We start from the raw sequence: 57,072 nt of genomic DNA, 5'->3' as shown, positions 1-57,072 counted from the left end.
AAACCCGTGCCGCCCAGGACGACCGCCACAAGCCCGGCCACCGGGCGGGCGTCAGGCCGCATCGCTCACCGCCTTCCACCAGCCGGGGTTGTCCCGGTACCAGGCGACCGTCTCCGCCAGGCCCTCCTCGAAGCCGATCTGCGGCGCGTACCCGAGCTGGTCGCGGATCTTGGACTCGTCGATCGAGTAGCGCACGTCGTGGGCCTTGCGGTCCGGGACCCGGCAGATCATCTCCGGTCCGTTGCCGGTCAGTTCGAGCAACTTGCCGACCAGGGCCAGGTTCGGGTACTCGTTGCCGCCGCCAATGTTGTAGATCTCGCCAGCCCGGCCGTGGGCGAGCACCAGCTCGATGCCGCGGCAGTGGTCGTCCACGTGCAGCCACTCGCGGACGTGGTGCCCGTCGCCGTACAACGGGACCTGGCGCCCCTGCAGCAGGTTCGTGACGAACCGCGGTATGGCCTTCTCCGGGTGCTGATAAGGCCCGTAGTTGTTGGAGCACCGCGTGATGGACACGTCGATGCCGTGAGTGCGCCAGTACGTTCGGGCGACCAGATCGGAGCCAGCCTTCGACGCGGCGTAGGGGGTGTTGGGGGCCAGCGGCCAGTCCTCTGTCCAGGACCCTTCCTCGATGGAGCCGTACACCTCGTCTGTGGAGACGTGGACGACTCGTGCGACGCCGCTGTCCAGCACCACGTCCAGCAGGGTCTGGGTGCCCAGGACGTTCGTGCGGAAGAACTCGCCGGCGCCCTGGAGTGACCGGTCGACGTGGGACTCCGCCGCGAAGTGGACCACGGCGTCGTGACCCGGGAGGATCTCGCGCAGCAACGCGCGGTCGCAGACGTCTCCATGGACGAACGTGAGCTGTTCGTGCGCGGCAGGCAGGTTGTCGCGGTTGCCCGCGTAGGTCAGCTTGTCCAGAGCGGTGACCCGGGCACCGGCCCAGCGAGGATAGGCGCCGGACAGCAGGCTGCGGACGAAGTTGGAGCCGATGAATCCGGCGGCCCCGGTGACCAGGATGTTCATGCCGCAACCTCCACTCGGGTGTGGTCTCCTACGACAAGGCAGTGGCCGGCCCCGCTGCCGGTGGTGCCGACGGAGGCGCCACGCCCGATCAGCGAGTCGCGCAGGCTGTGCACGCCGGTGACTGTGGCCTGGTTCAGGACGATGGAGCGCTCAAGTCGGCTGCCCGACACCAGGCAGTCCCGCCCTATCGACGTGTACGGGCCCACCTGGCTGTCCTCCACGACGGTGCCGGCTCCGATGATCGTCGGGCCCTCGATCCGGGACCGCAGGACGCGCGCGCCAGCCTCGACGACGACCTGGCCGAGCAGGATGCTGCCGGGGTCGACATCGCCGTCGACCCGCCCGCGCAGGCCGCCGAGGAAATGGCTGTTGCACTCCAGGACGTCCTCGGCTCGTCCGGTGTCCTTCCAGTAGCCGTCGTAGCGGCTGGCCCGTACGTCCGCGCCCGAGGTGAGCAGCCACTGGACGGCGTCGGTGATCTCGAGCTCGCCGCGGGCGCTGGGCTTGATGGCTGCCACCGCCCGGTGAATGGCGGGCGTGAAGAAGTACACGCCGAGCAGCGCCAAGTCGCTGCGCGGCTCCGCGGGCTTTTCGACCAGGCGCAGCACCTCGCCGTCGGGCCCAAGTTCGGCGACACCGAAGGAGCGTGGGTCGGCCACCTGGTGCACGACGACCTGGGCGTCCGGGCGGTGCATGGTGAACTCACCGGCGATGTCCGCGACGCCGTCGGGCAGCATGTTGTCGCCCAGGTACATCACGAAGTCGTCGTCGCCGAGGAAGTCGCGGGCGATGGACACGGTGTGGGCCAGCCCAAGGGGCGCGTCCTGCGGGATGTAGGTGATCCGTAGGTCGAAGCGGGAGCCGTCGCCGAGCACGGCTTCGATCTCAGGTCCGCGGTTGCCGACGACGACGCCGGCCTCGCTCACCCCCAGCTCCCTGATGCTCCGCAGCACATGCACGAGCACCGGCGTGTTGGCGATGGGGATGAGCTGCTTGGGCATCGAGTAGCTGAACGGTCGCAGGCGGGTCCCGGATCCGCCTGCGAGCACCAGAGCCCTCATCGGAAAGTCCTTTCGGTACATGACGAAACCCCCGCCCGTCGCGGGCGGGGGTCAGCTCGGACGTCACCGGCGACGGTGGGATCTCACGCCGTGGCGGGAAGGATGTTGTGATTTGACCGGAATATGTTCTCCGGGTCGTACTTCGCCTTGACCCGGGCGAGCCGCTCCCCCGTCGCCCCCGGGTACACCGCGTTCCTCAGCCGGCCCTGCCCCGCCTCCGCGTCCATGATGAAGTTCGCGTAGGCGCCCGGGTCCGACTGCCGGACGGCGGCCGCGAACGCGTCGGCCCAGCATTCGTGCACCTCCGCCTCGGCCGGGTCGGCGTAGATGGCGGACAACAGCACCATGATCCGGCTCTGCCGGTGGGCGAAGGCCGTGGCGTCGGACGGGACTCGCGCCAGCGCCCCGCCGAGCACCCGCAACTGCGCCCCGGCGACCATGGCGCCCGAGGCAGAGACGTGCTCCAGCACCGTCTCGGCGGTCGCCCGGTCGACCCGGTCGATGAACATGTTGCGGGACACGGAGATGGGGTGTTCCAGGGGGTCCGCCGGCGGGAACATCCCGGGGTACGGCATGGCTTGCACCATGTCGGCCAGCGGCGGCGCGATGGCCCGGAACCGGTCGACGACCTCCTGCCCCTTGTCGGCGTCGCCGGCGTAGCACAGCATCGCCAGGATGATCGGCTTGCCGTGGTACTCCTCGGGCACGAACGGGAAGGGCGGCGCCGTCCACACGTTCACGATCGTGGACAGTTCCTCGGGAGCGGCCTCGGCCTCCGCGATGAAGGACTCCAGGATCTCCGGGGTCACCGGGAGCACCAGCATCCCGCCGTACACGGCGTCGAGTTCGTGCAGCCGGAACTTGAAGCGGGTCGCCACCCCGAAGTTGCCGCCGCCGCCGCGGATGGCCCAGAACAGGTCGGGGTGCTGGTGCTCGTCCACCAGCAGCAGTTCGCCGTCGGCCGTGACGATCTCCGCGGCGAGGAGGTCGTCGATGGTCATTCCGTGCTTGCGGCACAGATAGCCGATGCCGCCGCCCAGTGTGATGCCTCCGATGCCGACCTGGGTGCCGTCGCCGAAGCCGGTCGCGAGGCCGTGCTCCGCGGCGGCGGTCGCGTACTCGCCCGCGGTGAGACCGGTCTCAGCCCAGGCCGTGCGCGCCTCGGCGTCGATCTCCAGGGCGCGCAGGTGCGCCAGGTCCAGGACGATGCCGCCCTCACAGACGCCGTGTCCCGCCGGGCTGTGCCCACCGCTGCGGACGGCGAGCTGGACACCGGTCCGCCGCGCCAGCGTCACCACTCGCGCCACCTGCCGGGCATCCCGGGGACGCAGTATGACGGCGGGCTTACGGTCGACGTCGCCCGCGTACACCTTGCGTGCCGTCTCGTACTCGCCGTCGCCCGGCTTGATGACCTGCCCGTACTCCTCGTCTGTCAGCTCCCGGATCGACAGGGAATCGGGGCGGAACCGTGCTGTCACAGAGTGACTCCTTACTATGTCGGTACGTCGATCAGGCTGCGTCGTTCCCGCGGCCTCAGGCGGCCTTGGCCTCGATGAGGCTGAACCCGGGTCCCGGCAGCGGCACCACCGAGACGACCTCGAGGCCGGCCAGGCGGCACATCGCGTCGAACTCGGCGCGGGTGCGCTCCCGGCCGCCCCAGTTCACCAGCATGTTGAGATCGCCGAGATACTGGCCCACGGCCCGCGGGTCGGCCACCTCGGACAGGACGGGCTCTACGATCAGGACCCGGCCGCCCGCGGGCAGCACCGCACGGATGTGGCTGAGGATCGTCACGCACTTCTCGTCCGGCCAGTCGTGCAGGATGCTCTTGATGAGGTAGGCGTCTGCGCCCTGGGGCACCGACACGAAGAAGTCCCCCGGGATCGCGGAGCAGCGGTCCGCGAGGCCGTCGCGCTGCAGCGTCTGCGGGGCCTGGGCCAGGCCTTCCGCAGTGTCGTACAGGATGCCGGTGAGGGCCGGGTGCTCCCGCAGGACGGCGGCCAGCAGGGTGCCGTCGCCGCCTCCGATGTCGGCGACGGCATGGAAGCGGCCGAAGTCGTAGGCGCCTGGCAGCGCTGCGGCGGTGCTGCGGGTCGCCTGGCTCATCGCCTCGTTGAAGCCCGCGGAGCGGTCCGGGTGGTCCTTGAGATAGCTGAAGAAGTCCCTCCCGAAGACCTTCGCGAACGAGGTGTCGCCGCTGCGCACACTGTCCGTCAGATGCTCCCAGCCGGGCTTCATCATCTCTTCCATGGTGCCCGACGAGGTGATCAACGGGGCCATGGACCCGGGCCTTCCCGGGTCGAGCAGGGTGCCTGCGGCCGTCACGGCGAAGGTGCCGGGCTTGGTCTCCTCGAGCAGGCGCAGAGAGGCCAGGGCGCGCAGCAGCCGCAGCATGGGCTGCGGGGCGGTGCCAGCTTCCTGGGCCAGTTCGGTTGCGGACCTCCGCCAGTCGCCGATCAGTTCGACGACCCGCAACTCGATGGCCGTGTGCAGCGCGCGTGCTGCCAGTGTCCCGAACACGAGTTGAATGACGTAGGCGCGGTCCTCTGGCGCGGCCGCCTGGCCCTCGTCGTGCACCACAGTGGTTCTCCTTCCGGAAGCGCGAGTAGGCATGGTCTGCCGTGGGGTGCCGGGGGTGTCAGGCGGACGCGGTGGTGAGTGTGAGGACCCGGGCGCCGTAGGCGAGGGCGTCGGAGACCGACTCGATCCGCATGCCGGCGGCGGTCGCGAGGGCCTGCCACTCGTCGTACGTGCGCTCGCAGCCGCCGAAGTAGGCCAGCATCCGCAGGTCACCGCTCGTGAAGAACGGATCCGGCTTGGCGGGTGTCACCTCGGCGCTCTCGATGAGCAGTACGGTGCCGCCGGGCTCCAGCACGTCCGCGCAATTGCGCAGGATGCGGATCGCGTCGTCGTCCGACCAGTTGTGCAGGACGAACGACAGCGTGATCAGGTCGGCCTTCACGGACAGAGGGTCGAAGAAGCTGCCGTCGACCACGTCGATCCTGCCGGACAGCCCGGCTTCCGCCAGCTTCTGGCGCGCCCTGGCCGCCGGGCCCGGCAGCTCCAGCAGGGTGCCGCTGATCCCCGGCTCGTTCGCCAGCACGGTGGCGAGCAGGTCGCCGTCGGCGCCGCCCACGTCGAGGATGTGCCGCACCCCCGTCCAGTCGTGGCGTCGCACCGCCTCGCTGAAGATGGCTCGCTGGCCGTGCGCCATCAGGTCGTAGAAGGTCGCCCCGAGGTTTGCGTCGTCGGAGACATCGTCCCAGAACTCCTTGCCGTAGTGCTGCCGGTAGCAGTGGCGGCCATCGTGGACGGCGTCGAAGAGCGCGATGAGCGACAGGTCCGCGCGCCCGATCATGTGCGCCGGGTCCAGCCACCCCACCTGGGTCGCCGGGTGGTCGTGGGCCAGCAACTCGCCGAGGGCGGTGGGCACGTAGTGGTCCGGCTCCGGCTCCTCGAGTACGTCGATGGCGACCAGGTGCCGGATCAGCCGCCGCAGGGTGTCCTGGTGGGCGTCCGTCGCCTCGGCGAGCGAGGCGAGGTCGTGCACACCGTCCCGCAGGTGGTCGACCAGCCGCAGGTGAGCGGCCACCCGGACCGCGATGGGGGTGGCCAGGTCGCCGAGCCGCATCAGCGTCTTGAACTCGGGGGGAAGCGTGGTGGCAGAGGGAGGAGTTGTCTGGGCGTCGGTGGACATGCGGTGCTCCGATCGTGGTGGGGCGGGTAGGCGGTGTCTTGTCACGAGTTGTTGGCTTGGCCGAACCATCGGGTGAGCGCGGCTTCGAGGGCGGCGGTGTCGTCGTCCGTGCCGGATCCGTCCGCGGAACCGGCCCAGGCGACATGGCCGTCGGGGCGCAGCAGTACGGCCGCGGGAGCGAGGACCTCGCCGATCACCGGGAGCGCCCAGTGGTCGTCCTGGCACTGGGCCTCCACCAGGTCCACCCGGTCCTGCCAGCCGGCGAGGGCGGTGTGCAGCCCGGACACGCCGCCGAAGTCGAGCAGTACCGGCCGGGCCGCGGCTAGCAGTTCGAACACCCGCAGCGGCCCGTAGGGGGTCTTGATGTCCAGGTCGGGCATCCGGCGGCCGAGGATCGCATGCCCGTCGCCCAGCGGATAGCGGACGTCGAGCTGGGTGCAGGCACCGCCCAGGTAGCGATTGACGTCCTCGATCCCGACCAGCGCGCCGAACACGTCGCGCAGCGCGTCGGTCAGGGCGTCCGGGCGCCAGAGGGCGGTCTGGGCACGGATGTTGTCGAGCGTCCGCTCAGTGGCTGCGTGCCGCTCCGCGTGGTAGCTCTCCAGCAGCTCATCGGGGGCCTGCCCGTTCACCACCGCGGCCAGCTTCCAGCCGAGGTTGACAGCGTCCTGGAGGCCGAGGTTCATGCCCTGCCCGCTGGACGGGAAGTGAATGTGCGCGGCGTCCCCGGCCAGCAGGATCCGGCCGTCGCGATAGCGCTCGGCCTGCCGGGCGGCGTCGCTGAAGCTGCTGAGCCAGTGCGGGCTGTGCATGCCGAAGTCGGTACCGGCGATCTTGACCAGTGCCTCACGCAGCGTCTCCAGGGTCACCGGGGTGTCCCGGTGCGTGACCTTGTCGAACTCCATGGTGATCACCCGGCGCAGACCGGGCTGGTCGGAGTCGAAGATCATGAAGGATCCGTGTTCCCGCCGGCTCTCGTCTCCGAAGACGATCCCGGGCGGGGGGTCGGTGAGCTTCACGTCGCCCACCAGCGCGGTCAGCGTGGCGGGTGTGCCGGGGAAGCCGATGCCGGCCAGCTTGCGCACGGTGCTGCGACCGCCGTCGCAGCCCACCAGGTAGTCGGCGCGCAGTCGCTCTGCGCCCTCGGCCGAGGCGATCTCCACCTCGACCCCGGATCCGTTCTGCCGTACCCCGACGACCTCGGCGCCGCGGCGCAGCGGCACGTCCAGCTCCCGCGCCCGCTCCTCCAGAAGCTGCTCGACGCGTGACTGGTGAATGGCGAGCGCGAACGGATAGCGCGTCGGCAGGCTCCCGATGTCCAGCGGGATGAAGGAGAAGTGCCCGAAGGGCCCCTTCCGGCCGGCCGCGAGGAACCGGTCCGCGATGCCCCGCTGGTCGAAGAGCTCCACGCTGCGCGCGTGCAGCCCACCGGCCCGCGACTCGCCGTTCAACGCGGCTCGACGTTCCAGGATCAGTACATCCACTCCGGCGAGCCGCAGCTCACAGGCGAGCATCAGCCCGGTGGGACCGGCGCCCGCGATGATCACATCCGCCATGGGAAAACCTCTTTCATTCCATTCGGAAGGCAGCCACGTGCTCGGCCGCCCACACGTCGAAGGTGCCTGCGGGACGGCCGGTGACCTGCTGGACCGTCGGGGTGACCTCTGCGGGCACGCCGACGAGACCTGCCTGGAACGTGAGAGTCGTATCCGCGAGGCCGGGCGGGACCTGGTCGCGGATCAGCCGCTCGCATGCGAGCTGCGAGGGCAGCTCCGCGTACCGCAGCCGGGCGCCCGATGGCCGTGCCGATCCGCCGCGCCTGCTCGGCCTGAGTCAGCGGCTCCGGCCCGGTCAGCACGTACGTCGCGCCCTGGTTCCTGTCCGACAGCAGCGCGCGGACCGGCGACATCCGCGATGTCATGCTCGTCGATGGGCGCCATCTGGGTCTCGGCGAACGGCCCGCGCACTATGTCACCGCGCGGATCTGCGCTGCCCACTGCAAGGTGTTGGCGGCGAACGCACCGGGCCAAACGAAGGTCCACCCCGGGCCGGACGCCTCGACCTCGTACTCGATCTCCTTCTAGTAGGCGGCGATCTCGTTGTCGGCGCCTGCGCCGTCGTACCGGACGGCCCGGTGAGGTCACCCCGCGTCACCGCGGCCCCCGTCGGCAGCCGGGCCGCCCCCGGCTCGCGGGTCGGCGCGCGCACGGCCGCGCCCGCGGCCGGCAGTTGGCCCACGACATGACGGCCGACCTTCCCGGTCGCACCGGTCACCAGAAAGCACAGCACTCTCCCCATCAGCGAACGCGGGCGTCCACGGGCGGCCTTTGCTCCGACAGGCCGGCGTACCGGCCGGCATGAAAGATCAGCGGGCGGCCCCCGTACCGGGTGGACCAGGCCGCCGCCTCGGCGATCACCAGCTCGTGATCCCCCTCCACCTGGACCGTCCTGATCCGGCAGTCGAGCCACCCGAGTCCGCCCTCGATCACGGGGCGCCCGGCCGGGGTCCGGACCCAGTCACAGCTGGCGAACCGGTCGGCGCCCCGTGCGGCGAAGGTCCGGCACAGTTCTTCCTGCTCATCGCTGAGGATCGTGACGGCGAAGCCGTCCGTCGCCCGGATGGCCGGCCAGGTGGTCGAGGTCAGCGCGGCGCAGAACGCGATCAGCGGCGGATCGAGCGATACGGAGGTGAAGGAGTTCACCGCCATGCCGACCGGACCGTCCGCCGACTCCGCGGCCACCAGCACCACGCCGGTGCTGAAACATCCCATTACATCGCGGAAACTGCGCTGGGTGAGCACTGTCGCGCCCCTTTCCCGGGTTGAGCAGGTGTCAGCGGAACGAGTCGGCGTTGTCGCGCGCCCACTCCTCGAAGGTCCGCGCCGGCTTCCCCGTCACCTTCTCGACCACGGGCAGGGCCTGGGTCTCCGCATCCGTGGGGTCGCCGAGGAACTCCAGCGAGGCGGCGACGATCTCGGGCGGCATGTGCGCACTCATCTGCTCCGCGGCCTGCTCCGCCGTGATCTCCTCGTGCCGCAGCTCCCGTCCGATCGCGCGGCCCACCGCCGCCACCTGCTCGACGGGGGTGATTGCCTCGGGGCCGGTGAGCGAGTGCGCCGCACCGGCGTGACCGTCCTGGGTGAGCGCGGTCCGGGCCACCGCCGCGATGTCACCGGGATGGATGGCGGGCAGCCCGACCCGGGCGAACGGCGTGCGCACCACGTCCCCCCCGGCGAGCTGCTCGCGCCAGGACAGGGTGTTGGAGGCGAACTGGCCCGGGCGCAGGAACGTCCACTCGAGTCCCGAAGCCGCGATGGCCTGTTCGGCCTCCCGATGTACCCGGCCGATGAAGGAGTCCGGGCGGGTGTCCACCGCCATGCTGGACAGGAACACCACCCGCCGTATGCCGGCCCGTGCCGCCTCGGCGAGGACCGCGGTCTCGTTCCCGGACATCATGAGGAACAGGGCGTCCGCTCCGGAGAAGGCCTTGGTCAGCGACCGCGGGTCGCTGAAGTCGCCCTCGGCCACGCCCGTGCCGGCCGGGAGCCCGGCCCGCGCCGCGTTCCTGGTCAGCGCGCGGACGGCGGTTCCCTCGGTCCGCAGCTGCCGCAGCAGTTCGCCGCCGACGTTGCCCGAGGCACCTGATACCAGAATCATGTCGTCACCTTTCGGAATGAGTTGATGTGCTCGGCCACCCACTGGGCGAAGGTCAGGCCCGGCCGGCCCAGGTAGGAGTCGACCGGAGAGATCTCGTGCGGGCGGCCGACGAGCTTCGCGAACATCCGCAGCCGGGCCTCCACGGCATGCGCGGGTATGCCGGCCCGCAGCCACTCCTGCCGCGCCTCGTCGTGGCTGAGCTCGGCGAAGCGGACCGGCTCGCCGGTCACTTCGCCGATGATGCGGGCCCGGTCGCTGTAGCTGAGCGACTCGGGACCACTGAACAGCGGTGCCTCGCCCACCAGGTCATCGGTCAGCAGGGCGCGGGCGGCCATCGCCGCGATGTCACGCTCGTGCAGCGGAGCGGTCTGCGCGTCCTTGAAGGGGAAGGGGGCGATGCCGTCGGTCCTGATCCGTTCGGCCCACTCCAGGGCGGTCGCCGCGAACCCGCCGGCGGGCCGCAGGAACGTCCGCTCCGCACCGGTCTCGTCGATCCGGCGCTCCAGCTCCCGGTGCTTGACGCCGATCATGTTCTTGGGGTCGTCGTCGAGGACCGAGTAGGACGACAGGGCGACGATGCGGCGGACCCCCGCCGCCTGCATCTTCCCGATCGGCTCCTCGTGGCCCTGCGGGAATGCGGCCGTGACGAAGAAGACCGATGTGACGCCGTCCAGCGGGAGATCGGCGGTGGCCGCCACCTCCACGCCGTCGGGCAGCCCGGCCCGGGCCGGGTCGCGGCTGAGCGCGCGCACCTTCCGGCCGGCCGCGAGCAGTTCGTCCACCAGCGGCCTGGCGACGTGCCCGGTGGCCCCGGTTACCAAGATCATCAATGTCCCTTTCGGTCCTGGCCCACGAGGCCCTGGGTGTAGTCGACCGCCGCGGGCTCGAACTGCATGACGGCATGGCTGGCGACCGAGCGGATGTCCCGCCAGTACCGCTGCAGCGGGTGACCGTCCTCCTGAGCCCTGGTGCCGCCGATGCGCAGCAGCCGGTCCGCAGCTGCGACGAGCATCTGCAGCGCCAGCGCGCAGTCCCTGCGGTTGCGGCGCACGAGCTCCGCCGGCAGCTCGGCGCCGTCCGCGACCGTGGCGGCCCGCTCGAGCAGTAGCTGGGCCGCGTCGATGTCACCGGCGGCCCGGGCGAAGTCCACCTGGTAGGCCTGGCCTGCGACGGCCCGGGGGCCGGTGGGAGCCGCCGCCACCAGCTGCGCCGCCACGGCGAGCGCACCGCGTGCGGCGCCCAGCACGGGACCGGTGAACATCAGCCCGCTCACGGCCGGGTTCGACAGCTTGGGGTAGCCGGGGTGGCCGACGGTCTCGCCCCGCATGGCGTCCTCGCGCAGGCAGGTGCGGTGCTCGGGTACGAACACGTCGTCCAAGACGGCCGTATGGCTGCCGGTGCCCCGCATGCCGAGGGAGGACCAGGTGTCCTCGAAGGTGTAGTCCCGTCGCGGCACCGCGAAGAGCCGCATGGGCTGTCCACCGGACTGCGGGCCGGGGGCGGGGCCGGTCAGCAGCGCCCAGTCGAAGTGGTCGACACCGCTGACGTAGGTCCAGGACCCGGAGAGGCGGTATCCGCCCTCCACCGGGACCACCGTGCCCAGCGGCTTGAAGACGATCGCCGCCAATGTGTCGGGGCCCTCCGCCCAGAGGTCAGCCTGCCCCTGCTCCGGCAGACAGGCCACATAGCGGGCGGAATAGGCGGCGACGCTGGCGAGCCACGCCGTCGAGGGACAGTCCTCGGCCAGCTTCGCCACCGCTGCGGTCAGGTCCTGGTGGCTGCGCCAGTCCCCGCCCCAGCGGGTCGGCACCCGCCATCGGGCGAATCCGGCGTCCACCAGGGCCCGCACCACTTCCGGGCGCACCCTGCGCTCGGCGTCGGCCTGTGCGGCCTGGGCCCCGGCCAGCTTGCCGGCCTCGGTAAGGGCCTCCTGCGTCTGTACTGAGAGCGACATGTCGTTACCCCTTTCACGCCCTGTCAGAGACGGGCGGGATGGTGTGGTTGATGCGGAACACGTTCAGCGGGTCGTAGGTGGCCTTCAGCTCCGTCAGCCGCCGGTGGTCCTCCTCCGCGTAAGCACTCCGGATCCGCTCCGGGTCGCCGTCGTGCTCGTAGAGGAAGCCCGGAAGCGCCTGGCCGGTGTCCCACGGCCGCAGCCGGGTGAGCATCTCGTCCGCGGCCCGGCGCACCGTATTCGCCTGCCCGGCGGGGACGGGCAGGCGCAGCCACAGGTGAAACGCCGCGTCCCTGCTGCCCACCGCGTGCGCCCGGCGTGGCGGACGGGCCAACGCGCCGCCCAGATGGCGCAGTTCGACACCGGGGAACGGACCGTCGGGCGAAGCCTGATCGATGAATGAGACCAGCGTCTCGACCGCCGCGTCGTCCAGGTCGTACAGCAGCGCGCTGCGGAAGTGCACCCTGACCGGGTGCTTCGGGTCATGGTGCAGTTCGGTGACGCCCCGGTACGGCATGGTGACGCAGGTGTCCCGCTCGGGGCGGAGCTCGCGCAGCGGCTGCACCAGCCGGGCGCCGTCCGCCTCGCCCCCCGCGTGGACGACGTGCACCTGCAGCAACGAGCGGCCGCGCAACTCCCGTGCCACCTGCGGCACGTCAGGGAGCCGCACCAGGGTGACCGAAGACGACATGTCCTCCGGCTGCTCCTTGGCCCATTCCAGGTAGGACCGCAGCACATGCGCCGCCCGCGCGGGGTCCTCGCCCGGATACACCAGCTCGCCGCCGTAGACCTCGGGCAGCTCCACCAGGTCGATCTCTGCGGCCGTCACCACGCCGAAGTTGCTTCCGCCGCCCCTTACCGCCCAGAACAGGTCGGGTTCCAGGTCCGGGGAGACGGTGCGGACGCGGCCGTCGGCCGTGACCAGCTCCAGGGAGCGGACGTGGTCCGCGGCGAAGCCGTGCGTACGACAGGTCATCGGCAGTCCGCCGCCGGTCAGATAGCCCATCACCCCAACCTGGTCGGAGGAGCCGCACAGCGGGGCGAGACCGTGCTCGGCGGCGGCGTCGAGCACCTCGCCCCAGCGCAGCCCGGCCCCGACCCAGGCGGTGCGGGACCACGGGTCGACCGACAGATCCCGCAGTTGACGGGTCGCGATGTACACCGCGCCGTCGGCGGGCACCGACTTGCCGTGTCCGGTCGACTCCACCGCGACCGGCCGGCCGTGCTCGGCCGCGAACCGGATGGCGGCGGCCACGTCGTCGGCGTCCGCGGCGACGACGACCGCGGCGGGCCGGTGTGTGACGGTGAGCAGCCAGCCGGAGCTCGCCTCCTCGAAGCCGTCGTCCCCGGGGTGGAGGGTGCGGCCCCGGATCGGCGCGCCCAGCTCCACCAGGTCGTGCCAGTCGGCGGGCAGGTCGCCGACGCGTTCGCCGCTGGACTCGGCCGTGGTGGTGTGCACCACCACGCCGTCCGGGGTGTGGATGCGGGCGGTGCCGACGCCGCTGTGCGCCGATCCCTCCATCCGGGCTTCAACGTGCGCCTGCAGCCAGCCCGCGTGACCGCTCGCCGGGGTGAACGTCTCGGTGAGCTGGTACGTGAACCGGCCCTCCTCCCCGGCGGTCCAGGTACCGGTGCCCACGGTGACGGGGGTGCGCAGCGCGATGGTCCCGTCCGGCGCGAACGAGATGGTGTAGGGGTCGGTCCGCCCGTCGTGCCGTACGTGGCCGGTCCAGACGCCCACCGGGCTCTGCATGTCAGTCATCCACTTTCTTCAGAGACGTCGCCGTGTCGTCCGCCGCCGCGGGCGGTGGACCCGGCATGCGGGCGTTACGCAACAGGGTCCCGGCCGCGGTGGCCAGCAGCAGGGCGACGGCGGCACCGACGAGCGCACTCGTCTGCAGGCCGTGCACGAAGGCCTCCCGTGCTGCGGACAGCAGCTGTGAGCCGGTGGGGGACGGGAGCCGCCCGGCCACGTCGACCGCCTCGGCGAGGGTGTTCCTCGCTTCCTCGGCGGCGGAGCCAGACAGCCCCGCGGGGAGGCTGTCGGACAGGTCGGCCCGGTACACCGCGAAGCCCACGCTGCCGAGCACGGCGACGCCCAGCGCGCTGCCGAACTCGGTGGCGGTCGAGGCCATCGCGGAGGCGGCTCCGGCCCGCTCGAGCGGCGCCGCTCCGACGATCAGCCCGGTGCCGAGCGCGACCATCGGCCCGAGACCGAGCCCGATGACGCCCGTCCCCGTTACCGCGAGGACCAGGTCGGCGGGACCGGCGACCCGTGTCAGCAGCACCATGCCGAGCGCGGCGACCGCAAGGCTCCCGGCGAGCAGCGCGCTCAGCCTGATCCGCCCGGCGAGCGCCGGCCCGGCCATGGACCCGATGATGACCCCGACGGTGAACGGCAATGACCACAGCCCGGCCTGAAGCGGGGCAAGGCCGCGCACCAGCTGCAGGTACTGCATGACCAGGAACTGCGATCCGGCCTGCAGCAAGGTGGCGAGCACCAGCATGCCCAGGGCCGTGCCGAACAGACCGTTGCGAAACAACGTCAGGTCGACCAGTGGCTGTTCCAGCCGGCCCTGGCGGCGCAGGAACAGCACCGCGAGCACGAGGCCGGTCACAAGGGCGACGGTCGGCTCGGCGATCGGCCCCTCGGCGGTGAACCGCTTCAGGCTGAAGATCAGGGCGAGCATCCCGACGACGGACATGACGGCACTGGTCAGGTCAGGACGGGCGACCGACATGTCGCGATACTCGGGCAGCACCAGCGGGCCGAGCACGATGAGGAGCAGCATGATCGGCACGCCGAGCAGGAAGACCGAGCCCCACCAGAACAGCTCCAGAAAGGCGCCGCCCATCAGCGGCCCGATCACCGTGCCGAGACCGAAGAAGGCGGCCCAGGCCCCGATGGCCGCCCCCTGCTGCTTGGGATCGCGGAACATGACGCGGATCAGGGAGAGGGTGGAGGGCATCAGGGTCGAGCCCGCGATGCCAAGGACTGCCCGGGACACGATGAGCATCAGCGGGCTGACCGAGAACGCCGAGAGCACCGAGGCCGCGCCGAACGCCGCCGCGCCCATCAGCAGCAGCCGACGGCGGCCGACGCGGTCGCCGATGGCACCCATGGGGATCAGGAACCCGGCGATGAGGAACCCGTAGATGTCCACGATCCACAGCAACTCGGTGTTGCCGGGCCGCAGGTCCGCGGTGAGCGTGGGGAGGGCCAGGTGCAGCACCGTCAGATCCATGGCGATGAGCATGGTGGGAAGGGCGAGGACGGCCAGTCCCAGCCATTCCCTGCGGGTCGCCCGCGGCGGTGCCGCCGCGCCGGCATCGATACTCAAAGAAGGAACTCCTTGTGTAGTAAGTGCGAACGCACGACGTCAGCGCACGTCGTGCCAGTGCGCGAGCAGTCCCGCGGCGAGCGCCGCACGCACCCCCGGGGCCTTCGCGTCCTTCTCCGACATCAGCGGTGGCTCGCGCAGTCCCCACGGCAGCGCCAGACAGGGATCGAGCGGGTCGATGTCGACCTGCGTGCCGGGCACGTAGCGGGTGGAGACGACGTAGCTGACGCAGGTGTCATCGGCGAGCGCGAGGAATCCGTGTCCCACCCCCTCCGGGACGTAGACACAGCGCCCGGAACCGGCGTCGAGAGAGCTCACCTGGTGCGTACCGAAAGCGGGTGAACCGACCCGCAGATCGACCACGATGTCGCGCACCGCACCGCGCAGGCAGGCGACGTACTTGGCCTGGCCGGGCGGCACGGTCACCGAGTGGATGCCGCGGAGGGTGTTCCGCGCCGAGATCGAGTAGTTGATCTGCTCCGGTCGAAAGGGGCGCCCGGTGACCTCCTCCACCAGGTCGTGGCGGAACGCCTCGAAGAACGAACCACGCTCGTCGCGGATCTGGCGCGGGGTGAACACGAACGCGCCCGGAACCCGGGTTTCCACCACGTCCATGTCGGATCAGTCCCGGACCCGGTGCTGCGCGGCCATCCGCTCCAGGACCGGTACCAGCTCCGTGGGGCTGGGCGCCGCGGTCATGTCCGCGTACACGGCGTCGTTCCCCGTGCGGAACGACGGCTCGTTCAGCATGCGGTGGAGCTGCTCGCGCATCCGCGCCGCCGTGATGCCGTCGCCGCGCAGGACCACACCGGCGCTCCTGGCCTCGAGATACCGGGTGCTGTTCAGCGCACTGCCCAGCTCCTCCATGACGATCATCTGCGGCACACCGTGCGTGGCCGCCGCGAAGAACGTACCGAAGCCGCCGTGGTGGATGATCGCCGAGCAGGTCGGCATCACCTGGGTGAGCGGTAGGTAGTCGACGATGCGTACGTTGTCGGGTATATGAGGATGCGGCCCCAGCTGGTCGGCGTTGACCGTGGCGACCACCTCGACGTCCATCCCGGCGACCGCCTCCAGGGCGGCCGCGACCCGCTCGTCACGGCCGTCGTGCACGGTACGCCCGGTTACGCCGAGCGACAGGACCACGCGCGGCCGCGACGGCGGCCGCGACAGCCACGGCGGTACCGGCGCGGTGCCGGTGTACGGCACCCAGCGCATCGGGAGCACCCGCAGGGTGTCGGGCCTGGACAGCTGCGCGGGCAGCGGGTCCACGGTGAAGTCACCGAAGAGCAGGTCCTCGGAGAGGTCACGGCCGAACCGCCTGAACACCGGTGCCAGCAGCGCGGCTTGCGGATCCTTGTCGGCGCTCGCGGCGGCCGTCGGATCGTAGCCGCGCTCGGTCAGCCGTCGGCGGACCCAGCCGAAGTAGTCGGGGCCCCAGAGCATGCGGGCGGACGCGGCCCCACTCTCCCTGGCCGCAAGGGAGCCTATCGGGCAGGCGGGGTCCCAGATCACCAGGTCGGGGCGCCAGTCGCGGGCGGCCTCGACCAGGTTGTCGGCGAGCTCCTGCCGTCCCTCGTCGTCGGGATAGTAGCGCTTGTAGTTGAGCGCCTTGTAGTAGCGGGTCGCCCGCCACAGCTGGTCGGCGTCGGAGCCGGCCGGGAATCCGAGCGCGTCGGTGAAGTGCTCCAGTTCCTCGTCACCGACCGGCGGGGGCGGCGAGGCAGGCTCGCCCAGCTCGACCGCGGTGAGCCCGGTCGCGGTGATCTGGCCGGCCAGGCCGGAGTTGCTGGCAACCCGGACCTCGTGTCCGGCGCTCTGCAGTGCCCACGCCAGCGGGACGCTGGGGTACAGGTGAGCGGTCAACGGCGCGACCGCGATGAGAATGCGCATGTGAACTGCCCTAGTCGTTGTGGATACCGACGCGCCCCGGCGGCGTGCCCCGGGTCCAGACCACCTCGAGCGCCAGACGCGTGAAACGCCAGCCAGCGTCGGTGCGTACCGCCTCGCCTTCGAAGCGGTCGCCGACCTGAAAGTGCTCTGCCGGAATCTCATCGGGGTGCAGATGGGTGGCGATCAGATTTCCGCGGACCCGCGCCCGGTCGCCGTCGACCTCGACGCGGTGACCGGCGGCCACGTGGTGGGTACGGCGCCATTTGCCCATCATCGCGGCGGTGAACGAGGCCATGCCGGGCACGCCGTCGTGGCCGCCCATCGGGAACTCGAATCGGCCGCCCTCGGTGAAGACCGACCTGGCCCAGGCGTCGTCGAAGGCCGCCTCGTCCAGGCTGGCCAGATAGCGGTCGACCAGGTCCTGTACCTCGAGCCGGTCCGCGATCCTGCTCAACGCGTTCGCGTCGTACGGCATGTGCTTCCTTTCTGCCGTCTCAGACCGCCCGGGCCGCGGGCGGGCCGAACCAGCGGTCCAGCGCTTCGGTCAGCTCCTCCGCCTCGCCCGGTGCGGCCCAGGCCACGTGTCCGTCGGGCCGTACCAGCAGGGCGTCCGGCGGTGGGTCGCAGGCGGGGATGCCGGTGGCCGGCTTGGCGGTCACCACGTCCACCCGGTCGGCCCAGGGCCGCGCGGACCGCAGCACCGCGTCGTCGTGGGCGAGGACGAGTCCGCGTCCACGCGCGGCCCGGAGCAGGGTGAAGGCCGTGGTCGTACCCGCGTCGCCGACGAGTTCGACGTCCGGCATGCGCAGTCCGAGCAGCGGATGCCGGCCCGGGCCCGTCGGGTAGCGGATCTCCAGGCCGCTGACCAGGCCGGCGAGGTGCCGGTGCACCACCTCGTACTCAGTGAGCTCGCCGAGTACCCCGCGCAGTGGCTGCATCGCATCGCCGCCCAGGAACAGCAGCCCCTGGGCACGGGTGTTGTCGAGCAGCCGGCGGCCCACTGCGTGCCGCTCGGCGTGGTAGGTGTCGAGCAGCGACCGCGGCGCCCGGCCGCGGACCACGGCGGCCAGCTTCCAACCCAGGTTGAAGGCGTCCTGGATACCGGTGTTCATGCCGAGTCCGCCGGCCGGGAGGTGGACGTGCGCGGCGTCCCCCGCGAGCAGCACCCGTCCTCTGCGGTACTCGGTCGCCAGGCGGGTGGCGTCGCCGAACGCACTCACCCACAGCGCGTCGCCATGGCTGATGTCCTCTCCGGTGAGCCGTCGCCAGCCGTCGGCGACCTCGCTGAAATCCGGTTCCCCGGTCCGCCGTCGCACCGGTGTGTCCCGTTCGCACACCACCACCCGGTGCACCCCGTCGCCGAGGGGGGCTGCCATCGCGACGCCGCCAGGCAGCCACTCGCCGATGAACCGTGGCCTGATGTCGCAGCCGCGGACGTCGGCGAGGAGCAGCTCCAGAGTGGCGGGGGTGCCGGGGAAGTCGAAACCCGCGAGACCGCGGACCGTGCTGCGCCCCCCGTCGCAACCGACCAGGTACCGGGTGCGCAAGTGCCTCGGCCCGTCCGGTGTTTCCACGCTGACGTCCACGTACTCCCCGGTGTCGGCCAGTCCGACGACCGTGTGACCGCGGCGGAGGTCGCAGCCGAGCTCCGCGGCCCAGGTGCGCAGCATCGTCTCGGTGTACGCCTGGGGCAGGTTCTGCACCGCGGGATGGGCACCGGGGAAGACCTCGAAGTCGAGGGGCAGTCCGCCGAAGTGGCCGCGGCTCGTGGTCTGCAGCGGGATGCCCAGATCGGCGAAGCGTTCGACCAGACCGCGCTGCGCGAACACCTCCATGGTCTTCGGGGTGAAGCCGAGGCCGCGCGACTCGGTGGTGGGTTCGGCCAGCCGGTCGAGCACCACGACCTCGACCCCGGCAAGCCGCAGCTCCCCCGCGAGCATCAGTCCGGTCGGTCCCGCGCCGACGACGATGACCTCGGCGTCGTACGCCGTGTCCTGCACGTCCATCAAGGGGTCTCCTGTTCAGGGGCGCCGAACCAGTGGTGCAGCGCGTCGCGGAGGGGCGTCCTGCCGTCGTCGGCCCAGGCGACGTAGCCGTCAGGGCGGATCAGGACGGCCCGTCCCGGCGGCGTGGCGGCCCGCACTGTGCGGACCCGGCCGGCCCATCCGGCCGGCGCTCCCGCGGCCGGGTCGGCCGCGGCGTCGAGCAGTACCCCGCGGCCGTCGCGGAGCAGCTCCGGCACGCTGTACCGGCCGTCGCCCGTGGTCAGCTCCCAGTGCGGCAGGCGGCGGCCGACCAACGGGGCGTCGCTCGCGCTCGGGTAGCGGATGTCGAGGCCGCTGATCTTGCGGACCAAGTGCTCGACGACCTCTTCGTGACCGAGCAACTCGGTCACCACGGTGCGCAGCGGCTCGACCTCGGGGCCGCCGAGCAGCAGCGTGGCCTGTGCCTCGATGTCGGCGAGAACCCGGCGGCCGACGTCGTGCCGCTCCTCGTGATAGCTGTCGAGCAGACCGTCCGGCGCCCAGCCGCGTATCTGGGCCGCCAGCTTCCAGCCCAGGTTCGCGGCGTCCTGCAGCCCCAGGTTGAGGGCCTGCCCGCCGACCGGCAGCTGCGCGTGGGCGGCGTCCCCGGCCAGCAGGACCCTGCCGCTGCGGTACCGCGCGGCCAGCCTGCGGGCGTTGCGGAAGGCATGGACCCAAACCGGTTCGCCTGCGCTGATGGCCTCCCCGGTGACCCTTTCCCACACCTCGGCGACCTCCGCGAACTCCGGCCCCTTGCCGCGGGCAGCGGGGGCCCTGCCGAACTCGTGCACCATGACCCGGGTGATGCCGTCGGGCCGCCGGTTGGCCACGGCCAGGCCGCGCTCGTGGCGTTCGAACCTGCGGTCGGGCACGTCGATTCCGCCCACGTCGGCGGCGAGCAGCTCCCGCGTCGCGTCAGCCCCCGGGAAGCCGATGCCCGCCAGGCGCCGCACGGTGCTGCGTTCACCGTCGCAGCCCACCAGGTAGGCCGCCCGGATCAGAACCCGACCGCCGGGGCCCAGCGCCTCGGCCTCGACCCCCCGCTCGGTCTGCCGCATGGCCACGAGTTCGTGCCCGCGGCTGATGACCGCGCCGAGACCGGCCGCCCAGTCGCCGAGCAGACGCTCGGTGCGGGTCTGCGGCACCTTCCACGGGCCCCGGAACCTGCTGTCGTGACCTTCGAAGTCCAGCCTGATTCCCCCGAAGTGCCCGACCCTGTCGCAGGGCACCGTCCCCAGCGCTTCGAGCAGACCCCGCTGGTCGAGGATCTCCAAGGTACGGGCATGCAGGGCCGAGGCCCGCGACGCGGTGCTCGGGGCCGGCAGCTGCTCAAGCACGGTCGCCCGGGCACCGCCCAGACACAGTTCCCCGGCAAGCAGCAGCCCGATCGGACCCGCCCCCACGACGATGACGTCGGTGTCGACGGACGAGTCGGCCATCGTCAGCGCTTGCCCTGCACGTAGTTCTTCGCGTGGCCGAGCGTGGCGCGGCTGTTGGTGCCCAGCGCGTCACGCACGTACGCGCGGGCATCCGCGACCGTCGCCTCGGGGCCGAGCACCCTGGCGATGTTCTCAGTGTTGAGGACCACGGTGTGCTGCGAGGTGGCGGTGACGCCCTCGGCGTCCTCCGTGAAGGTCCACCAGCCCGTGTGCAGCGTCATCAGGGCAGGCAGGGTGACCTGCTTGTACGCGATCTTGTGGTGGGGGAACGTCACCCGGTACGACTTGGTGGTGTGCGTCGAACCGTCCTTCGCGTACGTGTCCATCTCCAGCGTCTGCAGTCCCGGAGTCGTCTCGTCCAGACGGGCGTTGGCCACGTGCGGGAGCCGCTGTGACCACTGCCCTGCTTCGTTGATGAAGTCGTAGACGTCCTTGGCCTGGCCCGGTATCCGGACGGTGTCCTCGAAGGAGAAGGTGAGTTCCTCGGAGGCGTGGGCCAATTCCACGTTCTGCTTCAGGGCGGCCAGTTCGGTGCGGGAGTTGCGGTCGACGGCCTGGTCGATCCACTCGAGGCTGCGTGGGTCGTCGTCGATCGCCCGGTAGTCGTGCAGTAGCACGACCCGGCAGGTTGAGTCGGCCAGCGGCTCGATGATCCAGGTCCCGCTCATCACGGCGACCGGAGGGCTGGAGACCTCCTGTCGGAAGGTGATCCGCAGCCGGTCCGGATCCAGTGTGCGGTGCGACGTCCAGCTTTTGGGCTCGCCGTTGGCGGTGGCCCAGATGCGGATGCGCTCCTCGTCGGCGCCTCGCTCGACGTGGTCGACGTAGATGGTGGGCGGGAAGATCCGCGGCCAGTTCCGCACCTCGGCGAGCAGCCGGTAGACGGCGTCGGCCGGGGCGTCGATGGTGATGTCGTGCTCGACCTGGCGGGTCGTCATGGCTCTCCTTCGCTGGGTGCTCGCAGCGGACGCGCTGCGGCGGTCAGAAATTGCCCAGGCCTCCACAGACGTTGAGTGCCTGGGCGGTGATGGGGGCGGCGGTGTCGGAGGCCAGATAGCCGACCAGGCCGGCCACTTCTTCGGGCAGGGAGTACCTGCCCAGCGGGATCTTCGCCTGGAACTTCCGCAGGATGGCCTCCTCGCTGGTGTCGTACGCCGTGGCGTAGCCCTGGCGGATACGCTCGGCCATCGGTGTCTCGACGTAGCCGGGGCAGACGGCGTTCACCGTGATCCCGGTGGGGGCGAGTTCGTTGCCGAGCGCCTTGGTGAAGCCGACGACGCCGTGCTTGGAAGCCGAGTACGGGGCACCGAGCACCACGCCCTGCTTGCCCGCGGTGGAGGCGATGTTGATGATCCGGCCGCGGCGCTTGTGCCGCATTCCACCGGTGTTGAGCACCTCGCGGGTCATCATGAACACGCTGTTGAGGTTCGTGTTGATGACGTCGAACCACAGCTCGTCCGCGATGTCCGCGGTGACCCCGCCGCCGGACCGTCCCGCGTTGTTGACCAGCACGTCGATGGGACCGAAGCGGTCCACGGCCTGCTGTACGAAGCGGTGGATGTCGTCCCCGGAGCGGACGTCGCAGGGGGCCCCGTCGACCTCGAGGCCTTCGTCGGCCAGTTCCTTGACGGTGGCGCTCACGCTGCTCTCGGTACGGGCGCACAGGAACACCCGGTGGTCCTGGCATGCCAGCAGCCGGGCCGTCTCCAGGCCAATGCCGCTGGTGCCGCCGGTGACGATGGCGACCTTCTTCTCATGTTCCGTCATGCTTCCTCCATGGTGCTCAGGGGATGCCAGGTGCCAGGTCGGCGGTCAGGCGACACCGGACGGCGCCAGCGTGTCGTTGACGACTTCGATCAGCGCGCGCGGCGTCCTCGCCTCGGTCAGCGCGTCGTCGTCCAGCGTCACTTCGAACTCGCGCTCGATACGTCCGCCGGTCTCCAGCATCGCCAGCGATTCGTAGCCGAGCGCCTCGAAGTCGGTGTCGAGGATGTCGCCGTCGAGGTTCACGGCGTCGTCCGAGCCAGCGCCCTCGCGCAGGATCCGCTTGAGGTCCTCGATGGTGAACTCACGGGCAGGCATGGCGGGATGTCCTTTCGTCTGGGGCAGGTCACTGCTGCCGCTTGGGCCGGTCATTGCTGTTGCCGGCTATACGGCGCGGACCACGAGCGCCGAGTTGAAGCCTCCGTGGCCGCGGGCGATCACCAGGGCGGAGCGGATGTTGGCGGCACGTTCCTCCCCGACGACCAGGTCCAGGCCGTACGCGGGGTCGGGGGTGACGCCGATGGCGGGCGGGATGACGCCGTCCCGCATGGCGAGGAACGCGGCGGCCACGTCCAGCGGCGCCGCACCCGAGTAGAGGCGTCCCGTCTGGGTCTTGGGCGCGGCGACGGGCACGGCCCGCGGGCCGAACACCTGAGAGATCGCCGCGGCCTCGGCACGGTCGAGACCGGGGAGCGCCGCCGCGTCGGCGAACACCACGTCGATGTCCTGCGGAGCGGTGCCCGCGTCTGCGAGCGCCAGCTCGATCGCTCTGGTCAGCCCCGGGGGACGGCCGCTGTCCGGCCGGGGGTCCATGGTCGAGGCGTATCCGGCGATCTCGCCGTAGACCGTGTCGACCCCGCGGGCACGGGCGCTCCTGAGGTCCTCGAGGACCAGCAGCGCCCCGCCCTCGCCGGGCACATGGCCGCGCGCGGCGGGGTCGAAGGGCAGATAGGCCCGCTCCGGGTCCTCGCTCGTGCTCAACCGGCCGCTCGTCATCTGGGCGACCCAGCCCCACGGGCAGATGGACGCGTCCACGGCGCCCGCCATCAGCAGCCGCGTGCCCTTGCGGATCTGCCGCCGGGCCTGAGCGATCGCGTCGAGCCCGCCCGCCTGGTCGCTGACGACCACGCCGCTGGGGCCGCGCATGCCGTTGCGGATGGAGATCTGACCGCTGTTCACCGCGTAGAACCAGGCGAAGGACTGATAGGCGCTCACATAGCGGCTGCCCTTGCTCCACAGCGCCTTCAGCTCCCGCTGGCCGAACTCGAAGCCACCCGACGAGCTGGCCGTGATGACACCCATGCCGTACTCGGGCAGCTCCCGCGGATCGACGCCCGCGTCGGCGAGCGCCCAGTCGGCGCCGGCCAGGGCGATCCGGGTCATCCGGTCGGTCTGCGGGAGCAGCCTCCCCGGCAGGTGCTCCTCGGCGACGAAGTCGTCGATCTCCCCGGCAAGCCGGGCCGGATACCGCGCGGGGTCGAAGCGGGTGACGTGGCCGATGCCGCTGACGCCCTTACGGGTCGCCGCCCAGTAGGCGTCCTTGCCGCAGCCGTTGGGGGCGGCCACCCCCAGCCCCGTGACCACGGTCTTGACGTCTGATCCGGTCATGCCGCGCTCCTCTCCGGGCGGGCCAGCACCATGGCGCTCTGGAATCCCCCGAAGCCGCTGCCCACCGAGAGCACGGCGTCGGTCTTCCAGTCGCGTGCGGTCAGCGGCACGTAGTCCAGGTCGCACTCGGGGTCCGGCGTGCGCAGGTTGGCGGTCGGCGGGACGACGCCGTGCTTCATCGCGAGCGCGCAAGCGGCGATCTCGATCGAGCCGATGGCGCCCAGCGAGTGCCCGACCATCGACTTAATCGAGCTGATCGGCACCCGGTGGGCGTGCTCGCCCAGGCTGCGTTTGACAGCAGCCGTCTCATGCCGGTCGTTCTGTTTGGTACCCGAACCGTGTGCGTTGACGTAGTCCACGTCGTCCGGGTTGAGCCGTGCCTCGTCCAGCGCGACCCTGATCGACTCGGCCATCTCCCGGCCGTCGGGCCGCAGGCCGGTCATGTGGAAGGCGTTGCTGTGCGTGGCGTAGCCGGCGATCTCCGCGTAGACATGGGCACCCCGGCGCCTGGCGCTCTCCAGCTCCTCCAGTACGAAGACCGCGGCGCCCTCGCCCAGGACGAACCCGTTGCGGGTCCGGTCGAAGGGACGGGAGGCGTGCTCCGGGTCGTCGTTGCGCGGCGTGGTCGCCTTGATGGCGTCGAAACACGCCACCGTGATCGGCGAGATAGGCGCGTCCGCCGCGCCGGTCACCATGACGTCGGCGGAACCTTCACGGATCAGCTCGGTGGCGTACCCCACCGAATCCAGGCCCGAGGTACAGCCGGTGGAGACCACTGTGGCGGGGCCCTCGGCGCCCACGGACCACGCCACCTCGGCGGCGAAGGAGCTGGGCACCATGTAGTTGTAAAGATGCGGTACCGCGTAGGTGTGATCGACCAGTTCGAGGCGGCCGCTGTCGCTGACGGTGCGGTACTCCTGGTCGAGGCCCATGGTGGCGCCGACCGCGCTGCCAATAGTCACTCCGGTGCGATACGGATCGAGGCCGCCGAGGTCCAGGCCGCTGTCGGCCATCGCCTCGCCCGCCGTCACCACGGCGAACTGCGCGGCCCGGTCCATCCGCCGGATCTGCTGTGCGCTCAGCCCGAGCAGCTCGGCGTCGAAGTCGACCTCCGCGGCGATCTGGGAGCGGTACGGGGACGGGTCGAAGAAACTGATGCGGCGGGTCGCGGTGCGCCCGTCGGTCAGCAGCTGCCAGAAGTTCTTTACACCCACACCACCGGGGGCGGTCACGCCTATGCCGGTGATGACCACCCGCCGGCCGTACGACGTGCTCACTGTGCGGTCCAGTGGTAGAAGCGCTGCGCCATGGCGTCCGCGGGAGAACGCCACGTGGCCGGGTCGTAGGCGGTGATGAACGGCTTCAGGTCGTCGCTGATGCCAATGAACCGGGGGGCGGTCTTCGCCTCCTCAATGCGCTCGCCCCCGTCTACGCCGTCGAAGTCCTGGAGATGGAAGTACAGGCCGCGGTACGAGAAGAGCTGGCGGCGCCTGGTTCCCATCCGGTGGGGCATCTCGGTGTCGTCGAAGGCGCGGAAGAGGTCGGCGACCTCCGTGGCCGACCGGGGTTCCATCCGGGCCACGATCAACGTGCTGTGCATCCCATTCTCCTTCGTGCCATCGGGGCGCCGAGCAAGAATTTCAATGATTTCCCTGCCGGTCACTGGGCACACTGCTGAGGAAGTTAGTGATCACCTTCTTCGGAACTCCGTCGTGAAGTCAACTCAACACACCCACAGAAGGCACATGAGAGAGTCAGAGAATTGTTAATTCCGGACAGACGGTAACCGTTGTTTACGCAGGTCAGAGCCCCACAAGTGATCACCTTGACAAACCCCTGAACATTCTCCGGAAAACGATCCACCGGCGCGCGAAGCAGACCGGAAATTCGGTTCGTTCATCTACTGTGTGAGGCGCATCCGCGGCAGGATCGAGGAAAGAATTCCGTCCCCGTACGCGATCGGGCGCGGGTGATTCCCTGTAGCGGTAGCGGACCACCACTCGAGGAGGACGAACATGGTTCAGGGACAGGGCACGGCCCCCACTCACCACGTGCTGGCAGGCCCGGCGGCCTGCGAGGGCGCCGCATGCCGCGCCAGAAGCGTGGCGTCGGGCCGCCCCCGGGGCCTCACCGCGGCTGGCTCTCGGCTCTGCCCGGCCTGCGTCCGCTGCCTGACCCGCGGCCTGAAGCGACTGTCGAGCCTGTACGCCGAGTGCGGCGAGCTCCTCGGAGGCTCCCAGCGGCCACGCGGCCGGGCATCGGGCGGCGGCCCGTCGCCGACACCCGGCCTCCCCTTCAACACCACGGCGGCCGAGGCCCGCTCCCTGATCCTCGGCGTGCTGCGCTCCTGGTCCGGTCTCGTCGTCGAGGAACGGAAGATCGCCGCACCCCCGGATACGGTGGCCGCCCTCGTCGAGTTCCTGCTGCGGCATGCCGCGTGGCTCGCCGCGCACGAGGCCGCGGCCGACTTCTCCGAGGAGGCGGCACGAGCCGTACGCCGGGCGAAGTACGTGATCGACCCTTCCACGAGCCGCGGCATGCGGGTGGGAGAGTGCGTCGAGCCCGGCTGTGCCGGCGTACTGACCGCCGTGGCTCGCGCCGACGGGGCCGGGCCGCCGGTCGAGATCAGCTGCGCCGCGGACCCCGCGCACCGCTGGTCCGCACAGGAGTGGATGGCGCGGGGCTCCGGCGCTCCCGCGGAGGGAGCGACCCGGTCGCCGGTGCCGCGGGTGCGATGGCTGAGTGCCTCGGACATCTCCAGGTTGTGGGGCACCGCCTCCGGAAGCGTGTATCGCCATGCCAGCGAGCAGCGCTGGCGGCGGCGCACCGGCAAGGGCCGCACCTACTACCACGAGGAGGATGTGCTGCGGTCCCTCGGCACCCGCTCCACCCGTCTGCCGTAGAGGATGAGCGTCACCGCATGCACCGCACCACGCTTGGGATCCCCCACCCCCTCCACTACGCGTCGTAGGCCTGTTGCCGCATAACCACCGACGGCATGTGCGGCCGCCTCTGTCCGCGGCCTGGATGCCCCTCCCCTACTGGTGGAGACCGTGACCGTATGGACAGTTAGGGGTCATGGCATCCAGGAAGCGCATCTACGACGCCGAGTTGCGGGAGGGGGCGGTGCGGATCGCGGCGGAGACCGGGCAGCCGATTCCGGAGGTGGCCGAGGATCTGGGCGTCCATCCCGGGACGCTGCACAGCTGGATATCGCGGGCTCAGCGCAACGAGTCGCAGTCGTCGGACCGGCCGGTGGCCGAGCCGTCTGGTGGCCAGCTGCGGGAGGTTGATCGGGCGGAGCTGGAGCAGCTGCGGGCCGAGGCCGGGGGGAAGGACAAGCGCGCTCAGGGCCCGAGCTCACTTCCGCCGGTTCCCGTCGACTTCCTGCACGCTGCCCTGGCGGAACCTGGAGGCCCCGACCACCGCGCTCGAAGAGCGCCAGCGGAAGCCGATCACAGTTGACCTGATCCTCACCTCGTCGCACGGCAACCGCATCTACTACCGCAGCTGGAAGCGTGCGCTCGCCGCCGCCGGGCTGATCAAGTCCGCGGGCGAGAAGGTGCGGCACGACGGCAACCGAATCCGCCGGGTCCCGCGCTATGCCGCCCCGCGTGAGGACATGTTCCACGTCCTCCGCCACACTTACGCGAGCGTGCAGCTGGAGGCTGGCGAGTCGGTCGTCAGCCTGCCCAAATGACTCGGGCACTCGACACCGAAGGTCACTCTCAATCACTACGCTCACTTCATGCCCAGTGCGGGGCAGCGAGGGCTCGCCGCGATGGACGCCTGGCTGCGGGACCCCTCCCGGCCGAAAGTCCCTGAGAAGTCCCTACGGGCGTGGATCGCCCCTCGGATTCCCTCGAACATGCAGGTCAAGGGCATGGCGCGCCAGGGAGCGGACATGTCCGTCAAGTACAAGGAGACCGCCCGGGGCGGGCTCGCGGTGAACATCATCGAGTGCTAGGAAAAGGGGCCCTGACCAGCGCGTTCGTTTCATTCTGCGCTGTCAGGGGCTTCCCTGCCTATGCGGCGAGGGTCCCTGGAATGTCCCTGGGACAGGCTTGAAAGTCCCAGGGATGTTCCACGGGTCGGGCGTCTGACCTGTGGTTTCGTCGCACCCTCGCTCCCGTTTCAGGTCCACCCTGACCACGGGTCGCCATCGGCAGCGTCAAATGGACGGACTGTCCCGCGGGGTGTATCGGCGAGCAGACACCCCGGAGACGGCGCACGCCGATCTGCCGGCTGTGTGCGCACGGGCCCCTCGTGCGGTCGTGTGCAGCGAGTCCGCCCTGGCCCTGAATGAGCCGATCAACGACATGTCTGTAGCAGTACGCGTCGCCGTGCCTCGCGGGAAACACCGCCCCAGGAAGCGGCCCCGGGAGAGACCATTCCCGTGTACGACGCAGCCCGCGGTTGTCATCGACGCGATGCGCCTCCGCAGATGGATCGGACGCAGCGGAGTCGGCGCTCACGGCCAAACCAGCCGGGCCCGCCGGAACGATATCGCCTTGAGTGGCATGTTGATATCATTTGGACCATCCAATCCTCCGAGGAGGCCAGCATGGCCAGGACAGTGATCGACCTCGACGAGACCATGGTCGCCGAGGCCATGCGTATCTTCGGCACCAAGACAAAAGCCCAGGCCGTACGCCTCGCCATGGAGGACGCCGTCAAACGGCACCTGCGACAGGAGGGCTTCGACGCCATGGACGCCGGCGACTTCGACTTCAGCGAGATCATCGAGAGCACCGGCCCCCGCAATGCCGACGGAACCCTCAAACACGAAGGCGGCCGAGCCGCCTGATGCAGGACCGCTACCTGATCGACAAGTCCGCTCTGGCGCGCTGGACGAATCCCGGTGTCAGAGAGGTGCTCAAACCCCTCCACGAACGCTATCTACTCGCAGTCTGCGAACCCACCGAGTACGAGATGATCCACTCGGCCCGGGACACCGCCGAGGCAACGCGAATCAGCACCTGGCTCCACGCCTTCGACTACCTGCGCAGCGACGACCACACTTTCACCCGCGCGCTTGAGGTCCAGCGCCACGCTCTCAACGCAGGCTTCCACCGGGCACTGTCACTCCCCGACCTTCTCATCGCCGCCACAGCGGAGCTGAACCAGCTGACCGTACTCCACTACGACGGCGACTTCGACATGATCGCCTCCCTCACCGGGCAAACCGCCGAGTGGGTCGTGCCGCCAGGCACCGCCGACCGCTGAAGTACTGATACCGCAATGGAGACCACTGACTCCTGCAGGGAGCACGCCGGTCTCGACATCGGCGATCGTGTGAGTGCCGAAGACCCGGGCTCCACGTCACCGCCCGCCACAGCCCGGCCCATTCTGACCCGACACGGGGACCGCCATGCTCTGCGTGCTGGAGAGCAGCGAGACATCCGGCTGGCCCGGAAAGGGGGACTGGGATGAGTGCACGTAGCGGGTCGTCGGTGCGGCAGTCCGCAAAAACAGCAGGTCGACGCCATGATCTAAAGCGGGTGATATGAGGGTCAAGCAGAAGGAGGCCGCCCGGGGCGGGCTCGCGATGGACTTCATCGAGTGCTAAGGGCTGTCCCGTAATCCGCGGCGGATCAGCGTGCGGCGTCAGATGCGGTGCATCGCAAGGCGGAGGGTCGTCCGCATACTGGATGTATGCGGGCGATCCGACAACGCGGCGAGGTGCCGTAGCTGTCGTCGCGCGCCCGCCGGGGATTGCGGGACAGCCCTTAGGGCCTGTCTGGCAATTCCTGTCGTCCGCCCGAAGGGCGGGCCGCGCGGCGTCTGGTGCGTGCGATCGCAAGGCGCCGGAGCGCCCTCGTGGCGGAGCCACGTGGGCGTTTCGGCAACGCCGCGAGCGCGCGTGCCAGACGCCGCGCGGCAGGCAGGAATTGTCGGACAGGCCCTCGGGCACGTCGCCATTCGTCGTGGGACCCGGACCGCTCGACCTGAAAGTGTCAGGGCCTGCTCGCGCGTGCCGGCAAACACCCGTCCCGCACGCCCACTGGACAGGCGGCGACAGGCAACGCCACCGTCCCAGTTCTCGTAAGGACCGGTGCGAGAGGCCACTTCGACGGGGATTTCGCAACGTCGACAGCGCTCGCGGAGGCGGCTACCTTCACCTGGTCCTCGGTGATCACCCACGGTCGCACGAGAGTTCCTTCGGGCTGAGCCACCGGCGGGTCCACCCCGGGCAGCCCCGACCAGGGAGAGACGCATGCCTCATCTCGCGCTGTACACGTTCGGCGTCCTGAAGTCCCCCCTCGCCGATCCCGCACCGCTCACCCGCGAGTTCTACGACATCGGTGACGCCGTCTACCGGACGATCAGCCGGCACCCCGGACACCTCGGGCACGCCGAGCCGGCACACAACGACCAAGGCGTGCTCTTCGAGGCGGACTGGGGCGCATGGGGCGAGTTCGCCGTACCGACCTGGTACGACAAGGGCCGTACGGCGCTGACCACCGCCCTGGCCGCGACCCTCTCGCTCTGGACCGACCCGCGCTCCGCCTTCGACGCCGTCTACACCGGCCTGCACCGCGAGGCGCTGAACAGGCGCCACGACTGGTTCGAACGGACAGGGCACCCCAGCCACGTGTGCTGGTGGGTCGCCGACGGCGTGACGCCCACCTGGCAGGACGGGGTGTCCCGGCTGGAGCACCTCCACGACCACGGCCTCGCGCCCCACGCCTTCACCTTCCACCACTCGTTCACCCCGGACGGCGTTCGGATTTCGTCAAGGGCTGACGTTTCATCATCATGAGGCGAATACAGTGAGGTCGGCCTGCCCGGGACCGGGCAGTGATGATCCGTCACTTTCACGGGGGTGTACCAGTGACTCGAAGCTCGCATGTGCGCAACAGTCTTCGCCGGACCGGTGTCGTCGGCTGTCTGGCCGCGATGCTCTGCGGTGCCGCAGCGGCTCCAGGGACGGCGGCGTCCGATCACCGTGTCGCCACGACCGCGGTGCGGGAGGCCCCGCGGCCGGGCGATCTGCTGGCGCGACTCGGCGCCGAGGGAGTCTCCTCGGGCGGTGGGTCATACGGCGCCGGGGGCGTGGCCGCCGCGCTGCGGAAGGACGCCGGCCAAGCCCGGCCGACCGCGGCCGCGGCGGCGCTGCCGAAGTGCCGCGGGACGTTCAAGCACGCCACGGCCGACGTGACCCTTCAGGAGTCGATGCGGTACGGCATTCCCTGGGGGGTGAAGCTGCGCCCGGCCAACAGCAGATTCGGCGTGGTGAACCTCAGTGCCCAGGTCTTCGCGAACAGCCGTCAGGCCAATGTCTACCAGCCGCACGTGGAGCCGTGGCGCTACCACTTCCACGGCCCGCTTCCCCGGACGTTCCACATCGTACGGAGCAACAGGACGTACACCATGCCGCGCGGAGCGACCGTGTCGTTCCTGTGGGTGTGGCACTCGGTCGCCAGGCCGTCCGAGGGCGCCTACCGGTACGTGAACTGCACTTTCAAGCCCTGAGGGCTGTCCCGGGTGCGTGGGCGAGGAGAAGGAGGACGGACCGTGGCGACACCGACACCTGAAGAGCTCTTCGCGCCCGTCGCGCACGACCTGTCGGCCTGTGGCCGGACGAGCCGCCTGGTCGAGCGGTCTCCGGACGGCGGTGGGCCGCGGCTCTGGCGGCAACTCGTGGTGGACAGCGTTCCCGTCGGGTACCTGGAGTTCGACGTCGACCTCGACACCGATGTCCAGGTGGAGATCATCGCCGGGCACGCGCAGGACGCCGTCCTGGAGAACCTGCCCTCCCTCACCGACAGTCGGGCGTGGCCGGCCTGCCGCCCCGGCCACGCCCACCCGATGCGGCTGGTCCCGGCCGCAGCCCTTGACTCCGACAGCGGGCCGCGCTGGGTGTGCCCGGCCGATCCGTCGTTCCGGGTGCCGGTCGGCGGGCACCCCGGCCCTCTCCCTCAAGCCTGACGTTGTTCCTCCCGGGGCTACCGCGCGGTAGTGCGCCCCCTCTAGGCTGCCGCCAATTCGGCGCCAACCAAGGGGAGTTGACTCGTGCGCGCGATGAGAAGAGCGATGAGACGGCTGGCGGTGGCCGCGGGGGCCGGCCTGATGCTGCTGACGGTGGGAGGCAACGCCCAGGCCGCCGCTCCGTCCACGTACTCCGGCGTGACCGCGATCGGTACGCACAACGCGTACGACAAGTCCAAGTACACGTACTTCGCCCAGGCCCTGGACTCGGGCGCCTCGCTGCTCGAACTCGACGTCTACGTCGACACCATCACCAAACGCTGGCGGGTCAGCCACGCCAACCCCTGGGGCGACGACAACAACTGCGAGAACGCCAGGACTCCGGGCGACCTCTACAGCAAGGCGCGCGACCAGGACCTCGGCAGCTGCCTCGACAACATCGCCGCCTGGCACCAACTGCACCCCGACCACCGGCCGATCGTCTTCAAGGTGGAGATGAAGGTCGGCTTCTACGGCAAGGGCGGCCTCGGCCCGGACCAGTTCGACGCCCTGGTGGCCGCCAAGCTCGGGAACATCGTCTACAAGCCGTCCGACCTGCTGGGCTCCACCTACCCGACGCTCGACGCCGCCGCCAAGGCGAACGCCTGGCCCTCCCGGGACGCCCTCAGGGGCAAGGTGATGTTCGAACTCATCCCCGGCACAGTCGAGCAGAAGAACCCCTTCGACCACTACTGGACCGACCAGGAGTACGGCGAGCACCTGCGCGACCTCTACGCCGCCGGGAACATCTCCAAGGCCCAGGCGTTCCCCTCGGTCCTGGGCGCCTCGTCCGGCGACCCGCGCGTCAGCCGCTACGACGCCTCGATCCGGCCCTGGTTCGTGTTCTTCGACGGGGACGCCGCGACGTACGTCAACAACGCCTACGACACGTCCTGGTACGACACCAATCATTACATTCTCATCATGACGGGCGCGGACGGAGTGTCCCCCGCGATCTCCTCCACGAACCCCACGGACGCCGAAGTCGCCTCCAGGCTCTCGCTGTTGGCCTCGCGCCACGCCAGCCTGATCACGTCCGACTGGTCGGCGAAGTCACCGTCCGTCCTGGGATCGGTGACCGATCGGGGCTGAGACGCACTCGTATGGGGCATATCACCTTTGAAAAGGTGATACGGGCATTCGTCCCTGTCCCCCACGAGCACCTCTCAGGGAGCCCCCATGCTCAACGGAATCGATGTCAGCGCGTACCAGTCCTCCTCGTACTCCACGAGCGGCCTCTCCTTCGTCTTCGTCAAGGCGACGGAGGGGCGTTCGTACGTGAACCCCAAGCTCGCCGCCCAGGTGAAGACCGCACGGGACGCCGACTGCGTGGTCGGCTTCTACCACTTCCTGTGGCCGGGCAACCTGACCGAACAAGCCCAGTACTTCGTGTCCAAGACCCCGTCGAGAGCGGGTGACCTGCTGGCCGTGGACTGGGAGACGACCGGCGACGGCACCCACGCGACCAACGCCGAGAAGGACAGCTTCATCCGCACGGTGAAGCAACTCAGGCCCGACAACCGGGTCCTCCTCTACACCAACCGCAACTACTGGCTCACGATCGACACCACGTCCTACGCCGGGGACGGCCTGTGGATCGCGGACTACGTCACGGCGGGCAAGCCCCGCATCCAGGCCGCCTGGCGCTTCCACCAGTACTCCTCCGACCCCGTGGACCAGGACGTCGCCAACTTCACGACCAAGGGAGCACTGCGGGAGTGGGCCGGCGGGTGAGACGAGGCCGAGGACCACGAGCGGAACGGGGCAAGAATGTCACCTGGACGCTCGCGGGTGCTGAGGACCGCTCCAGGGGAGCGGTCCTCCGGTGCGCCTCACTTGTTCAGGTGGGCCCAGAACTCGTCGAAGGACAGGACCTTGTCGCCGTTGATGTCGCGGCTCTTGATGATGGCCTCGGCGACCGTGTCGGTCACGTTCCAGTCGCCACCCTGCGCGAGGGCCGACTTGAACTCGGCGGCGGTGATGAACCCGTCACCGTCCGCATCGATCCGCTCGAACTGCTTGCGTGCTTCCTCGATGTCCGCCACCGATCCGCCCCTTATATGTCGCTTGCTCTGATGTGCTGTCGTACTGACGCAGGTCAGATTAACCGGCCGGGGTGGGGACGGTGGACGGTGGTCAGCGGAAGACGCCGGTGTGCCCGAGCGAGTAGCGTCCCGGCTGCGGGTAGACGGCGAGGCCGTGCGGGCCGCTGCCCACCTTGATCCGGGCCAGCTCCCGGCCGGTGCGTGTGTCGATGGCGTAGACCTCGGAGTTGTAGCGGCCCGACAGCCACAGCACGGTGCCGTCGGTGGAGACGCCGCCCATGTCGGGGCTGCCGCCGCCGGGCAGCCGCCACTTCCCGGTCAGGCGCTTCTCCTTGAAGTCGTAGAGGGAGATGGTGCCCTCGCCGCGGTTGGAGATGTACATCACCCGGGAGTCGCGGCTGACGTAGAGGCCGTGCGCGCCCTTGCCGGTGTGCAGGAAGGTGGGCTCGGCGAAGGTGTCGCCGTCCAGGATCCACACGCCGTCGGCCACCATGTCGGCGATGTAGAACCGCCGCCCGTCCGGGGACGTCTTCACGTCCTGCGGCATGGCGCCGTGCAGGGGCAGTTTCCGCTGCGCGATCACCTCCATCTTCTCGGTGTCGACCTTCAGCAGCTCGCCGCTGAACTCGCAGGAGACGATGAAGTAGCGGCCGTCGACCGAGAAGTCCGCGTGGTTGACCCCCTGGCAGCTCACCGGGACGCTCTTGGCGACCTTCATGGTGTGCGCGTCGCGGAAGACGAGCCGGCGGTCCTTCGAGGCCATGACGATCGCGTACCTGCCGTTCGGCGTGAAGTACAGGTTGTACGGGTCGTGCACGTCCACCGGCGGCCCCGCCTTGCCGGTCCTCGGGTCGATGGGGGTCAGGGAGTTGCCCAGGTCGTTGTTGACCCACAGCGTCCGCAGGTCCCAGGACGGCACGACGTGCTGCGGCTGGCGGCCCACCGGGATGGTGTCGATGACCTTGTACGTCGCCGGGTCGATGACGGAGACGGTGTTGGAGATGGTGTTGGGGACGTAGACGCGGGAGGGGAAGTCCTTCACCACCTCGGAGAGCTGACCGGGGCGGTCGGCCGTGTAGATGTCGGCCGGGTCGAGCACCGGCGGCATGCCCGGCAGGGTCTCCACGGCCCGCTGCTGCTGGGTCGGGGTGACGGGCGCCGTGGCCCGGTCCTTGGGCGAGGGACCGCCGGTGCATCCGGCGAGGGCCGTGAGGGCGGCGCCGGCGATCAGGAGGCGGGTGATGGTCGAGGGATGCATCAGCTCAGCAGCTCCGTGGTGGTCACCGCGGCCAGGCCGCGGCGGGCGAGTTCGTGCAGAAGGGCGGGAAAGGCGGTGACCGTGTCCGCGTATCCGAAGTGCAGGCTCACCACGGAGCCGCCCCTGGCCTCGGCGATGACCTTGCGGGTGACGGCGGGGGCGCCCGGGGAGGTGTAGTCGAGCGAGTCGACGTCGTACGACAGCACGTGCGGGTAGCCGGCCTCCCGGGCCAGGCGCTCGACGAGCGGGGTGGCGCGCGGGGCGCGCGAGGGGCGGAACCAGGTGCCGGCGGACCCGGTCAGCCGTCGCAGTCGGTCGGCGCACGTCTGGATCTCGGCGCGCGCGTCCTTCTCGGCCATGGCGTTGATCGCGACGTGGTGCTGGGTGTGGTTGCCGAGGTCGTGGCCGCCGTCCAGGACACGGCGGGCGACGTCCGGGTACTGGTCGAGCCAGGTCCCGACGGCGAGCACGGTGATCTTCGCGCCCGCCCTCTCGGCCGTGCCGAGGATCGACCGGGCGTAGGCCGGGTCGCCCTGGCCGTGGAAGGTGAGGGCGACGCGGGGGCGGTCGCGCGGGCCGTGGTCGATCTGGCCGGGCGCGCCCGGGAAGGCACGGGCCGTGGGCGCCGCGGGGGCCGGGCGCTCGGTGTGCGGCGAGCGCGTCGCGTGCCCGGCCGGGGCAGCTGGAGCGCCCGGGGCACAGGCCGTGGCGAGCGCGCCGGCGGCGGCCAGCCGCGCCCCCGTGCGCAGCGCCGAGCGGCGGTCGGGCACCGGGGGCGCGGGAGCCCGTCGCGGATCCGGGGAGGGGGGAGGCAGCGGCGTGGTCACCCGACCCATTTAAGGGCGGTGTGCTACGAAAACCGGCGATTGAGACCGTGAGGGAAGGTAAGGGTCGTACAGGTCATCTCCGGGCAAAGCCGTGCGGGCTCGCGACGGCGGGGGCGCCGGACGGCCGTCAGCGGTCGGTCACCCGCATCTCGAACCAGGTGGTCTTGCCGCGCGGCAGCAGGTCCACGCCCCAGCGGTCGGCGAGCTTGTCCACGAGATGGAGCCCCCGGCCGCTCACGTCCAGTCCCTGGACGGGGATCAGGCAGGGCAGACCGCGGGACGGGTCGCGGACCTCCACGCGGATCCAGCCGCGGCGGCGGCGCATCCGCAGCCCGAAGACCCGCGCGCCCGCGTGCTGCACGGCGTTGCCGACGAGTTCGGAGACGAGCAGGACCGCGTCCTCGGTCAGCCGCGGGCCGAGTCCCCAGTGGCGCAGGACGACGAGCTGGGCGAGCCTGCGCGCCGTGGCCGCGGACTCGGGCAGGGACGGCAGGGACGCCTCCGCCTCGGCGGGGTTTCCGTACAACTCCAGTGCGTCGAGCGCCCGTTCGTCCTCGATCGCCGGTGACCAGCGCGCCGCGGTCGCACTCCGGTGCCGCCGCGGTTGTTCGATACCCTCCAGCCCCGCCATGCCCACCATCATGGCCGTCCACCATGGCGCCGGGGGGAGTTACGAAGGAATACACCCCCCGGAGGCATGCGTCCGACACCCTGCGCACGGCATGTGCCAAAGGCAGGTCGAGAAGATCGACACCCCGACCGACCTGCGAGGACGGGCCGGTCGGGGGAGGGGCGCCAGCAGCCTTCGCCACGGCGCGCTTAAGGCCGCCTTAAGGCTGCGATAACCGCCCCATCGGGGGACGGCCAGGAGGTCCCGGACGGCTCAGACGAACTTCGCCTTTCCCGGCCCCTCCTCGACGAAGCTGCGCATGCCGCGCTCGCGGTCCTCGGTGGCGAACAGGCCCGCGAACCAGTTCCGTTCCACCGCGAGACCCGTCTCGATGTCCGTCTCCAGGCCGGTGTCGACGGCCTCCTTCGCGGCGCGCAGCGCGATGGCCGGCCCCTGGGCGAGCCTGGCCGCCCAGGTGTGCGCCTCGGTGTACACGTCCTCGGCGGGCACCACCCGGTCGACCAGGCCCAGCGTCAGCGCCTCGTCCGCCTTCACCATCCGGCCCGTGAAGATGAGGTCCTTGGCCCTGGACGGCCCCACCAGGCGCGCCAGACGCTGGGTGCCGCCCGCCCCCGGGATCAGACCGAGCAGGATCTCGGGCTGGCCGAGCTTGGCGTTCTCGGCGGCGATGCGGTAGTCCGCGCACAGCGCCAACTCGCAGCCCCCGCCCAGGGCGTAGCCGGTGACGGCGGCGACCACCGGCTTGGGGATGCGGGCGACGGCGGTGAAGGAGTCCTGGAGGGCGCGCGAGCGCAGGACCATCGCCGCGTGGTCCATGCGCTGCATCTCCTTGATGTCCGCGCCCGCCGCGAACACCTTCTCCCCGCCGTAGAGCACCACGGCGCGCACGTCCTCGCGCCGTGCGGCCTCCTCGGCGAGCTCCCTGATCCGGTCCTGGGTGGCGACGTCCAGCGCGTTCATGGGCGGACGGTCCAGACGGATCGTGCCCACACCGTCGGCGACTTCGAGATGCACAGTCACAGTCATGCACGAAGGTTAACGGGCACTAACGGGGGCGGGCCCGGCGGAGCTACGTGGAGCTACTTGGTCCACTCGCTCCAGGCCATGTTCCAGCCGTTGAGCCCGTTGCCGGGGTCGACCGTCCGGTCATGGGCGTTCTTCACGACGACGACGTCGCCGATCATCGAGTTGTCGTAGAACCAGGCGGCGGGCGCCGACTTGTCGTATCCGCCGCGCACATCGCGCAGACCGACGCAGCCGTGGCTCGCGTTGTAGTTGCCGAAGGCGTCGCCGCCCCAGTAGTTGCCGTGGATGAAGGTCCCGGAGTCGGTCAGGCGCTGGGCGTGCGGCACGTCCTTGATGTCGTACTCGCCGCCGTAGCCGACCGTCTCGCCGTTCATCCGGGTCACGGCGAGCCGCTCGCTGATGACCATCTGGCCGTTCCAGGTGTCGTAGCCCGACTTGCCGGTGGTGGCCGGGAGGGTCTTGAGCACCTTGCCGTCGCGCTTGACGACCATCTGGTGGGTCTTGGCGTCGACGGTGGAGACCTGGCTGCGTCCGATGGTGAACCGGACCGTGCGGACCTGCTCGCCGTAGACACCGGGGCGGCCCTCGACACCGTCGAGGTCGATGTTCACGGTGACCTTGGTGCCGGCCTTCCAGTACTGCTCGGGCCGGAAGTCGAGGCGGTCGTTGCCGAACCAGTGGCCGCGGACGTCCACGGCCGGCTCGGTCCTGATGCTGATGGCCTTCTGGACGTCCGCCGGGTGGGTGATGCCCCGGCTGAAGCGGAGCGAGAAGGGCATGCCCACGCCGACGGTGGTGCCGTCGTCGGGCGCGTAGGTGCCGGTGAAGGTGTTCTTCGGGGTGAGCGTGGTGAACGAGGAGTCCTCGGCGGAGGTCAGGCCGGCGGAGTCCTTGGCGACCGCGTGCACCTTGTACGTGGTGGACGCGGCGAGGTGCGTCGAGGGCGTCCAGCCGGCGCCCTGCGCGGACATCCTGCCCGGCACCTCGTGGCCCTTGGCGTCCTGGACCCTGACCTCGGTCAGCCGGCCCTTGGCCGCGGTCACCTTCAGCGCGCCGCTGGTGTCCACGGCCTTGGCCCCGTCCTTCGGGGCGATGGTGACGACGGCCTGCGACTGCTTGTCGCCGCCCTGGCCGGATCCCTTGCCGTCCGCGCTCCCCGCACCGGAGCCGCCTCCCCCGCCGCACGCGGTGGCGGTCAGGAGCAGCGCACCGAGCACCAGCGCCGACAGCCCCTTGCGTCCCCGACCCGTCCCGCTGCCCGCCCCGCGGAGCGCACCAACCGACGCCCCCGATATCGGTCGCCCGTTCACGTTGTTTCCCTCTTCCCTCGCACGGCCCGAGCGGGCCGGCACCCCAGCGCGACCAGCGCGCCCTTGCGCAAGATTAGTCATATGCCCAGGCCCGATGACTCCCCGTGAATGTCACCGTTCAGTCCCAAATCAGGCCCGCGCGCGGGCGCACGGAGAAGATCGGGATGCGCTCCCCTCGCACCCCTCCCGCTCCGTGCCCACGCCCTCTCCCGCGCCCTTCCCGTGGGCGTGCCCCACCGGGCTGCCGGGCTACCGCACCGCGCTGCCCGCCGTCCACGCGCCCCAGTCCATGTTCCAGCCGCCGAGGCCGTTGTCGGGCGCGACCTCCTTGTCCTGGCTGTGGACGACCTCCACCACGTCGCCGACGAGACTGCGGTCGTAGAACCAGCCGGCCGGGGTGCGGGAGTCGCCGCCCTTGACGTCCCGCAGGCCCACGCACCCGTGGCTGACGTTGATGTGCCCGGGGGCGTAGGGAGCCCAGTAGTTGCCGTGCACGAAGGTCCCGGAGTCGGTCAGGCGCATCGCGTGCGGGACGTCGGCGATGTCGTACTCCCCGCCGAACCCGACCGTGTGGCTGTCCATGCGGGTGACCGCGAGCCGCTCCATCACCACCATCTTGCCGTTGTACGTGGTGGTCCTCGGGCCGCCCGCCGTGATCGGCACGGTGGCGATCAGCCTGCCGTCCCGGCGCACCCGCATCATGTGCGCGGCGGCGTCGACCAGCGAGACCTGGCTGCGGCCGACGGTGAACGACATGTCCTTGTACTGGAGCCCGTACACCCCGGGCGCGCCCTCCACGTCCCGCAGCCGCAGCGCGACGGTGACCCTGGTGCCCGGTTTCCAGTAGTGCTCGGGCCGGAAGTCCAGGCGGTCCCTGCCGAACCAGTGGGGGCGGATGTCGACGGGCGGCACGGAGGTCACCCGGATCGCGCGCTCGACGGCGCTGCGGTCCTCGATCCCCCGGTTGAACTGCAGGGAGACGATCATTCCGGTGCCCACCGTCGTGTTGCTCTCCGGGGTGAGGTACCCGATGAACCGTTCGGCGGGCACGAAGGTGGTGAAGGTGGCGTGGCGGGCCGTCCGGCGGCCCTCACCGTCGCGGGCCACGGCGTCGACGGTGTACTTGGCGCCCAGGGCGAGACGGCGCCCGTAGGCCTGCCAGACCTTGCCGTTGGGGGACAGCCGTCCGGGCACCGCCCAGTCCTGCCCGTCCTGCGACCTGACGACCGTCACCGACTCCAGCCGGCCGGTCGGCACCAGGACGCGCAGCCGCCGTTTGGCGAACACGCCGGTGCTGCCGTCGTCGGGGAAGACCCGGATGACGTCGCCCGGGGCGGGCCGGGCGCCGGGTTTGTCGTCGGAGGGTGCGGGGGCGGTGCAGCCGGTCAGAAGGGCCGCCCAGGTCAGTGCCGCGGCCAGTGCGGCCACCACGGTCGGCGCGGCCCCTGCGCGCCGCGTGCGCGTGTGTACGTGCTTCACGACGATCACAACGACCCAGCCCCTCCAGGGGAAACGTGAGTGCGAGCCGCGCGGTGGGCAGAACAGTGGAAAGGACGACACGACGGGGGAGCCGCGCCCGTGAGCCGCAGGGGCGCCCCGAGGGCGGACACGCCGGTCCGGACGGGGCGCCGTGCGCTCGTTTCCCGTGTCGTCCCGATGAGCCGCGGGAGGCCGAGCGTGTCGAGCGCAGCCGAGCAGAAGGCAGTGCAGGAGGCCGTGCAAGGGACCGTCCAGGGGGCTGGGCGGGATGCCGGGCCGCGGGAGCGTGCGTCGACACCGCTGCGCGGCGGCCGGCCCCCGCTTCCCTCCCCACCCGTGTGGCCGGGGGCGCCCACCCCGCTCGGGGCGCGCTTCCGGGTGGGGCCGGACGGCGCGACGGGCACCAACTTCGCGCTGTGGGCGGGCGGCGCGGAGGCGGTGGAGCTGTGCCTGTTCGACGGGCGCGGCCCGGACAGCCGGGAGACGCGCGTCGAGCTCACCGAGCTGACGCACGAGATCTGGCACGGCTTCGTACCCGGCGTGATGCCGGGGCAGCGCTACGGGTTCCGGGTGCACGGCCGCTGGGACCCGTGGACGGGGGCGCGCTGGAACCCGGCGAAGCTGCTCCTGGACCCGTACGCGCGCGCGGTGGACGGCGACTTCCGGCTGCCCCCGGAGGTGTACGGGCATGTGCGGGACTGGCCGCAGCAGCATGTCGCGGACACCGTGCGCGACGAGCGGGACTCGGCCCCCCACGTCCCCAAGGGGGTGGTGGTGCACGACGACGACGACTGGGCCGACGACCGCCGCCCGAAGACCCCCTGGGCCGACTCGGTGATCTACGAGCTGCACGTGCGGGGTTTCACCCGGCTGCATCCCGGCATCCCCGAGGAGCTGCGCGGCACCTACGCGGGCCTGGCGCACCCGGCGGCGATCGAGCACCTGGTGCGGCTCGGGGTGACGGCGGTGGAGCTGCTGCCGGTGCACCAGTTCGCGCACGAGGACCATCTGCTCGGCCGGGGCCTGCGCAACTACTGGGGCTACAACTCGATCGGCTACTTCGCCCCGCACGCGGCCTACGCCTCCTCGGGGACGACGGGCCAGCAGGTCGGCGAGTTCAAGCGGATGGTACGGGCCCTGCACGCGGCCGGGATCGAGGTGATCCTCGACGTCGTCTACAACCACACGGCGGAGGCAGGGGAGCTCGGCCCGACGCTGTCCCTCAAGGGCGTCGACAACCGCGCCTACTACCGGCTCCAGGCGGACGCCCGCCGCTACGCGGACTACACGGGCTGCGGCAACACGCTGCACGTGGTCCGGCCGCACGTGCTGCGGCTGATCACCGACTCGCTGCGCTACTGGGTGACCGAGATGGGCGTGGACGGTTTCCGCTTCGATCTGGCGGCGGCGCTGGCACGGTCGATGCACGACGTCGACATGCTGTCCCCGTTCCTGGCGGTGATCGCCCAGGACCCGGTGCTGCGCCGGGTCAAGCTGATCGCGGAGCCCTGGGACGTCGGCGCGGGCGGCTACCAGGTCGGGGCGTTCCCGCCGCTCTGGACGGAGTGGAACGACCGCTACCGGGGTGCCGTGCGGGACTTCTGGCGGGGCGCGCTGCCCGACGTACGGGACCTGGGGTACCGGCTGTCGGGCTCCAGCGACCTGTACGCGTGGGGCGGCAGGCGGCCGTACGCCTCCGTCAACTTCGTGACGGCGCACGACGGCTTCACCCTGCGGGACCTGGTGTCCTACGAGCGCAAGCACAACGAGGCCAACGGCGAGGGCAACCGCGACGGCTCCGACGACAACCGGTCCTGGAACTGCGGTCGGGAGGGCGAGACCGACGACGAGGGGGTGCGCGCGCTGCGGCGGCGCCAGCTGCGGAACCTGCTGACGACGCTGCTGCTGTCGACGGGGGTCCCGATGCTGGTGGCCGGGGACGAGATGGGCCGCACCCAGCACGGCAACAACAACGCCTACTGCCAGGACAACGCCATCGGCTGGCTGGACTGGACCCTGCTCGAGGAGCCCCGCTGGCGGGCGCTGTTCGACCTGACGTCCCGGCTGATCGCGCTGCGGCACCGCCATCCGGTGCTGCGCCGCCGGGCGTTCTTCTCCGGGCGGCCGCACGCGGCGGACGGCCTGCGGGACCTGGCGTGGTTCACGGCGCGCGGGCGGGAGATGACGGAGGCGGACTGGTACGCGCCCGCCGCCACGCTCGGCATGTACCTATCCGGCCGCGACATACCGGGCCGCGACGCGCACGGGGCGCCGGTGGTCGACGACAGCTTCCTCGCGGTCCTGCACGCCGGGGAGGGGCCGACGGGCTTCGTGCTGCCGGGGGCGCCCTGGGCCGGGGGGTACGAACTGGTCGTGGACACCTCCCGCGAGGACCAGGCGTGCCCGCCGGGCACGGCGCACCCCGCGGGTTCGGCGGTGACGGTGCCCGCGCGGTCGGTGCTGCTGCTGCGTGTGGCGCGGTGAGGGCGGCCGTCCGCCGCGATCACGCGCACGCCGTGCGCCCCGCCTCGGCGCCCGGAACACGCAGGTCGTAGGACCTACGGCGGATCGGGAACGGGACGAAAACCCGGTGGGCACCGTCGGCGGCGGTCCGTAGGCTCGCTCCTGATGCTCAGTCGACGTGCACCCTCGAAGGACCGGTCCGCCGTACGGACCCTGCTGCGCCTGTGGCCGTATGTGCGGCCGGTACGGGCGCGGCTGCTGACCGCCGCGGTCGTCGCGGTCGTCGCGTCGTGCGTCGGCCTGGTGATCCCGCTCGTCCTGAAGTGGATGGTGGACGGGCCGGTGGCCCGGCGGGAGCCGGCCGGGGTGGGGATCGGCGCCCTGTGGCTGCTGCTGCTCGGGATCGCCGAGGCGCTGCTGTTCGGGCTGCGGCGCTGGCTGGTGGCCCGGCCGCTGGCAGGGGTGGAGGCGCGGATGCGGGCGACGCTGTACCAGCGCCTGCAGCGGCTGCCGGTCGCCTTCCACGACCGCTGGCCGTCGGGGCAGTTGCTGTCGCGGGGGACGACCGATCTGATGCTGGTGCGTCTGTTCCTCGCCTTCCCGCTGACGTTCCTGCTGGTCAACGGGGTGACGATCCTCGTCGGGGTGGCCATCATGCTGGTGCAGGACTGGACGCTGGGACTGCTCGTCCTCGGGCCCGCCGTGCCGCTGATGTGGATCTGCGTCGTCTTCGAGGGGCGGTACGCCGAGGTGGCGCGGTCGGCCCAGGACCAGGTCGGGGACCTGACCACGGTCGTGGAGGAGAGCGTCCTCGGGATCCGGATCACCAAGGGGTTCGGGCGCCACCGCAGCCAGGCGCGGGCCTTCCACGCGCTGTCGCGGACGCTGCGCGCCACCGAGCTGCGCAAGGCCCGGCTGCTGGCGGCCATCTGGGCCGTGATCGTGACGCTGCCGGAGGTGGCGATCGGGGCGGCACTGGTGGTCGGCTCGCTGCGGGTCGCGGACGGGGACCTGTCGGCCGGGACGCTGGTGGCGTTCCTGAGCACGGCGCTGGCGCTGCGCTGGCCCGTGGAGTCGATCGGCTTCCTGCTGGCGATGGCCCAGGAGGCGGCGACGGCGACCGAGCGCTGGTTCGAGGTGATGGACGCCGAGCCGGAGGACGCGGGGACGGCGGCGGGGGCCGACGCTCCGGACGCGGACGCGGGGTTGCGCTTCGAGAACGTCACCTTCCGCTACCCCGACGCGCCGCCCGGCTCGCCGCCCGTCCTGGACCGGGTCGACCTCCATGTCCGCGCCGGCGAGTCCCTGGCCCTGGTCGGGGCGACCGGAAGCGGGAAGACCACGCTCACCGCGCTGGTCCCCCGGCTGTACGAGGTCGACTCCGGGCGGATCACCCTGGACGGGCGGGACATCGCGCGGATGCCGCGCGACGAGCTGCGCTCCCAAGTCGCGGTGGCCTTCGAGGAGCCCACCCTGTTCTCGGCGAGCGTCGCGGAGAACGTGCTGATGGGAGCCGGCGACGAGGCGGGCGAGGCGGAGCTGGAGCGGGCGCTCGCCGTCGCCCAGGCCCGTTTCGCGCACGAACTGCCGCAGGGCACCGGGACGGAGGTCGGCGAGCAGGGCCTGAGCCTGTCCGGCGGACAGCGCCAGCGGCTCGCGCTCGCCCGCGCCGTCGTCGGCCGGCCCGGGTTCCTCGTCCTGGACGACCCGCTGTCCGCGCTGGACGTGCACACCGAGGCGGCCGTGGAGGCCGCGCTGCGGCGCGTGCTCGCGGACACCACCGCGCTCATCGTGGCCCACCGCTCCTCCACCGTCCTGCTCGCCGACCGCGTCGCCCTGCTGTCCGGCGGCCGGATCACGGCCGTGGGCACCCACCAGGAACTGCTGCGCACCCATGCCGAGTACGCGCGTCTGATGTCGGGCGACCCGGCCGGCGAGGGCTCCGGGACGGAACCGGACGGGACCGCGGTCGAGAAGGAGGACCAGCGATGAGCGCCCCTGCCCCGTCGTCCGTCTCGCCGGGCGCCGCCGCGCCGGACGGCACCGACGGCCCGACCCGCCCGCACGCGCCGGCGGGGCCCGACGACGTCTTCGACACCGACGTCCTGCCCGCGCCGCCCGGTGCGACGGCCGGGCTGCTGCGGTCGCTGCTCGCGCCGATGAAGGGCCGCGTCGCCCTCACCACGCTTCTGGTGCTGCTCCAGCAGGCGGCGGTGCAGGCGGGCCCCCTGCTGGTGGCCTACGCCCTCGACCGGGCCGTGCCGGCGCTGCGCGCGGGCGACCGGGGCCCGCTGATCGCGGTGGGCGTGGGCTACGGTCTCGCCGCGCTGCTCTCCGGCGCCCTCCAGTACGCGTTCATCGAGGCCTCCGCGCGGGTCAACCAGGACGCGCTGCTCGACCTGCGCGGCCGGATCTTCCGTCACGCCCAGGCGCTGAGCGTCGACTTCCACGAGCGGTACACCTCGGGCCGGCTGATCTCCCGCTCCACCACGGACGTGGAGTCGCTGCGGGAACTGCTCGACGAGGGGCTCCAGGAGCTGGTGACCGTCGTGCTGTCGTTCGTGTACATCTCGGCGGTGCTGCTGTGGCTGGATCCGGCTCTCGGCGCGGTCGCGGTGGCCTCCTTCGTGCCGCTGTACCTCCTGGTGCGGCTCTACCAGCGGCGCGCCGGCCGCGTGTTCGGGGCGCGTTCCTCGGCGATCGCGGCCGTGATCGTGAAGTTCGTCGAGACGATGAACGGCATCCGGCCGGTGCGCGCCTTCCGCCGGGAGGCCGCGAACGAGGCCGCCTTCGGGAACCTGAACCGGCGGCACGAGCGCACCAACGGCGACGCTCTGCTGGAGATGGCCCGCTATGTGGTCGGCTCGCGGCTGGTCGCGGGCACGGCGGTCGCGGTCATGGTGCTCTGGGGCGCCTACCGGGTGGCGTCCGGCTCGCTGGCCCTCGGCGTGCTGGCGGCGGCCGTGCTGTACCTGCGCCGGCTGTACGACCCGATCGACCGGCTGGGCATGTTCCTGAACTCCTACCAGTCGGCGGCGGCCTCGCTGGAGAAGATCGCGGGACTGCTGGCCCAGACCCCGTCGGTCCCCGAGCCGGCGTCCCCCGTACCGCTGCCCGAGCCGAGGGACGAGCGTCCCGGCCGCGAGGTCGTCTTCGAGGACGTCGCCTTCGCGTACCGCACGGGCGGCGAGGTGCTGCCCCGCTTCTCGCTGACGCTGGACGCCGGGCGGACGGTGGCGGTGGTCGGCGCGACGGGCGCGGGCAAGTCGACGCTGGCCAAGCTGCTCGCCCGCTTCTACGACCCCTCCGGCGGGCGGGTCCTGCTGGACGGTGTGGACCTGCGCGACCTGGCCGTGCCGGAGCTGAGGCGGGGGGTGGTGATGGTCACTCAGGAGGCGTTCCTGTTCTCCGGCACGGTCGCGGAGAACATCGCGATCGGCCGCCCGGACGCGTCCCGGGAGGAGATCGAGCGGGCGGCGAAGGCGATCGGCGCCCACGACTTCATCAGCGCGCTGCCGGACGGCTACGACACCGACGTGCGCAAGCGGGGTGGGCGCATCTCGGCCGGGCAGCGCCAGCTCGTGGCGTTCGCCCGCGCCCTGCTCGCCGATCCGGCGGTGCTGATCCTGGACGAGGCGACCAGCTCCCTGGACATCCCGGGGGAACAGGCCGTGCAGCGGGCGATGCTGACGGTGCTGCGGGGCCGTACCGCGGTCGTGATCGCCCACCGGCTGTCCACCGTGGAGATCGCGGACCGGGTACTGGTCATGGAGGGCGGCCGGATCGTGGAGGACGGCGACCCGACGGAACTGATCGCGGGCACGGGACGCTTCGCCGATCTGCACCGAGCGTGGCGAGACAGCCTGGCCTGAGCCGGGGCGCGGGCGCGGAGCCTGTGGCCGGGTGCGGCGCCCGAGGCCGGCGTGACGGGCGTGGTGCCCGTGGCCGGGTGCGACGGGCGCGGCGGCCGTGACCGGTTACGCCGGGTGCGGCGCACGCGGCCGGCGTGACGGGCGTGGTGCCCGTGGCCGGGTACGACAGGCACGGCAGCTGTGGCCGGTTGCGACGGGCACAGCGCCTGTGGCCGGATGCGACGGGTGCGATGCCCATGGCCAGGTGCGGCAGCCGTGGCCGGATGCGCTGGGTGCGGCGCACGTGGCCGGCATGGCGGGTACGGCACCCGTGGCCGGTTGCGACGGGCGCGGCAGTCGTGGCCGGTTGTGGCAGATGCGGTGGCCATGGCCGGGTGCGGCGAGCGCGGCGCCCGCGACCCGGTGCGGCGCCTGTGCCGGGTGCGGCGCCTGTGGCCGGATGTGACGAGCGCGGCGCTCGTGGCCAAATGTGACGGGCGCGGTAGCCGTGGCCGGAAATGACGGGTGCGATGCCCGCGGCCGGGCGCGGCGGCCGAGGCCCGGTGCGGCGCCTGGGGCCGGGGGCGGCGCGTGCGGCGGCTGTGGCTCGTGGCGTGGGCGGCGTGCACCGGTGCGTGGTGGCTGGATCCGGGGGCCGGGCAGCCCGCCGGGCGCCACCCGAACGCTCGACGAACAGTCCATATAGCGGACATGACCATCCGGCGAACGAACGATTTCGGTCAACTTATTGACGCGGTCCTGACACCGCTCGTGATCCCCTGACACGCTTCCCAGGGCCACTTCACAGCAACCCCACAGTTTCACCGCTGAGCGGCGGCCCGTTCTTCACGCACGTGGTTCCACGTACCTCCTGCCCTGCCCGGACGGCCACCTTCCGCCGCCCGGTCTCCCCACGGCCGCGCACCCCGTGGCCACGCAGCAAGGAGTCAGTGTTGAGAAGCATCTCCTCTCGCAGACGCACCTCCCACACCACCCCCGCCCACCGCGCCGCGGCCGTCGCCCTGGTCGGCGTCTCGGCCCTGCTGGCCGCGGCCGTCCAGTCGGGCGCTGCGAGCGCCGCCCCGGCGACCCCCGCCGCAGCGACGAGCGCCGCCCACACGGCACTGAAGCTCTCCCCCTCCCAGCGCGCCGAACTGATCCGCTACGCCGACGCGGCCAAGGCGGACACCGCGCGGGCCATCGGCCTCGGCACCCAGGAGAAGCTGGTCGTCCGCGATGTCGTCAAGGACGCCGACGGCACCCTCCACACCCGCTACGAGCGCACCTACGCGGGCCTGCCCGTGCTCGGCGGCGACCTGATCGTGGACACCTCCAGGGCCGGGGCGACCCAGCAGGTCATCAAGGCCAGCCAGGCCGCCATCCAGGTCGCCTCGCTCACTCCCGCGGTCGCCGCCGCGACGGCCGAGAAGCACGCGCTCGCCGTCGCCAAGGCCGCGGGCTCGAAGAAGACCGGCGCCGAGCGCGCGCCCCGCACGGTGATCTGGGCGGCCGGCACCAAGGCCGTCCTCGCGTACGAGACGGTGATCGGCGGGTTCCAGGACGACGGCACCCCCAACGCCCTGCACGTCGTCTCCGACGCCACCACCGGCCAGGAGCTGTACCGCTACCAGGGCATCGAGACCGGCGTCGGCAACACCCAGTACAGCGGCACGGTCACGCTGACCACGACACAGTCGGGCTCGACGTTCACGCTGAACGACGCCGCGCGCGGCGGTCACAAGACGTACAACCTGAACCACGGGACGTCCGGCACCGGCACGCTGTTCTCGCAGTCGAACGACACCTGGGGCAACGGCACGACGTCCAACGCGGCCACCGCGGGCGCCGACGCGCACTACGGGGCGCAGGAGACCTGGGACTTCTACAAGAACTCCTTCGGCCGCAGCGGCATCAAGAACGACGGCAAGGCGGCCTACTCCCGCGTGCACTACGGCAACTCGTACGTGAACGCGTTCTGGGACGACGGCTGCTTCTGCATGACCTACGGCGACGGCTCGGGCAACAACGACCCGCTGACGGCGCTGGACGTGGCCGGCCACGAGATGAGCCACGGCGTCACCTCCAACACCGCGGGGCTCAACTACACCGGGGAGTCCGGCGGCCTCAACGAGGCGACCTCCGACATCATGGGCACCGGGGTCGAGTTCTACGCGAACAACTCCTCGGACGTGGGCGACTACCTCATCGGCGAGAAGATCGACATCAACGGCGACGGCACCCCGCTGCGCTACATGGACAAGCCCAGCAAGGACGGCGCGTCCAAGGACAGCTGGTACTCGGGGCTCGGCAACCTCGACGTCCACTACTCCTCGGGTCCCGCCAACCACTTCTTCTACCTGCTCTCCGAGGGCAGCGGCACCAAGGTCATCAACGGGGTGACCTACAACAGCCCGACCGCGGACGGCCTCCCGGTCACGGGCATCGGCCGCGACAAGGCCCTCCAGATCTGGTACCGGGCCCTGACCACCAAGTTCACCTCCACCACCAACTACGCGGCGGCCCGCACCGGGACGCTCGCGGCGGCGGGCGAGCTGTACGGCACCTCCGGCGCCGAGTACAAGGCCGTGCAGGACGCGTGGGCGGCGATCGCGGTCGGGTCCCGCTCGGGCGGCGGCGGGGGCGGCGGTGGCACGTCCTACGAGAGCAACACCCAGGTGTCCATCCCGGACAACGGGCCCGCGGTGACCTCGTCCATCTCCGTGACCGGGCGCAGCGGCAACGCGCCGAGCAACCTCCAGGTCACCCCGAACATCACGCACACCTGGCGCGGCGACCTCGTCGTCGACCTGATCGGCCCGTCCGGCACCTCCTACCGGCTGAAGAACTCCAGCGGCTCGGACTCGGCGGACGACGTGACCGATACCTATACGGTCAACGCTTCCTCCGAAAGCGCCAACGGCACCTGGAAGCTGAAGGTCCAGGACAAGGCGGCGCTGGACACCGGAAAGATCAACGGATGGAAGATCACTTTCCCGTGAACGGCCGCTGAACTGCCGTCAAACCCCTTGTGCGCGAGAAGGTGCCGTACCGGAGGACCGACCCACCGGTACGGCACCTTTTGCGACATCGCGGAGCGGGCTTGGCACGCGCTTGACCTACGAAACACGCACGTAACAAGCGCGCACGCACGGCGGATGGTCGATTTTCGGCCAAGGTCGGCTCAGGGTCATGACATGTACGCGACGCTGATGTCACTCTTCCACCGCACGGCTCACCCGCACCGCAACTTCACACCGTCCGTACGGCTTCCCCACGCTGTGCGGCACCCCCCATAAGGAGCTTGCGTGACTCCCCTCTACGCGCGTCATCAGCGCACCACCCTGGCCATCGCCACCGCCGTCGCGGCCGGAGCACTGCTCGCCACCGGGCTCACCACCGGTGTCGCGAACGCCCGCCCGGCCACCACCGCCGGGGTGAACACCCAGCACCTGGCCGCCGCGCCTCTCGCGCTGTCCACGGCCGCCCGCGCCTCCCTCTTCAAGGACGCCCAGGCCGCGGCGACCGAGACGGCCCGGCAGATAGGCCTGGGCGCCAAGGAGAAGCTGATCGTCAAGGACGTCGTCAAGGATGCCGACGGCACCGTCCACACCCGCTACGAGCGCACCTACGCCGGCCTCCCGGTGCTCGGCGGCGACCTCGTGGTCCACGCGTCGAAGTCCGGCAGGACCGAGGGCGTGACCAGAGCGACGAACGCGGCCATCAAGGTGGCCTCGCTCAGACCCCGTCTCGCCGTGGCCAAGGCCGAGAAGACGGCCGTGTCCGCCGCGCGGACCCTCGGCTCCGCCCAGTCCACCTCGGACGGCGCCCGCAAGGTGATCTGGGCGGGCTCCGGCAAGCCGGTCCTCGCCTACGAGACCGTCGTCGGCGGCTTCCAGGACGACGGCACCCCGAGCCGGCTGCACGTCGTCACCGACGCGGCCACCGGCAAGAAGCTCTTCCAGCACCAGGACGTCGAGACCGCGTCCACCGGCACCGGCAAGAGCCTCTACTCCGGCACCGTGAGCCTGAGCACCACCAAGTCGGGCTCGTCGTACCAGCTGAACGACACCACCCGCGGCGGCCACCTGACGTACAACAAGTCGCACAGCTCCAGCACGTCCAAGGGCACCCTGTTCACCGACTCGGACAACGTCTGGGGCACCGGGCAGGCCTCCAGCTCCTCCACCGACCAGACCGCGGCCGTGGACGCCGCCTACGGCGCGCAGGAGACCTGGGACTTCTACAAGAACACCTTCGGCCGCTCCGGCATCAAGGACGACGGCACGGCCGCGTACTCGCGGGTGCACTACGGCAGCCAGTACGAGAACGCGTTCTGGGACGACGACTGCTTCTGCATGACGTACGGCGACGGCAGCGGCAACAACCACCCGCTGACCTCCCTGGACGTGGCCGGCCACGAGATGAGCCACGGCGTCACCGCCAACACGGCCGGCCTGGACTACTCGGACGAGTCCGGCGGCCTGAACGAGGCGACCTCCGACATCATGGGCACCGGCGTGGAGTTCTACGCCAACAACAGCTCCGACAAGGGCGACTACCTCATCGGAGAGAAGATCGACCTCAACGGGGACGGCACCCCGCTGCGCTACATGGACAAGCCCAGCAAGGACGGCGGCTCCGCGGACTACTGGTCCTCCGGCGTCGGCGACCTCGACGTCCACTACTCGTCGGGCGTGGCCAACCACTTCTTCTACCTGCTGTCCGAGGGCAGCGGCGCGAAGACCATCAACGGGGTCAGCTACAACTCCCCCACCTACAACGGCTCCAAGGTCACCGGGATCGGCCGCGACAAGGCGCTGCAGATCTGGTACAAGGCGCTGACCACGTACTTCACCTCGTCGACGAACTACAAGTCGGCGCGGACGGGCACCCTGTCGGCGGCCAAGGACCTCTACGGCTCCACCAGCACGGAGTACAAGACCGTGGCCGCGGCGTGGACGGCGGTCAACGTCAGCTAGCACCCACCTGAGTGCGCCAGGGGCGTGGGAACCGTTCACCCGGTTCCCACGCCCCTATCACGTGCGGCGTGTGGTGGGGGCCGGGGGGAAAAACGGAGCGGGGGGCCGCCTAGGCTGGGGGCATGTCCTTCACGTACGAGGAAGTCGGCGCGACCCGCGAGGCCGGGACGTGTCCCGAGGGCTACCACTCCCTGCACGTGCGCACCCGGATCGGTGAGGGTGAGGAGGTGTTCCGGCGCGCCGCCGAGGCCATCCTGACCTGGGAGATGCACCGGGCCGTGGGCGTCGGCATCGAGGCCGACAAGGACAGGGCGGAGCCCGGATGCGATGTCACCGTCACACTCGCGGGGATGATCAAGGCCCCCTGTCGGGTGGTGTGGACGGTGGACGAACGCCGCCGGGCCGGGTGCGCCTACGGCACGCTGACCGGTCACCCGGAGTGCGGTGAGGAGGCGTTCGTGGTGGACCGCACCGGAGACGGCACGGTCTGGCTGACGGTCACCGCCTTCAGCCGTCCGGCCAAGTGGTACACCCGGGCCGGTGGCATGGCCGCACGCCAGTTCCAGCACGCGTACGCGCGGCGCTGCGGGACCGCCCTGCGCAAACTGTGCGCGGGACTGGACATGTGACCGGCGGGGGCCGCACCCCCGCCGTCGCAGCCCCTAGCGCAGCTAGCGCAGCAGCACCCCCGCCTCCTCCCCTGGATCCTGCGGTGGCCCGGCGACCAGGCCCAGCTCCGCGCCCGAGGCGAGCAGCGGGTGACTGGGCAGGACGCGGACGGTGTAGCCGAAGGGGCCCGTGCGGTCGAGGGCGAGCGGGCCCTCGTAGTGCCAGCGGCCCTCCAGGTCGGGGCCGCTCACCGGCTTCAGCGGCACCGTCGCCGCGTCCGCGATGCGGTCGTCCGCGTCGACCCGGCCGGAGACGGCCTGGACCTCCACGTCGTCCGGGGCGAGCTCGCCGAGGCCGACCCGCACCCGAAGGCCCAGCGTGCTGCCGAGTTCCGCCCTGGTCGTGGTGGTGGACGCCTCCACGTGGTCGACCCTCACCCCGTGCCAGGCGCCCCGCACCCGGGCCTTCCAGCCGGCCAGTGCGCGCGCGGCCGCCGGCGTCATCGCACGGTGGGCGTGCGCGGCCGGGGTGTAGAGGCGTTCGACGTACTCGCGGACCATGCGGCCCGCCAGCACCTTCGGGCCCAGCAGGGTCAGCGTCCGGCGGACCATCTCGATCCAGCGGTCGGGCAGCCCGCTGCGCCCCCGCTCGTAGAAGCGCGGCGCCACCCGCCCCGCCAGCAGGTCGTACAGCGCCGCGGCCTCCAGGTCGTCACGCCGGTCCTCGTCCGTGCCCGCGCCGTCGGCCGTGGGGATGGCCCAGCCGAAGTCCGGCTGGAACCACTCGTCCCACCAGCCGTCCAGGACCGACAGGTTGAGGGCGCCGCCCAGCGCCGCCTTCATCCCGCTGGTGCCGCAGGCCTCCAGGGGGCGCAGCGGGTTGTTCAGCCACACGTCGCAGCCGGGGTAGAGCTTCTGCGCCATCGCCATGCCGTAGTCCGGGAGGAAGACGAGGCGGTGGCGCACGCGCGCGTCGTCCGCGAACCGGACCAGTTCCTGGATCAGGCGCTTGCCGCCGTCGTCGGCCGGATGGGCCTTGCCGGCCACCACGATCTGGACCGGCCGCTCGGGATGGAGCAGCAGCTCGGTGAGCCGGTCCCGGTCGCGCAGCATCAGCGTCAGCCGTTTGTACGACGGTACGCGCCGGGCGAAGCCGATCGTCAGGACGTCCGGGTCCAGCACCCCGTCGATCCAGCCCAGTTCGGCCGCACCCGCGCCGCGCTGCCGCCAGGAGGCGTACAGGCGGCCGCGCACCTCCAGCACCAGCTGCTCGCGCAGGACCCGGCGCAGATCCCAGATCTCCTGGTCGGGGATGTCCGCGAGGGCGTCCCAGCGGTCGCTTCCGCCCACCGAGAGCGCCTGCTCGGTGCGTTCCGCGCCGATCTGGCGGGCGCCCAGGCGCAGCACCTCCGGGGCCACCCAGGTGGGTGCGTGCACGCCGTTGGTCACGGAGGTGATCGGCACCTCGTCGGCGTCGAAGCCGGGCCACAGCCCGGAGAACATCTGGCGGCTGACCTTGCCGTGCAGCAGGGACACGCCGTTGGCGCGCTGACCGAGCCTGAGGCCCATCACCGCCATGTTGAACAGGCTGGGCTCGCCGCCCGGGTAGGTCTCCGTGCCGAGCCGCAGGATCCGGTCCACGGGGAGGTCCCCCAGCTCCCCCTCGGGGCCGAAGTGGCGGGCCACCAGTTCCCGGTCGAAGCGGTCGATGCCGGCGGGGACGGGGGTGTGGGTGGTGAAGACCGTGCCGGCCCGCACCGCCTCCAGGGCGGAGTCGAAGTCGAGGCCGTCGGCGCACAGCTCGGCGATGCGTTCCAGTCCCAGGAAGCCCGCATGTCCCTCGTTGGTGTGAAACACCTCCGGCTCGGGATGCCCGGTCAGCCGGCAGTACGCGCGCACCGCGCGCACCCCTCCGATGCCGAGCAGCATCTCCTGCTTCAGCCGGTGCTCGCTGCCGCCCCCGTACAGCCGGTCGGTGACGCCCCGTTCGCCGAGGTCGTTGTCGTCCACGTCGGAGTCGAGCATGAGCAGCGGGACCCGGCCCACCTGGGCGAGCCAGATGTGGGCTCCCAGCCTGCGTCCGCCGGGCAGCGCGAGGGAGAGGCGCGCGTGGGCGCCGTCGGGTTCGCGCAGGGGTGCGAGGGGGAGTTCGTTCGGGTCGAGCACCGGATAGTGCTCCTGCTGCCAGCCGTCCCGGGACAGGGTCTGGCGGAAGTAGCCGTGCCGGTAGAGCAGTCCGACGCCGATGAGCGGGACACCCAGGTCGCTGGCCGCCTTCAGGTGGTCTCCGGCGAGGATGCCGAGGCCGCCGGAGTACTGCGGCAACGCCGCCGTGATGCCGAACTCGGGTGAGAAGTAGGCGACGGCGGCCGGGAGGTCGGCGCCCGTGGCGTGCGACTGGTACCAGCGCTCACCGCTCAGGTAGTCGGCCAGGTCGTCGGCGACCGCGCCGAGGCGGCGCAGGAAGCGGCGGTCCCCGGCCAGTTCCAGGAGCCGGGCCGGGGGCACGCTGCCCAGCAGCCGCACCGGGTCACCGCCCGAGGCGGCCCAGCGGGCGGGGTCGACGGACTGGAAGAGGTCTCGGGTCTCCGCATGCCACGACCAGCGCAGATTGCGCGCGAGGTCGCTGAGCGGGTGAAGGGCTTCGGGGAGGACGGGACGTACGGTGAACCTGCGGATGGCCTTCACGAGTTCCACCTTCACGGAGGACGTACGCGGCGTGACATCCACGACGGTACGCCGCCGGGGTCCCTCATCGCCGGGTTCGTCCACATGCGGGAGTGTGACGCCCCCTCCGGGAGCCATCGCCCGCGGACGGCCGCCGCGCCGGCCCGAACGGACCTGTCCTCAAGGGGCGGACGGGCTGTCGGGCCAGGCCACACCGCTTCGGAGGCCGCCGGGGCGCCCGCCGGACATCGCCGGCCCCTGTCCGAAATACTACGCAACCTTTACATGGCGGGCATAGCCGGTATGGCTGATTCCGCCCGCTCCGGCGGCCTTGTCGGGATTCGCGGCGGCACGAGAGGCTTCCCCCGGGGGCGGACGGCCGGGTCGGGCCCGGGTCGGTGCGACCGAGGAGGGGACACGGGCCATGACACGGACGGGAAGACGGACGAGGAGACGGACGCCCGGCCGGTACGGGCACCGGGCCGTCCACGTCCTCCTCGCGGTCTGCGCGCTCCTGGCGCTCTCAGCCCCCGCGGCGCCCTCCCGGGCCGCCGGGGAGGGGGCAGTGCTCGGCGCCGGGGCGCCCGGATCCGTCAGCGGCAGCTACCTCGTCACCCTCAGGGCCGGGGTGAGGGCCTCACCGGCGCTCGGCGCGGAGTTCGCCCGACGGTACGGGGTGGGAATCAGCCATCTCTACCGCAGTGCGCTGAACGGCTACGCGATCCACGCGGACGAGCGGCGGGCCCGGCGCCTGGCGGCGGACCCCCGGGTGGCCGCGGTGGCCCAGGACACCCGGGTCGCGTCGGCGGGCGCCCAGGAGGACCCGCCCTCCTGGGGCCTGGACCGCGTCGACCAGCGCGCCCTGCCGCTCGACCGGGACTACACCTGGCCGAAGGACACGGCGGCCGGGGCGGGGGTGACGGTGTACGTCATCGACACCGGTGTCCGCGTCTCGCACCGGGACTTCGGCGGCCGGGCGAGCTACGGCTGGGACTTCGTCGACGGCGACCGCACCGCCGACGACCGCGACGGCCACGGCACCCATGTGGCCGGAACCATCGCGGGCGGCAGGTACGGCGTCGCCAAGCGGGCGAAGGTCGTCGCCGTACGCGTCCTGGACGACCACGGCGCGGGCACCACCGCCCAGGTCATCGCGGGCATCGACTGGGTGACGCGGCACGCCCACAAGCCCGCCGTGGCGAACCTGAGCCTGGCCGGTCACGCGGACGCGCGCCTGGACGCCGCGGTGCGCGCCTCCATCGCCTCCGGCGTCACCTACGTGGTCGCCGCGGGCAACGGCGACCACTCCGCCGCCCCGTACTCCCCCGGCCGCGTCGTCCAGGCCCTCACGGTCGGTGCCGTCGACCGCGCCGACGCCCGGGCTCGGTTCTCCAACTGGGGCCCCCAGGTGGACCTGTTCGCGCCCGGCGTCGCGATCACCTCGGACTCCGCGGCGAGCGACACCGCCACGGCCACCCTGTCCGGCACGTCGATGGCAGCCCCGCACGCGGCGGGCGCCGCCGCCCTCTACCTCGGCGCCCACCCCGAGGCGACCCCGGCCCAGGTGAGTCGCGCGCTGGTCCGGCGGGTGGTGACCGGAAAGGTCCGGGACGCGGGCGCCGGCTCACCCAACAAACTGCTGTACGTGGGCGGTTCCTGACCGTTCCTGACCTCGCCGGACGAGGCAAGCGTGTCGCGCCTTCGCAGCGCGCACGCGTAAACAAGAATTAACCGGACACGCGTACTCTTACCGGCCTCGCACGCCTGTGGTCAGGCCGGTCCTTTGAGCCGTTCCGGACGCGGCCGGTCTTGAAGGTAGACATACGCGTGAGTAGTTAACAAAGTGCCGGAATGCCCACCCGCATCGAGTGGGCAGGCTCCTCCGGTACCCCTTCAGGCTCAACTCCCGACACCCCGATCCGCCACCCACGTTGCAGCGGACAGGAGCGGTCATGCCCCCGAAGCACTACTCGCCCGGACACCTGGCGACCGGCACCGGCACCTCCCTCGAACGGGAGACCGACACCGTGACACCCGCACCGCGGAACCCGTCCGCGGGCCCCCGCACCACCCCGCCCGCCCCGGTGGACACCGCGGTCGGCCGGATTCCCGTACTCGACGTACGCCCCGTCGTCCTCGAGGGCCGCCGCCCGGCCAAGGCGGTCGTCGACGAGGAGTTCGAGATCTCCGCGACCGTGTTCCGCGAGGGCCACGACGCCGTCGGCGCGAACGTCGTCCTCAGGGATCCCGAGGGCCGCCCCGGCCCCTGGATCCCGATGCGCGAACTCGCCCCCGGGACCGACCGCTGGGGCGCCACCGTGAGCGCGCCCACCGAGGGCCTGTGGACCTACAGCGTGGAGGCCTGGGGCGACCCCGTCGCCACCTGGCGGCACCACGCGCAGATCAAGATCCCGGCCGGCATCGACACGGAGCTCGTGCTGTTGGAGGGTGCGGAGTTGTTGGAGCGTGCGGTGGTGGGGGTGCCGGAGGGGTCGG

At 71.2% G+C, this 57,072-nt stretch carries 51 protein-coding genes and 1 pseudogene (1 of these 52 only partly in view); 19 read left to right on the top strand and 33 right to left on the bottom strand.

The features are described from left to right. The 7 genes from AB0C59_RS23765 to AB0C59_RS23735 form a co-directional block, all read right to left on the bottom strand. Window positions 1–62: the 5' portion of an NAD(P)-dependent oxidoreductase gene (locus tag AB0C59_RS23765; RefSeq protein WP_363007724.1), read on the bottom strand. It extends 922 nt beyond the left edge of the window; the window shows 62 of its 984 coding nt (coding positions 1–62); its start codon is at window positions 60–62; its stop codon lies off the left edge, out of view. Beyond that, window positions 52–1,023, bottom strand: coding sequence for a dTDP-glucose 4,6-dehydratase (rfbB, locus tag AB0C59_RS23760; protein WP_363007722.1), 972 nt, complete (start codon window positions 1,021–1,023; stop codon window positions 52–54). The genes AB0C59_RS23765 and rfbB overlap by 11 nt, the downstream gene beginning before the upstream one ends. Next, window positions 1,020–2,084 carry a glucose-1-phosphate thymidylyltransferase gene (locus tag AB0C59_RS23755; RefSeq protein ID WP_363007720.1) on the bottom strand — a complete coding sequence of 355 codons (1,065 nt, stop codon included), beginning with the start codon at window positions 2,082–2,084 and terminating at the stop codon, window positions 1,020–1,022. Before AB0C59_RS23755 ends, rfbB begins: the two co-directional genes overlap by 4 nt. 83 nt (window positions 2,085–2,167) lie before the next feature. Then, window positions 2,168–3,562: an FAD-binding oxidoreductase gene (locus AB0C59_RS23750; protein WP_363007718.1), complete on the bottom strand. Its 1,395-nt coding sequence runs from the start codon at window positions 3,560–3,562 to the stop codon at window positions 2,168–2,170. Between the two features lie 55 nt (window positions 3,563–3,617). Continuing rightward, window positions 3,618–4,664, bottom strand: coding sequence for a methyltransferase (locus tag AB0C59_RS23745; protein WP_363007716.1), 1,047 nt, complete (start codon window positions 4,662–4,664; stop codon window positions 3,618–3,620). 58 nt (window positions 4,665–4,722) lie between these two features. Next, window positions 4,723–5,781, bottom strand: coding sequence for a methyltransferase (locus AB0C59_RS23740; RefSeq protein WP_363007714.1), 1,059 nt, complete (start codon window positions 5,779–5,781; stop codon window positions 4,723–4,725). Window positions 5,782–5,822: 41 nt separating this feature from the next. Further along, window positions 5,823–7,337, bottom strand: coding sequence for an FAD-dependent monooxygenase (locus tag AB0C59_RS23735; protein WP_363007712.1), 1,515 nt, complete (start codon window positions 7,335–7,337; stop codon window positions 5,823–5,825). Window positions 7,338–7,700: 363 nt separating this feature from the next. Between AB0C59_RS23735 and AB0C59_RS23730 the strand changes: the two genes are divergently transcribed. Next, on the top strand, window positions 7,701–7,865 hold the full coding sequence (locus AB0C59_RS23730; protein WP_363007848.1) for a hypothetical protein: 165 nt from the start codon (window positions 7,701–7,703) through the stop codon (window positions 7,863–7,865). A 52-nt stretch (window positions 7,866–7,917) separates the two neighbouring features. On the opposite strand, the pseudogene AB0C59_RS23725 reads toward AB0C59_RS23730, so the two are convergent. The 18 genes and pseudogenes from AB0C59_RS23725 to AB0C59_RS23640 form a co-directional block, all read right to left on the bottom strand. Continuing rightward, window positions 7,918–8,079: pseudogene (locus AB0C59_RS23725) on the bottom strand (NmrA family NAD(P)-binding protein); the annotation flags it as partial. Further along, complete coding sequence (locus tag AB0C59_RS23720; protein ID WP_363007710.1) at window positions 8,079–8,552, bottom strand: flavin reductase family protein; 474 nt, start codon at window positions 8,550–8,552, stop codon at window positions 8,079–8,081. The pseudogene AB0C59_RS23725 and the gene AB0C59_RS23720, both read right to left, overlap by 1 nt. 61 nt (window positions 8,553–8,613) lie before the next feature. Continuing rightward, window positions 8,614–9,438, bottom strand: coding sequence for an NAD(P)H-binding protein (locus AB0C59_RS23715; RefSeq protein WP_363007708.1), 825 nt, complete (start codon window positions 9,436–9,438; stop codon window positions 8,614–8,616). Then, on the bottom strand, window positions 9,435–10,265 hold the full coding sequence (locus tag AB0C59_RS23710; protein WP_363007706.1) for an NAD(P)H-binding protein: 831 nt from the start codon (window positions 10,263–10,265) through the stop codon (window positions 9,435–9,437). The genes AB0C59_RS23715 and AB0C59_RS23710 overlap by 4 nt, the downstream gene beginning before the upstream one ends. Beyond that, entirely contained in the window at window positions 10,265–11,392 is a 1,128-nt protein-coding gene (locus tag AB0C59_RS23705) for an acyl-CoA dehydrogenase family protein (protein ID WP_363007704.1), read from the bottom strand. The genes AB0C59_RS23710 and AB0C59_RS23705 overlap by 1 nt, the downstream gene beginning before the upstream one ends. A 13-nt stretch (window positions 11,393–11,405) precedes the next feature. Next, window positions 11,406–13,154, bottom strand: coding sequence for an FAD-binding oxidoreductase (locus AB0C59_RS23700; protein ID WP_363007702.1), 1,749 nt, complete (start codon window positions 13,152–13,154; stop codon window positions 11,406–11,408). Further along, complete coding sequence (locus AB0C59_RS23695; protein WP_363007700.1) at window positions 13,147–14,733, bottom strand: MFS transporter; 1,587 nt, start codon at window positions 14,731–14,733, stop codon at window positions 13,147–13,149. Before AB0C59_RS23695 ends, AB0C59_RS23700 begins: the two co-directional genes overlap by 8 nt. Window positions 14,734–14,772: 39 nt before the next feature. After that, the gene (locus AB0C59_RS23690) at window positions 14,773–15,348 is read right to left on the bottom strand and encodes a dTDP-4-dehydrorhamnose 3,5-epimerase family protein (protein WP_363007698.1); all 576 of its coding nucleotides are present in this window, start codon (window positions 15,346–15,348) and stop codon (window positions 14,773–14,775) included. 6 nt (window positions 15,349–15,354) lie between these two features. Continuing rightward, window positions 15,355–16,626, bottom strand: a complete 1,272-nt coding sequence (locus AB0C59_RS23685; RefSeq protein WP_363007696.1) for a nucleotide disphospho-sugar-binding domain-containing protein — start codon at window positions 16,624–16,626, stop codon at window positions 15,355–15,357. A 10-nt stretch (window positions 16,627–16,636) separates the two neighbouring features. Further along, window positions 16,637–17,101, bottom strand: coding sequence for a nuclear transport factor 2 family protein (locus AB0C59_RS23680; RefSeq protein WP_363007694.1), 465 nt, complete (start codon window positions 17,099–17,101; stop codon window positions 16,637–16,639). Between the two features lie 19 nt (window positions 17,102–17,120). Beyond that, a complete protein-coding gene (locus AB0C59_RS23675; protein ID WP_363007692.1) occupies window positions 17,121–18,632 on the bottom strand; it encodes an FAD-dependent monooxygenase in 1,512 nt (503 codons plus the stop codon). Next, entirely contained in the window at window positions 18,632–20,089 is a 1,458-nt protein-coding gene (locus AB0C59_RS23670; protein ID WP_363007690.1) for an FAD-dependent monooxygenase, read from the bottom strand. The genes AB0C59_RS23675 and AB0C59_RS23670 overlap by 1 nt, the downstream gene beginning before the upstream one ends. A 2-nt stretch (window positions 20,090–20,091) precedes the next feature. Beyond that, window positions 20,092–21,027, bottom strand: a complete 936-nt coding sequence (locus AB0C59_RS23665) for an aromatase/cyclase (protein WP_363007688.1) — start codon at window positions 21,025–21,027, stop codon at window positions 20,092–20,094. A gap of 43 nt (window positions 21,028–21,070) precedes the next feature. Continuing rightward, the gene (gene fabG / locus AB0C59_RS23660) at window positions 21,071–21,856 is read right to left on the bottom strand and encodes a 3-oxoacyl-ACP reductase FabG (RefSeq protein WP_363007686.1); all 786 of its coding nucleotides are present in this window, start codon (window positions 21,854–21,856) and stop codon (window positions 21,071–21,073) included. Window positions 21,857–21,901: 45 nt separating this feature from the next. Continuing rightward, a complete protein-coding gene (locus AB0C59_RS23655) occupies window positions 21,902–22,171 on the bottom strand; it encodes an acyl carrier protein (protein ID WP_363007684.1) in 270 nt (89 codons plus the stop codon). Between the two features lie 66 nt (window positions 22,172–22,237). After that, window positions 22,238–23,461, bottom strand: coding sequence for a ketosynthase chain-length factor (locus AB0C59_RS23650; protein ID WP_363007682.1), 1,224 nt, complete (start codon window positions 23,459–23,461; stop codon window positions 22,238–22,240). Further along, on the bottom strand, window positions 23,458–24,738 hold the full coding sequence (locus AB0C59_RS23645; RefSeq protein ID WP_363007680.1) for a beta-ketoacyl-[acyl-carrier-protein] synthase family protein: 1,281 nt from the start codon (window positions 24,736–24,738) through the stop codon (window positions 23,458–23,460). The genes AB0C59_RS23650 and AB0C59_RS23645 overlap by 4 nt, the downstream gene beginning before the upstream one ends. Further along, a complete protein-coding gene (locus AB0C59_RS23640; protein WP_363007678.1) occupies window positions 24,735–25,061 on the bottom strand; it encodes a TcmI family type II polyketide cyclase in 327 nt (108 codons plus the stop codon). The genes AB0C59_RS23645 and AB0C59_RS23640 overlap by 4 nt, the downstream gene beginning before the upstream one ends. A 415-nt stretch (window positions 25,062–25,476) precedes the next feature. Between AB0C59_RS23640 and AB0C59_RS23635 the strand changes: the two genes are divergently transcribed. The 10 genes from AB0C59_RS23635 to AB0C59_RS23590 all read left to right on the top strand — a co-directional run bounded on the left by AB0C59_RS23635 (window position 25,477) and on the right by AB0C59_RS23590 (window position 33,166). Next, window positions 25,477–26,364, top strand: a complete 888-nt coding sequence (locus AB0C59_RS23635) for a hypothetical protein (RefSeq protein WP_363007676.1) — start codon at window positions 25,477–25,479, stop codon at window positions 26,362–26,364. A 175-nt stretch (window positions 26,365–26,539) separates the two neighbouring features. Beyond that, the gene (locus tag AB0C59_RS23630; protein WP_363007674.1) at window positions 26,540–26,926 is read left to right on the top strand and encodes a transposase; all 387 of its coding nucleotides are present in this window, start codon (window positions 26,540–26,542) and stop codon (window positions 26,924–26,926) included. A gap of 283 nt (window positions 26,927–27,209) precedes the next feature. After that, entirely contained in the window at window positions 27,210–27,428 is a 219-nt protein-coding gene (locus AB0C59_RS23625; RefSeq protein WP_363007672.1) for a hypothetical protein, read from the top strand. A 597-nt stretch (window positions 27,429–28,025) separates the two neighbouring features. Continuing rightward, on the top strand, window positions 28,026–28,268 hold the full coding sequence (locus AB0C59_RS23620) for a type II toxin-antitoxin system VapB family antitoxin (protein WP_363007670.1): 243 nt from the start codon (window positions 28,026–28,028) through the stop codon (window positions 28,266–28,268). Next, complete coding sequence (locus AB0C59_RS23615; RefSeq protein ID WP_363007668.1) at window positions 28,268–28,687, top strand: PIN domain nuclease; 420 nt, start codon at window positions 28,268–28,270, stop codon at window positions 28,685–28,687. The genes AB0C59_RS23620 and AB0C59_RS23615 overlap by 1 nt, the downstream gene beginning before the upstream one ends. A 991-nt stretch (window positions 28,688–29,678) precedes the next feature. After that, window positions 29,679–30,224: a DUF3291 domain-containing protein gene (locus tag AB0C59_RS23610; protein ID WP_363007666.1), complete on the top strand. Its 546-nt coding sequence runs from the start codon at window positions 29,679–29,681 to the stop codon at window positions 30,222–30,224. An 89-nt stretch (window positions 30,225–30,313) separates the two neighbouring features. Further along, a complete protein-coding gene (locus AB0C59_RS23605; protein WP_363007664.1) occupies window positions 30,314–30,937 on the top strand; it encodes a hypothetical protein in 624 nt (207 codons plus the stop codon). A gap of 42 nt (window positions 30,938–30,979) precedes the next feature. Further along, window positions 30,980–31,393, top strand: a complete 414-nt coding sequence (locus AB0C59_RS23600) for a hypothetical protein (RefSeq protein WP_363007662.1) — start codon at window positions 30,980–30,982, stop codon at window positions 31,391–31,393. A gap of 105 nt (window positions 31,394–31,498) precedes the next feature. Next, window positions 31,499–32,524, top strand: a complete 1,026-nt coding sequence (locus tag AB0C59_RS23595; RefSeq protein ID WP_363007660.1) for a phosphatidylinositol-specific phospholipase C domain-containing protein — start codon at window positions 31,499–31,501, stop codon at window positions 32,522–32,524. Between the two features lie 87 nt (window positions 32,525–32,611). After that, entirely contained in the window at window positions 32,612–33,166 is a 555-nt protein-coding gene (locus AB0C59_RS23590) for a GH25 family lysozyme (RefSeq protein ID WP_363007658.1), read from the top strand. 98 nt (window positions 33,167–33,264) lie between these two features. On the opposite strand, the gene AB0C59_RS23585 is transcribed toward AB0C59_RS23590, so the two are convergent. The 7 genes from AB0C59_RS23585 to AB0C59_RS23555 form a co-directional block, all read right to left on the bottom strand. Continuing rightward, the gene (locus AB0C59_RS23585) at window positions 33,265–33,477 is read right to left on the bottom strand and encodes an EF-hand domain-containing protein (RefSeq protein ID WP_363007656.1); all 213 of its coding nucleotides are present in this window, start codon (window positions 33,475–33,477) and stop codon (window positions 33,265–33,267) included. A gap of 91 nt (window positions 33,478–33,568) precedes the next feature. Then, window positions 33,569–34,735 carry a hypothetical protein gene (locus tag AB0C59_RS23580; RefSeq protein ID WP_363007654.1) on the bottom strand — a complete coding sequence of 389 codons (1,167 nt, stop codon included), beginning with the start codon at window positions 34,733–34,735 and terminating at the stop codon, window positions 33,569–33,571. Continuing rightward, complete coding sequence (locus AB0C59_RS23575; RefSeq protein ID WP_363007653.1) at window positions 34,735–35,571, bottom strand: polysaccharide deacetylase family protein; 837 nt, start codon at window positions 35,569–35,571, stop codon at window positions 34,735–34,737. The genes AB0C59_RS23580 and AB0C59_RS23575 overlap by 1 nt, the downstream gene beginning before the upstream one ends. A gap of 118 nt (window positions 35,572–35,689) precedes the next feature. Further along, on the bottom strand, window positions 35,690–36,193 hold the full coding sequence (locus AB0C59_RS23570; RefSeq protein WP_363007651.1) for an ATP-binding protein: 504 nt from the start codon (window positions 36,191–36,193) through the stop codon (window positions 35,690–35,692). Between the two features lie 252 nt (window positions 36,194–36,445). Further along, a complete protein-coding gene (locus tag AB0C59_RS23565) occupies window positions 36,446–37,213 on the bottom strand; it encodes an enoyl-CoA hydratase-related protein (protein ID WP_363007840.1) in 768 nt (255 codons plus the stop codon). Between the two features lie 59 nt (window positions 37,214–37,272). Then, the gene (locus AB0C59_RS23560; protein ID WP_363007649.1) at window positions 37,273–38,529 is read right to left on the bottom strand and encodes an Ig-like domain-containing protein; all 1,257 of its coding nucleotides are present in this window, start codon (window positions 38,527–38,529) and stop codon (window positions 37,273–37,275) included. Between the two features lie 249 nt (window positions 38,530–38,778). Beyond that, window positions 38,779–40,008 (bottom strand): Ig-like domain-containing protein, encoded by a 1,230-nt coding sequence (locus tag AB0C59_RS23555; RefSeq protein ID WP_363007647.1) that lies wholly within the window; start codon window positions 40,006–40,008, stop codon window positions 38,779–38,781. 198 nt (window positions 40,009–40,206) lie between these two features. On the opposite strand from AB0C59_RS23555, the gene glgX reads away from it, so the two are divergent. The 6 genes from glgX to AB0C59_RS23525 all read left to right on the top strand — a co-directional run bounded on the left by glgX (window position 40,207) and on the right by AB0C59_RS23525 (window position 51,930). Beyond that, complete coding sequence (gene glgX / locus AB0C59_RS23550; RefSeq protein ID WP_363007645.1) at window positions 40,207–42,492, top strand: glycogen debranching protein GlgX; 2,286 nt, start codon at window positions 40,207–40,209, stop codon at window positions 42,490–42,492. 144 nt (window positions 42,493–42,636) lie between these two features. Then, window positions 42,637–44,463, top strand: a complete 1,827-nt coding sequence (locus tag AB0C59_RS23545) for an ABC transporter ATP-binding protein (protein WP_363007643.1) — start codon at window positions 42,637–42,639, stop codon at window positions 44,461–44,463. Then, window positions 44,460–46,343 carry an ABC transporter ATP-binding protein gene (locus AB0C59_RS23540; protein WP_363007641.1) on the top strand — a complete coding sequence of 628 codons (1,884 nt, stop codon included), beginning with the start codon at window positions 44,460–44,462 and terminating at the stop codon, window positions 46,341–46,343. Before AB0C59_RS23545 ends, AB0C59_RS23540 begins: the two co-directional genes overlap by 4 nt. A 932-nt stretch (window positions 46,344–47,275) precedes the next feature. After that, window positions 47,276–49,321 (top strand): M4 family metallopeptidase, encoded by a 2,046-nt coding sequence (locus AB0C59_RS23535; protein ID WP_363007639.1) that lies wholly within the window; start codon window positions 47,276–47,278, stop codon window positions 49,319–49,321. 306 nt (window positions 49,322–49,627) lie between these two features. Continuing rightward, the gene (locus tag AB0C59_RS23530; RefSeq protein WP_363007638.1) at window positions 49,628–51,301 is read left to right on the top strand and encodes a M4 family metallopeptidase; all 1,674 of its coding nucleotides are present in this window, start codon (window positions 49,628–49,630) and stop codon (window positions 51,299–51,301) included. 122 nt (window positions 51,302–51,423) lie between these two features. Continuing rightward, window positions 51,424–51,930 carry a DUF1990 domain-containing protein gene (locus tag AB0C59_RS23525; RefSeq protein ID WP_363007636.1) on the top strand — a complete coding sequence of 169 codons (507 nt, stop codon included), beginning with the start codon at window positions 51,424–51,426 and terminating at the stop codon, window positions 51,928–51,930. 42 nt (window positions 51,931–51,972) lie between these two features. On the opposite strand, the gene glgP is transcribed toward AB0C59_RS23525, so the two are convergent. Beyond that, the gene (gene glgP, locus AB0C59_RS23520; RefSeq protein WP_363007838.1) at window positions 51,973–54,597 is read right to left on the bottom strand and encodes an alpha-glucan family phosphorylase; all 2,625 of its coding nucleotides are present in this window, start codon (window positions 54,595–54,597) and stop codon (window positions 51,973–51,975) included. 403 nt (window positions 54,598–55,000) lie between these two features. Between glgP and AB0C59_RS23515 the strand changes: the two genes are divergently transcribed. Both AB0C59_RS23515 and AB0C59_RS23510 read left to right on the top strand, forming a co-directional pair. Then, window positions 55,001–56,236 (top strand): S8 family serine peptidase, encoded by a 1,236-nt coding sequence (locus tag AB0C59_RS23515; RefSeq protein WP_363007632.1) that lies wholly within the window; start codon window positions 55,001–55,003, stop codon window positions 56,234–56,236. A gap of 292 nt (window positions 56,237–56,528) precedes the next feature. Further along, window positions 56,529–57,072: maltotransferase domain-containing protein (locus tag AB0C59_RS23510; protein ID WP_363007630.1), on the top strand; the 544-nt coding region annotated here is incomplete at its 3' end.

Source organism: Streptomyces sp. NPDC048664, from assembly GCF_040650555.1.
Lineage (GTDB): Bacteria > Actinomycetota > Actinomycetes > Streptomycetales > Streptomycetaceae > Streptomyces.
Note: the sequence above shows the minus strand (reverse complement) of the source record. Positions and strands in the feature narration are given on the sequence as shown.

What these genes read in the sequence shown, in the direction of transcription:
- AB0C59_RS23595 (WP_363007660.1), top strand. Translation starts at nt 31,499, where the DNA reads ATGAGACGGCTGGCGGTGGCCGCGGGGGCCGGCCTGATGCTGCTGACG.
- AB0C59_RS23650 (WP_363007682.1), bottom strand. Translation starts at nt 23,461, where the DNA reads ATGACCGGATCAGACGTCAAGACCGTGGTCACGGGGCTGGGGGTGGCC.
- AB0C59_RS23700 (WP_363007702.1), bottom strand. Translation starts at nt 13,154, where the DNA reads ATGACTGACATGCAGAGCCCGGTGGGCGTCTGGACCGGCCACGTACGG.
- AB0C59_RS23680 (WP_363007694.1), bottom strand. Translation starts at nt 17,101, where the DNA reads ATGCCGTACGACGCGAACGCGTTGAGCAGGATCGCGGACCGGCTCGAG.
- AB0C59_RS23740 (WP_363007714.1), bottom strand. Translation starts at nt 5,781, where the DNA reads ATGTCCACCGACGCCCAGACAACTCCTCCCTCTGCCACCACGCTTCCC.
- AB0C59_RS23540 (WP_363007641.1), top strand. Translation starts at nt 44,460, where the DNA reads ATGAGCGCCCCTGCCCCGTCGTCCGTCTCGCCGGGCGCCGCCGCGCCG.
- AB0C59_RS23655 (WP_363007684.1), bottom strand. Translation starts at nt 22,171, where the DNA reads ATGCCTGCCCGTGAGTTCACCATCGAGGACCTCAAGCGGATCCTGCGC.
- AB0C59_RS23610 (WP_363007666.1), top strand. Translation starts at nt 29,679, where the DNA reads ATGCCTCATCTCGCGCTGTACACGTTCGGCGTCCTGAAGTCCCCCCTC.
- AB0C59_RS23675 (WP_363007692.1), bottom strand. Translation starts at nt 18,632, where the DNA reads ATGGACGTGCAGGACACGGCGTACGACGCCGAGGTCATCGTCGTCGGC.
- AB0C59_RS23615 (WP_363007668.1), top strand. Translation starts at nt 28,268, where the DNA reads ATGCAGGACCGCTACCTGATCGACAAGTCCGCTCTGGCGCGCTGGACG.
- AB0C59_RS23755 (WP_363007720.1), bottom strand. Translation starts at nt 2,084, where the DNA reads ATGAGGGCTCTGGTGCTCGCAGGCGGATCCGGGACCCGCCTGCGACCG.
- AB0C59_RS23630 (WP_363007674.1), top strand. Translation starts at nt 26,540, where the DNA reads ATGGCATCCAGGAAGCGCATCTACGACGCCGAGTTGCGGGAGGGGGCG.
- AB0C59_RS23620 (WP_363007670.1), top strand. Translation starts at nt 28,026, where the DNA reads ATGGCCAGGACAGTGATCGACCTCGACGAGACCATGGTCGCCGAGGCC.
- AB0C59_RS23730 (WP_363007848.1), top strand. Translation starts at nt 7,701, where the DNA reads ATGCTCGTCGATGGGCGCCATCTGGGTCTCGGCGAACGGCCCGCGCAC.
- AB0C59_RS23640 (WP_363007678.1), bottom strand. Translation starts at nt 25,061, where the DNA reads ATGCACAGCACGTTGATCGTGGCCCGGATGGAACCCCGGTCGGCCACG.
- AB0C59_RS23590 (WP_363007658.1), top strand. Translation starts at nt 32,612, where the DNA reads ATGCTCAACGGAATCGATGTCAGCGCGTACCAGTCCTCCTCGTACTCC.
- AB0C59_RS23715 (WP_363007708.1), bottom strand. Translation starts at nt 9,438, where the DNA reads ATGATTCTGGTATCAGGTGCCTCGGGCAACGTCGGCGGCGAACTGCTG.
- AB0C59_RS23570 (WP_363007651.1), bottom strand. Translation starts at nt 36,193, where the DNA reads ATGGCGGGGCTGGAGGGTATCGAACAACCGCGGCGGCACCGGAGTGCG.
- AB0C59_RS23525 (WP_363007636.1), top strand. Translation starts at nt 51,424, where the DNA reads ATGTCCTTCACGTACGAGGAAGTCGGCGCGACCCGCGAGGCCGGGACG.
- AB0C59_RS23670 (WP_363007690.1), bottom strand. Translation starts at nt 20,089, where the DNA reads ATGGCCGACTCGTCCGTCGACACCGACGTCATCGTCGTGGGGGCGGGT.
- AB0C59_RS23545 (WP_363007643.1), top strand. Translation starts at nt 42,637, where the DNA reads ATGCTCAGTCGACGTGCACCCTCGAAGGACCGGTCCGCCGTACGGACC.
- AB0C59_RS23710 (WP_363007706.1), bottom strand. Translation starts at nt 10,265, where the DNA reads ATGATCTTGGTAACCGGGGCCACCGGGCACGTCGCCAGGCCGCTGGTG.
- rfbB (WP_363007722.1), bottom strand. Translation starts at nt 1,023, where the DNA reads ATGAACATCCTGGTCACCGGGGCCGCCGGATTCATCGGCTCCAACTTC.
- AB0C59_RS23690 (WP_363007698.1), bottom strand. Translation starts at nt 15,348, where the DNA reads ATGGACGTGGTGGAAACCCGGGTTCCGGGCGCGTTCGTGTTCACCCCG.
- AB0C59_RS23635 (WP_363007676.1), top strand. Translation starts at nt 25,477, where the DNA reads ATGGTTCAGGGACAGGGCACGGCCCCCACTCACCACGTGCTGGCAGGC.
- AB0C59_RS23705 (WP_363007704.1), bottom strand. Translation starts at nt 11,392, where the DNA reads ATGTCGCTCTCAGTACAGACGCAGGAGGCCCTTACCGAGGCCGGCAAG.
- AB0C59_RS23665 (WP_363007688.1), bottom strand. Translation starts at nt 21,027, where the DNA reads ATGACGACCCGCCAGGTCGAGCACGACATCACCATCGACGCCCCGGCC.
- AB0C59_RS23735 (WP_363007712.1), bottom strand. Translation starts at nt 7,337, where the DNA reads ATGGCGGATGTGATCATCGCGGGCGCCGGTCCCACCGGGCTGATGCTC.
- AB0C59_RS23580 (WP_363007654.1), bottom strand. Translation starts at nt 34,735, where the DNA reads ATGCATCCCTCGACCATCACCCGCCTCCTGATCGCCGGCGCCGCCCTC.
- AB0C59_RS23625 (WP_363007672.1), top strand. Translation starts at nt 27,210, where the DNA reads ATGCCCAGTGCGGGGCAGCGAGGGCTCGCCGCGATGGACGCCTGGCTG.
- AB0C59_RS23720 (WP_363007710.1), bottom strand. Translation starts at nt 8,552, where the DNA reads ATGGGATGTTTCAGCACCGGCGTGGTGCTGGTGGCCGCGGAGTCGGCG.
- AB0C59_RS23515 (WP_363007632.1), top strand. Translation starts at nt 55,001, where the DNA reads ATGACACGGACGGGAAGACGGACGAGGAGACGGACGCCCGGCCGGTAC.
- AB0C59_RS23685 (WP_363007696.1), bottom strand. Translation starts at nt 16,626, where the DNA reads ATGCGCATTCTCATCGCGGTCGCGCCGTTGACCGCTCACCTGTACCCC.
- fabG (WP_363007686.1), bottom strand. Translation starts at nt 21,856, where the DNA reads ATGACGGAACATGAGAAGAAGGTCGCCATCGTCACCGGCGGCACCAGC.
- AB0C59_RS23575 (WP_363007653.1), bottom strand. Translation starts at nt 35,571, where the DNA reads ATGGGTCGGGTGACCACGCCGCTGCCTCCCCCCTCCCCGGATCCGCGA.